The sequence below is a fragment of the bacterium genome, from assembly GCA_030019025.1.
In the GTDB taxonomy this organism is placed as follows: Bacteria; Hydrothermota; Hydrothermia; order UBA1063; family UBA1063; genus UBA1063.
In genome coordinates, this window is the sequence record JASEFR010000009.1 from 11,444 (window position 1) to 58,133 (window position 46,690).

Consider the following 46,690-nt stretch of genomic DNA (forward strand, 5'->3'; position numbering starts at 1 on the left):
GATGCTCAGGAATGGAAGCAACACTTAAAAGAGCATCTAACAGTTTGTAAGTAAATTCAGGATAAAAGAAATAATCGTTGTAATTTTTATTTTCTTCTAAAACTGATTCTAATACCTTTTCTCTGAGGAAACAAGAGATTCTCCTAACTGTTGCTTTAGAAAACGCAGTTGGTTTTCTCCAAATAAGACTGTTTATCCATGCTTCCCATATTTGTGGTGAGTCTTCAAAGAAATCCGCAATTTCAAAAAATTCTTTCCCTTCATACCATTCAGGATACTGGATAGATAACGCTTCGATCAGTCCATAATTCCATTTCAGCAGTTCTGTTATTTTGGGGTTTTCTTTAAATAATTGTTGTAACTCTTTATTTTCTTTTTTACATTTTTTAAGCAAATATCTTACAATTAAATGATCACTAAATTTTTGAAATGGATACCTGTAATCATAATCTTCAATTCTACTAAAATCTTTAGCATACCTTGGTACCTTTACAAGTAATAGGTTTCTATCCAAATCCTTTATGAATTCATCAATGTCTATTTGAGGATGTTGGTTTTTTATAATTTCTTTCAATTTATTTTCTGGAATTCTATCAGTATTACAGTTAACCATGTCTTCCGCTATTTTTTCAATAACAGTATCCCATATATTCTTTTTAGGATCATGGGGTATTCCATATTTATCCTCGATGGTCCTGGCTACATTATCTACATAATACTCAAAAATGTAAGTAAATCCTTCATGCCCTTTATATGCCTTGTTACTGCCCCTTCTCTTAAGAGCCTTACATAATAACAACAAAAATAAGGGATTTTGAAATTCCGGCATTAGCAGAGGGACCTCAGGAAGAGAGAGGGAATAAGCATTAAAAAATTTAGTTACTGCCTCCCACTCCTTAAATGTAAACCCTGTGTGTCTCTCTTGAATAAATTTTTCTTCCAGTTCTTTTGTCAAAATTTCATCTTCAAATCCACTACGAATACTTATAACTAGAGCAATATTAGGGTATTTTTTTATCTCTTCATAAATTTCTTTTAAATGAGTTTGCCAAAAACTGACAGGATTCGTCTCATTCAAAGCATCTATTACAAATAAAGATCTGCACCTAGATTTTTCTCCAGCTTGATTTAGTGTCTCTAATAATTTTTCTTTAGACCATCCCTCTCCTGGTAGTTTTAAACTTTCGATAACTCGTTGCCAAAAATCTTTTAGTCCCGAAAAGTCTTCACCAAAAACTAATATAGCGGGCAAATTACTATCTATCCTTTTTTTTACAATATCGCATAGTAAATGAGTTTTTCCAACTCCTGCTTCTCCTTTAATAAGTAAAAAAGGTTGATTTGAAAGTTTGGCTTTAGTACTTGACGCTAAATCCTCAAAATGGTGGAGTTCTTCTTGTAGTTTATAAAGATGATGGATATTCCAATCAAACCGCTCAGTCTGTGAAAAAGTTGTATCTTTTCTTTTTTCCTTAGCTAAAGTTTCCTTATTTTCCCTTAACTCGCTAATTAATCTCCAAGTTATTTCTTTAGTTTTTTGTGCCTGTTGTTTTATATCATTCCAAGGTATTGGGTTAGTGTTGTAGTCTCTTATATTTTGTAGTATACCATATAACTGTTTAATTCCTTTTTGAAGTTCTCCATACAACTTTTGGAGCTCTTCTATAACATATCTTGAAGATATGTTTTTTAGTGCTTTAATGAGTTGACCGTGATGTTTCCTAATAGAATAGTAAAATTCAGAAGTTCTGCTGATTCCGTCAAATATTTCAAGTATCGGCAATTCAATATTCAATTCTGGGGTATATCTTGGGCTAGCTTTTTTTATAACAATGTCTAAATGCTTTGCTGTCCATTCCTTGTTAATAAATGGATTGGAACTCATTTTGAGCATCCTCAATTACTTTGATTACTATCTCCCTCAATGTTCTATAACGTCCCAGTGATATGTGAAGTTTGCGGAGCGCGAGCGGAGCAAATTTGGGCGAGCGTTAGCGAGCCATATATGCCTGTTAGCAAACTCGAAGGGCGAGCCCCGATGAAATCGGGGCGAAGAGTTCCGCACGCCGCTGAGAGTTTTTATTACCATTTTGGCTTCCCCATTACACAAAAAACTCATTGTTAATTTTAATTCTGAAACCATTGGTTTCAGCTTCTTTTTTCAATAGGTTGAGGAATTCTCTTTCTGATTTACTCAATAAATTTTCTATAAATTCATTGGTAGTAGTTAATTTCAACACAGGAATTGGACGAAATTCGCAACCATTAAAAGAAATGTTTTCAAGATTTGTAAAGAGTATCATTTTTATTAGTCCATCTTTTATGTCTCCTTCAGAAGGTAAAGTGCTTGATTTTGTATGCTTTGCTTCTATCAAATATATTTCATCGCCATGAATTTCCACCTCATCACAAGTAAAATAATAGTAACCCCCTAAGTAATTTTTTATAGTAATTGTAGCTTTAGTACCTGTTAAATATTCTTTTGGTTGTGTTGTTATACTTTCTCTTCTCTGAGCTTTATGAGCAAGCTCTCTAGAAAATTGCATAAATGTTTCTTTACCTTTATATAATCCTTCAATTCTACGTTTTGCCGATTCCATAGAATGCATTTCTACGCCTAATTCTTTTGATATTTTCTCGTAAAAAGAAAAAGCTCTATTTGCTATTTCAAAAATTTTGTCTATTTGCTCTAAATTCCAATGCAACGCATCAGATTGATAAGATAGTAATCTTTGAATTTCATTCTTTATGTATTCTGTATCAAATTTCTGATTTGTAATTTTATTTCTATAGTTTGGATTCTTGTTCGCTTTTACATAATACCCTATAATCACATATACTCCTAGTAAGCTCATTAGAGAAATTGTGTCCCATTGAATGAAATCTCTATCTCCATCTTTCCCTTCGTCTTTTATGATGGGAATTATTGTAACCTTTTTACCTACGAATCCTAGCGTCTCATAAACTCTTGCGTATGGATAAGATCTTGTTCTTTTAGGAGATACCCACCAACTTATAGCAATTTCATTTTTGTTGTTAATTTTTAAAATAAAATTGGCCCTTTCTGACAATGCTTTATCTAACCTATCAATATTATAACAAGTTAGGGGTTTCACACAAAGCGGTTTGTATTTTATCCCCTTTATTTCTGCACAAATATCCATGCTCATTTCCCCTTATTGTTTTTTGCTACCTTTTCTTGAAGTTGTGTTCTCAGATGTTTAATATCCTCTCTAATAATAATTTCAAATTCCGGGATATTCCCAATTAGGGCTGGCTGGTCAATCTTTAATTTCTTTTTTACAACATCTAAAAGCTCTATGTCTATCTCATAACCAACTGCTTTTCTTCCTAATTCAAGGGCTACTTTTAATGTCGTCCCTGAGCCCAAAAATGGATCTAAAACAGTTTCTCCTTTGTATGAGAATAATTTTATCAATCTATATGGTATTTCTTCTGGGAATGCGGCTACTCCTTTCTCTAATCTGTTGTTAATAGGTAAAACATTTGTAATTTGCCATACATTGAGGTACCACTTTTCTTTTTGATATTCTTGAATGTCAATTTTTGATTCTTCTTTCAACTTTTCAGGAATTTTTTTGTAATCAAATTCACCATTTTGAAATATTAAGATAGATTCTTGGAGATTATCAGGGTAATAATACATAGGATATGGATGTTGTAGTAAAACACCACTTCTTCTACTTATCCGAATATATCCTTCTGGTTTAACCCAGACAATTCTTTCTCTATACTTGAATCCTTCTTCTATAAAGGTTTTGGTAATATCTGCAACTACAGGATATTTTTTCCCCTTTATTAAAGTATCATCTACTACAAAAGCTGCTATTCGTCCTTCATCCAAGACTCGTTTTAACTCTCTTGCTACATTCCTCATTAAACTTAAAAACTCGTCATAACTTTTAAACAAATCAGGATAGTCAAAAGGGGCATTAAAGTATGGAGGAGAGGTAACAACTAGATGGACGCTATTATCATGTAACTCTTTCATATTCCGAGCATCACCAAATATTATCATGTTTTTTGTCATATTCCTCATCTCCTTAATATGATTTCTTTCATATTTTTAAATATTCTTAAGGCGGCGTGCGGAATTTCTGCTAACTCATTCATATACGCATTGCGTATATCATTCCAAGTTGGAGTTATATCCGCACTGCGCATATACTCATTCTGAATGCTTCTCACCTCCATGCCCACAACGTAAGGCGAGTACGAAAGGCAGGTGCGCATCAACGATAGATAATATTTCAACGATTTTAATATCGCTTTCGGATTTATAGCCCTTGTCCCTTTCTCTTCGTTGTTATAGTTTTTCTCAAACTTTTCAATATTTACTTTCTCTTCTACATACCTGTTAACTAATTTTTCTATAGAATCTTCTTCAAACTGACTCGCAGGATCAATCATAAGAAAATATCCTGAATAATCTTCTACAGGTTTAAACCTTGCCATAACCTGATCCTGATTCTAAAATTTACATTAAAAATATTATAAAACAAGTCTAAAATAAAGGAAAGTCCTTATTAAATCAACAGGCAACAGCGGCCTCTCCTGCTCTTTAAATCGTATGAGCTGTGGATGGGCGGTATAGCCTTTTGTCTTTCCTTCAAGCACCGCTTTAGCCAGAAGACCTTCTTGCCAAAGGACAACAAGGCCCTTAGCATCGAGGTACTTCGGATGGAGCGACCAGAGTCTCATGGGTGTGCCTCCAGCACCAGTAGAAATCTCACATTATAACGTTCTGCGGGTATACGAAGCCCTGAGCGAAGCGAAGGGTTTTGGTGAGCGTAAGCGAACCGCATACCCTCTTGTTGTCAGAGTGCGTTAGCACCGAAGCTAGTGCCAGTGAGCGGAGAGTTGCGGGCGACGGGAACGTTCATTCTTCTTGTAGTTCTTTTTTTGGTAATTCTATTGGAGAGTACGTTATACGCTGCACTTCTAATTCGGAAGTATCATTTCTAACGGTAGCAAACATTTCGCTAGGAGTTGTGTCTATCAGTTGTAGCACTGAAACCAAACCCGAAGTGGTATTTGTTGATGCTATTGGCATCTTTATTTCTTTTTCTAACATATTTTTCACCTCCTAGATAGTATTATCTAAAACCCAACCTTCTTGCAAAATCCTTTCTTGATACCCGATAGTATGTATTGGCATTCCTGGTTGAGGTACTTGAATTCTTCTAATTTCTTTCTTTGTTCTGTAAACATGTGTTAAATCAGAAGATTCTATTATTGCCCTATTAAAATCAAATACTCCAAATTCTGATTTAGAAAGATATATTTCGGGATTGTATGGTGTGTTTAGCTCCAGAATTCTGGAATAAGCGTCAAACAAATCTGTGATATCTCTCAAAAGGTCTTCTTGAGGTTCTTTAATGTTTAATCCTAAAATTTCCTTAGCTTCTTTTCTTCCTATAATATAGTCGTGAGAAAATCTTTCACGAGTTATAATTTTCACAATTCGTTCTATTTTCTCACAGTCATCAATGTGGTACCTTAGAAGGTTTGAAGCGAGAAAAGCTATTTGTTCTCTTGATCTCTGAACTGCTCCTAGGGCTAAAGGATGAACTTTCGTCCCCAGTAATTCAAAAACTTTTTTCATGGATTCTTCATTGTTTAGCCCAACTTCTTTTCTTGCTAAGTCTACAAAAGCATTAACATCCTCTACATTTACAGGTACAATTTGTCCAATAGGTTGGCCTGGAATTTGTATCATCGGTCCCAGTGGATGTTGGACCGAAGGATCGATGGGACTTAGTTGTCCCATTGGGGTCATGATTACTTCATCAGCACCTAACGAGATTAAAGTAGCACAGCTTAAAGCTTTAAATGGTATGATCACATTAAATTCTTTACAAAATTCTCTAATTAAATTCACCAGAGCGTATCCTGCAATAGTAATTCCTCCAGGACTGTAAAGGTAGAGGTCTATCCTCTCTTGTTTTCCTATACGCATTAAATGCTCATGAAACATAGGAAATATATCCATACCTATCCTTGTTTCAAGCCCCCTTCTATCGCCTGTTATATACACTAACAACCTTGAGTCACGTTTTTTCTCGATTTTCTTTATTAGTTCCATTCTTTTTGTTCTCTCCACTTTCATACCTCCTTGATTATCCCATATTCTCATGCTTTTGTTAAAGTTATCTTTCAGCCCGTCGTCCGCAATTTCGGACAACTCGTTCATATCTGCAATGCAGATATTCTTCCAATTTAAGGGTATATACGCAATATTGCATATATACATACCTGTGGATGCAATCATGTTTTTTTCCTCTCTAAAAACTGAATCAAGAGGATTTTTATGTTTGTCAGGCTTGCCTTGCTTACATGAGTGTAAATTTCTGTCATTTTGCTGCTCTTATGCCCAAGTATCTCCTTTTCCCCAATCTCAACTTTCACAGCAGGGATTTTGCCTTCCTGTGCCAATTTAAAAGGGTAGATTTTCCTATTTTCAAATATTTTGAGGCTTCCTCAAGGGTCATTACTTCAGAAAAACCTTCCCTCACACTTTTAATTCCTTTTGTGGCTATCATATTTATAAAGCAAAAGAAACAAAAAGTCAAGTCCTTTTTCAAAAATTTTTCCTTTTCGGTGAGGATTCATTATCAATCCAGAATAAAAAAGAGAGAATTTTATTTTTTGCCTCCTCCCTTGTGCGGACAAGTCGGGAAGATACTTCGAAAGAGTTTTAAACAGCCATAAAAATACCTCCCCTGATTGACGGCTCTTTCAAAATCTGGACAGGGTTTTGATGGGCAAATTCTGGAAATTCAAGAAATTCAATATCTACCTTATTGTTTAGGATTTTTACCTCTTTTATAAAAAGCCTTGCCAGTGCCCGCCTTTCCTTTGGTTCAAGTGAGGGATAAACCTCATTAAATCCTTCAAATCCTTTCTTTATTATTTCAAAATCAATAACTGTGCTTTTTCTGATTATAAGGTTCCCGGGTATTTGAAGTTTGTGATAGCAAATCGAGCGTAGGCGAAGGCAAAGCCACATATCTGCCCCGAGTGTAATAGCACCGGAGTGAACGTAAGCGAAGCGGAGAGTTCCGAACCTCTCTTCACTTTCCTCCCTCTATAATCTTCACCCATTCGTGGGATTTTATCTTTTCTATCCACTTATTGATTTCCTTATCCTCTCTCATTGATTCATAAACTTTCTTAATGGTTTTCAAATTCTCTTCTTCTAACCTTTCAAGTTCTTTTACTTCTTCTTCTGTCAATTTTCCTTCAAGTTGTTTTTTCCAGTAAAGTTCAGCCCAGCGATCGTAGTTTATTTGTTTCAAGTGCTTTGAAACCGCTTGCAGGAGATATTCTTTTGGCTCTTTATACAATCCATCTTTTGCAAATTTTTCCTTGAAGTAGAGTTCGTAAACTAAGCAATCGGCAATCTGGCAATCAAAGTATTCAATCATCTCTTTAAGTTTTTGCCTTCTCTCTTCAGTGGCGTTGAGGAAGAGGAGATAATCTGCAAAAATTTCGTATTTTTCTGTTTTTTCAGATAAGCGAATGGGGATTTTTTCAGTATATACTTTCTTGTATCTTGCAGTATTTTCCCCTAGATTAGTTCCACATAATCGTATTGCAATCCAAGACAACCTTGAATTAAGTAACACTAACAGTAGTTTTAAATTTGTCTTTTCTGAAGTTATTGTAAATGTTGTTGCCTCCCCATACATTTTTGATTGGTCTAGATAGAATGAAGGTTCTCTAACTATTTCCTGCCACACAATCTTTGGTTTTTCAAATTCTGAATAATAATCACAGGGTCTTAACTCCCACCAGTAGTCCCCTTGGTCATCTCTATTTACTAACCCTTTACCTCTGCCGGATTTTATGTCTTTAAACTTTTCAAAGTGAGAATATATAGATGAGTACGCGTTCTTGAAAATTTCTTCAGCTTCTTCTAAATGTGCATTTCTCTTTATCAGTTTTCTAGTAAATCCTGCTGGGATTATAATCATCCATTCATTATTCCATTCCACAAAATACCATCCAATATCTCTCCCTCTTAAAAGCGGTTTAATCAGCTCGGCACTCTTAGGATCTTCTTCAATTATCTTTTTCCTCGTTTCATCGTCTATAATAAATGCATCATTGAATCCTGTTTTGATTCCACAATAGATATTCACATCCAACTCTTTCAAAGGTTTTCCAACCTTTCCAATCCATTTTTTAATTTCTTCCATTTCATCTCTTACGAAATCCCAGACATCATCGCTTAGGTTTGATTGTTTAACATAATATCCTCCTTGTTCAACAGCATCCCAGCTTTTTGGATGGTTATAGAAAATACGATTATCTTTTTCAGGCTCTTTCTTTTGGATTACATAAATGAGAGTGTCAACTGTCGCTCCAACGAAAACTCTGATACCGTTAAAGTCTATTACTTTTCTAATGGTAAAGTTCTCTCTCAGATACTTCCTAATCTTTGCTCCATACTTAGCTCTGAGCCATTTGTTGGTAATGATAAAGGAATGATAGCCTTTGCCTCTTGTGGTTGAAAGGCTTCTTAAAATAAAAAACATAGAAAAGTCAAAAGTATTATCAAAAGGTTCGTAGATTCTTGAAAGAATTTCTTTATAGTTAACACCATCAACGATATGATTTATCCCTTCTTGTCTTACATACGGCGGATTTCCAATCACCACATCAAACCCACATCTATCTAAAAACACCTCAGGAAACTCAAAAACCCAGTGGAAGGTTTGGATTTTCTTTAAATCTTCAAGTTTTATGTTATGTTCCTCTGCATACTTCTCATCTAATTTCTCATTAAATAAATCTGTAATCTTTCTCAAGAGGTCATTGAGAGGCTGAGCGTATTGAGAGTTCAATGATGCAATTAAAATGGTTATGAGCTTTTCTTTTGTGCGTAAAACCTTTTCAAAGTCCTTCCAATCAATTTTCTTTTTTGCCAGTATTTCGTTAAGTTCTTCAACTTCCTTCACTATATTTCCATCAAGATTAAGAGATTTTGCAGTTTTTTCAAGATATGGCTTTAGTTCAGCAACTACCTTTATCTCTTCTGTTATGTATTCGGCTTGCTTTTCCTCTACAAAGAAATCAAGTTGAAGCTGTCCTTTTTGTTGCTCCTTGCCAAGCTCAACATAGCCTATAAGAGAATTTCCATCTCTCAAATTAAAATGGACATTGGGAAATCTTATGAAAACTTCTTTTTCTTTGCCAGCCCTGAAATGCTTTGCCAAAGTTAAGAACAACCTTGCCTTTGCTACTTTCAAAGCAGAAGGATTTATATCCACACCATAGATGTTCTTTGAAAGGATTATGAAGAATTTAACGAGAAGTTTAAATCTCTCTTCATCCGATAGCTCAAGTAAATTTATTTTTTTAATTTCGCCTTTCTCACCTGCTGTAATAATCTCTAAGCCCTTTTTCATATTCAATTCTATTGCTTTTTCCCTAATCTTCTCATATATGCTCACGAGAACATTTATCGCACTTTCAAGGAAGTGTCCTGAACCAACAGCAGGATCAAGGATTTTTATCTCTTTCAATTGCTCAAAAAGGCTGAGAAGAATTTCCTCATCATTACTCTCTATTACCTGATCAATTGATTCAAAGTTTTTATCAAATCTTTCATTAATTCTATCTACAAGATAGGGCTCAATGGTGTTTTTGCATATATAAGAAGTTATTTCTTCCGGCGTGTAATATGCACCGAGTTTTTTCTTTTCCATATATGCGATTAACTTCTCATAAATTGCGCCAAGAACAAATTCATCTATGTTGCCTTCTGTCCAATCTCTGCTTTCAAATAAATTGAGAAGAGGAACTTCCTGACTTACTTTCTTTGGTGGTGTGTTTATCAGAATGTCTGTCATTCCTTCTTCGTAGAAGCATTTATCAGGAATTGATATAGATTTGCTGTGTTCACCATTCAAGAAGAGGGCTGGTCCTATAACAACTACTTTCCCAACAATTTTATCTTCATAATACTGGCTATCCAGATTATTGCTTACTTTTTCAAAAAAATATGTGAGAAATTCATAATAGTTTTTGAATTCACCAAATAGTTTTTTTCGCTTAGACTCTTTAAATTCTTTAAATTTAGTGATGAAGTAGTTTTTATCGCTGTTGAAAAATCCTATTTCCTGCAAATACCAGAGGGTAAGCATCTGCATCATGAAATTATCAACAAACTCTTCCCTTCTCTCTTCCTCAGATATGCCTTTGATATTTTTAAGCAAATATTCTCTTGATTTTTTGAATAGAATATAGAATTCTTCAATTACATCGCTTCTATCAAATAATTTGCTGAAACTCTCTTCTTTTGGATCACCCAGAGCTTCTTCGAGTTTGTTCAAAAATTTTTTGTTAATTTTCTTAAGAGTTTTTATTATGTGCTTATCCCTTCTGTAATCTTTGATGAGCAGATGATCATCATAAAGAATAATACCTATTCTTGGTGCATATCCGCTAACCGGCGGTCTATATCTGGTTTTTAAATAAGAAACCTCACTCTTGTCTTCCGTTTCAACAAATAGGAACCCTTCAAAGATATTCAGGTCTTCATCGCAAAATTCAGGAACAACATAAAGAGTATATTGTTTATCTGATATTTTAATGTTTTTTTGTTCGTATTTTTTAAGTTCTTTTTCTATTCTTTCTTTAACCTCAGACTTCATAATACCACCCCACGTGCTTAACCCTGACCTTTAGAGATTCTATATCTGTGATCCCCTTCTCTCTAAAAAATTCATATAAAATTTCAATAACGCCCTTGAAATCTTTGATGATCACATTGTCTTTGTTTAAATCTATAATGTTCCTCTCTGTAAGCAAGTGTTTCATTTCTCTTGAATAAGAATAATGTGGTATGGTCTGAAGCGCAGTCATAACAACCTTAAATTTGTTTTCAATTCCCTCGGCTTTTTTCCTTTCTACAAGCAAAGCATTGAATAGGTTGAAAAGGAATCCCTTTTGCTCCTGTTTATAACCTTCTTTAAGCTCTTCCACGATTATCTCTGTCTTTTCTTTCATCCTCTTTAAATTCTCAATAGCATTTTCAATCTTCTGGGGCGCTTTTTCTCTCTTTTTAATCAAGTTAAGAAGGGAAAGAGGAGTCTCTTCGCGTATTTCTTCATCTTCTGATGTTGTGAGTATCTTTTTCATAATCTTGTACTTTCCGCGGTAGAATTCATAGACACTCACGATCTTATCTTCACCGTCTATGAATGAATAATAAGGTCCATCTCCCATATTCATAACTTCTTTGAAATCCTCTGCTGTATAGTCAAGTTCATATTGAATTAAATTCAAAAGCTTATATTCATCCAGTTGTTCCTTCGGTATCCCTTCGGGGATAAACTGCTTGAAATCCTCCGAGACTCCATATTGTTCTAAATCAGTCATGGAAAGCTTTGATATATCTTTGATTTTCTCGCCAAAGGTCTCTATGCTTATCTCTTCCTCTGGAGACAGTATTTTTACATCCTTACCCACTATTAGAGTTATATCGTGTATTTTTTCCTTGAGCTTTTTAAGAATACCGACTATAACCTCTATTTCATAAGATGGAATGTAATTGATCACATAAACATCCTTTTCGTTGCCTATTCTGTTTACTCTTCCCACCCTCTGAATGATAATCATTGGATTCCATGGTAAGTCATAGTTTATGACCGCATCCGCATCTTGAAGATTTACTCCTTCGCTCAATGCATCAGTTGATATTAGAATCTCAATCTCTCCGAATTTTCTTACCTCCTCAAAACCATTATTTGATGAAGGAGCAAAGCGCTTTATGTAGTTCATCTTTGCTGGGGTTTCTGTATCTCCTGTTACAAGGGCTATTTTGATTCTATCCTTTTCGTCCTTAAGCCATGGATGTAAGTCAGTTTCCTTACTTATCCACTCATTAAGATTATGATAGAGATAGTAGGCAGTATCTCTATACTGCGTGAAAATTACTATTTTTTTTCGATTCAATGATGGAATACCTTTATTCTTTAATTCTTCTGACATATAGGAAGGATTTCCAATTATCTGCTTCAGAGATTCGAGTTTTGGATCCTGTGAATACACATATATTGGCAGGTCAACAATATCTTCCTTCTCCCTTGGAATTTTGCCGATTTCCTTAAACTTTCCGTTCTCTATTTTTTTCAATTTGTCCAGTTCTGAAAATATGTTAGCCATAAATTTCAAATCCTTCTCTAAATTCTCAAGAACCTTCTTTAGTCCGAGTTTGAGCAGCTCAATGACGGGATACTGTTTTCTCTCATCTTTCAACTCCTCTGCATATTCAAGGAGAATCTCCACCACTCTGTCAAACCATGTTTCTTCATTCTCTTCCTCTATATTGTATTCCTCCTCAATTTCCTCGAGCTCTTTTTCTATTTTCGCTTTCTTAACTGCGCTTATGATTAGATTCTTAAGAGAGTCTTCATTCAGGATTTTATCCATTTCTGCCTTGAATATTTCATAAAAGATTCTCTCTTTCTCATATATTCTCCTAAGAGTGGCCTCAAAGGGATATATTCCGCTTTCAAGCCTTTTACCAAGCAGAAGTTTAAACAGATCAGCTACCTCTATTAGCCTTTTTACAGGCTTTTCTTCATCAATGTTTTCTTCCTCAAAAACAACAAACCTTGTACCGTAGAGTTTTGTATGTTCAAACAAAATTCTATCAATATTGTCGCTTATCGCTTTTATAAGAGATCTATATTCTTTTGTGTAAAATGGAGAATAATCAAGGCTGTGCGGCTTTGGATCTTTAAAAATAAGAGGTTTCCCGTTGACCTTGAGATCTGTGAACTGTTTCATAATGTATTTTCTTGTTCTAAGGACCATTATCTCGTTGAGGATCTTCTGCTTGATTTCTGTTGCAATCTTCTTTAGTTCCTTCCTGATATCATTGTCACCCCTTTTTTGTAACTCTTTTTTTAAATCTGTGTATTTTTTTATTAGCTCAACAATTGGGATGCCTTTGATTCTGAAAGGTGCAAAAGTATCATCTACAAAGAGTCTTATAAGATTGAAAATATCATTAATTGAATTGTTAAGAGGGGTTGCAGTAAGGAGAAGAAACTTATTTGGAAAACCGTCCTCTTTTTTTTGTAACTTTCTAACATTTTCCCATCTTTTCGTATTCTTGTTTCTATACTTGTGAGCTTCATCTATCACAAAAAGATCGTACTCCTCTGCAATTTTCTTTAATTCAGCTTCTTTTAAGTTCTGAAAAATACCCAAGGAGAGAAAAGATATTTTTCCGAGAAGTTTCTTCCCAGATGAATCGTATATTTCGTAAACCCTGTGATTATATTCATCCTTCACAAGTTTATTAACATTGTCGCTTAAGAAAAGTTTGATTAGCAACTCTTCCCATTGAGATATTATTGATGGTGGAAGAATAAGCATCACACCAGAGGTTTTACCATTTGGCACCCATGTTGGGTGCTTTCCATTTAAAAACTCTTCTATTATAGCAGAAGCCATGAAACTTTTCCCAAGTCCTACCGAATCAGCTAAAATTACACCGTTGTAAAAATTGATCTTATCAACAGCATTTACCACACCTACAAGCTGAAATTCCATAAGAATGTCTTTTTTGAGGAGATTCAGTACTCTTCCTTCAAACCATCTACATACCAGATATTTGAAAAGTGTTACTGGGTCTACTAATTTTCCTATCTTGGGATAAGAGCTTTCGGGAAGTACTCCAGATACATCTATGATTTTCAACAGATCTTCTCTGAATTCTATTGACTCGTTCCATAATTGATCAAACCATTGATTTAGATAGAGAACATCTTCGCGCGAAGTGAGTAATACATTAAGCTCTTTGTTTTTAGTAAGACCTTCTGCTGTAAAGTTAGAAGAACCCACAACAGCTAATCCTGGAGAACCATACTTTTCTTCTGGTTGGGTTAAAAATAAATAAAGCTTGGCGTGCAATCTTGATTTATCAAAGAGTTTCACGTCTATTAAGTTATTGGCAATAAAATCCCTTAAAGCCTTCAATTGTCTTACTTGTGCCTCTGTAAACTCCGCTTTCTGTAAGTCTTCTATCATTCTTTGTTTAAATATCTCTCTAAGGTTGTACCCCTCTACCAGTTCTTCTTTTGTTGGATATGTAGTTTCATTTCCCATCACAATTCTAAGAAATGGGTTCTTTTCATAATTTTCTGGAAAGTCATCTTTAACAAGAGAAAATCCGCTCAGGAAGAAATATCCTATTGCAAATTTAGCCTCTCTTGATTTCTTTAATTGATCTTTCAATACTCTGATTAACTCTCTATTTGGAGAGTTATCTATTATATTTGGTGCAATTTTATCATTCATGTTTTCCACTTCCTTTCAATAGCGAGGCTCGGGATTTCGCCCAACGTTCCGGGGATGTGTGAAGTTTGCGGAGCATTAGCGGAGCAAATTTGGGCGTAGCCGAAGGCAGAGCCACATATCCTCCTGTTAAGTGACCGAAGCCGTAGGCTGAGGCAAGGCAACGAAGTTGCCGCAGAGTGCCCGCCGTCGCCAACGTTCTTGGTCATTTTAAGCCCCCGAGACATATTTAAAATCAATAAGTGTTTCTATAACTTGTTTGTCATCTACTTTTCCTTCAGTTAGGAGTTTTTGGCATATTTCTTTCCGTGTGTTATTTATTGCATCTATAACTTGTGGATTGCTAATTAACCAAACTTTATGATCAAAAATCCTATCAAGCATTTTTCCACCTTCTTGGGTTATCGGCTATGATTTCACTTAACGTTTTGCGGATAAAAGAGATTGTCGAAGGCAATTTGGGGAAATCTTTGATTTCCATTTTATCCGCTGTTATATGACCCGAAGGCAAGGTGCGAAGCACCACAGAGTCGTGAACGTAGGGCGACACTAATACAAGCATTTTCTTCCTCAATTCATATTTTATTTGCTTAAGATCCTCTACACTTTTCTCTTTGTGAATAAGAAAACCCTTTCTTGTTGACCCAAATAAATAAATCCGTTTCTTTCTACTGCCGTAACCAACTTTTTCTCTGATAGCCAAGGAGTTTTTTCAATAGAAAGTATACCTTCAGGTTTTAAAACACGATACAGCTCAGAAAGAATATTCTCCAGACCTCCAGTATGATGAACAAAACCAAAAAGAAATGTAACATCAATACTTTCATCCGGAAGTCCGGTCTTGGTTACATCAGCAAGAATAGTTTTTACATTCTCTATCCCTCCTTTTTTTAACTTCTCTTGGACTCTTTTTATGGATAGAGGATGATTGTCCAATGCATAAATAACTCCTTTTTCATCTACTATTTTTGCAGCCGGAATTGTAAAAAAGCCAGGGCCACACCCTACTTCCAGAACTTTTTGTCCAGGTTTAAGCCCAGCAGCTTTTAAAAGTTTATAAGGATTTCTAAAAACCCACTGAAGCGGATTATCATGTATTAAGGACATCACCTTAAAAGCGAAACCAGGCGTTCTTTTCGACTTTGCCATACCTCTCATCCTCTACTTAGTCTCTTTAAAAAATGTGATTGCATAATGATATTCTCCTATCTCAGCAACTTTTTTTCTTTTTAAATCCATACTTGCTGATAATCTCCTCAACTTCTTCAGGCGCCAATCTAATAGATTTTGAAGGTCCCGGCGGACCATCAATTTTTTTAAAATCAATTATAGCAAGGCTCCCATTAGGTTTCAGCACTCTATACATTTCTTTTAGTGCGCTTTCAACCTTCTTGTTTACATTAAGTCCATGTAGGATGTTTGCCATTAAAACCACATCTATACTTTCATCATCTATGGGCAGCTTTTTAGTTATATCCCCAGTGAATGCTTCAATGTTCTTGATATTGTGTTTCTTGATATTTTCTTTAAGAATCTTTATTGACTCTTTAGAAATATCAACTGCATATACTTTTCCGCTAACTCCAACAATCTCTGAGGCAGGAATAGAAAAACGTCCCTCCCCACATCCAGCGTCTAAAAGGGTGTCGCCCGTTTTGAGCCCAATTTCTCTAAGAGCCTTTTCGAAGTCGAAAAGGCTGCCAAAATGGCCCCTAAAACGGCCAGAGTCAAAGTAACGATGCTTTCTTTCAAATTCATTGCTCATTTTGTTACCTTCTGTTATTTATTATACACCTTCCCAATAGTCGCCCATAGTTCACGATTTCATATAACGTCCCGAGTGTATCTGAAGTTCCCTGAAGGGGAATTTGGGCGGAGTGCCGAAGGCACGAAGCCAGATACGCTCTGTTTGGCGAAGTCTATCATTTCTCAATAACATTTTCTTCAGTAAGTTTTTTTACAACTACTTTTGCAAGCGAGTTGGCTAAAGTATTGTAATTAGCAAAAGCGTTACCTCTTGTAAACGATGTCGCTAACCAAGCAACTTGTCCAGATTTGCTATCAAACAAGCGAATTTCAAATTTAACTCTGGGCTTGGAAATATAATAGCCACCATTTTCTTGCGTATAGCTTTGATAATAAAGAGAGTTGCCGTACAACGATACACTACCTCGGGATGATGAACTCTTAGGAATATACGCCTGCGAGGTCCAGTAATCTTGCAATCTTACTACCAAAACCCCGTCTATATTATTTTGCTCCAAAATCTTTAATAACTCTTGCTCGTTATAATCTTTCACTGGTGGAATTAGCTCTATGCTAGAAACTGCATTAACACCTGACGAATTAAATTGCGCAACAAAAGCATTTTCAGTTTGCTTCCTTAAGCCTATATCTGAAAATGGAGCAACAACTAGGAGTTTCCTGAATTTTACTTGCGACAATTCTGGATTTTTGATGGTGTTTAGAGTCGTCCATGCACACCCTGATAAATAAAAGATAACTAACACCAGCGGAATTTGCTTAAAATGTTTCATAATTTACCTCCCCTTAAAATTTTGCCTAACGTCCTGCGGATAAAAGAAGTTGCCGAAGGCAATTTGGACGAAACGTAGCGAAGCCTTTTATCTGCTGTTATACGCCGTGCAAAATCAGAATTCATCTAATGCTTTCTTTTCCTTCTCTTTCTCTTCCAACTTTTTTAGTTTTTTGCTCTGATATTCAATTGCCAGTGTAATCTCGTAATTCTCCCCATATAATGCCAAAATTATGTGCGTGTTAGGTGTCTCCCAATCTGCAAAGTAAACTAAATGCCCCAAACTAACTGCGAACCCCCAATTTTGATACTCGTCTCTATATAGGTCGTTCTTCCAGAGTTGTGAGTCTTTAATCGGTTTCCCATATTTCTTTACCAAGAACTCTTTCAAGGTACTGTAATCCAAAATATAGTCATTTTTATTAGAATGAGTCACGGTAAATACATATTTTCCCCTCACGAGTTTACCTTCCGCAAATATATAAAGAATAAAACATTCAAGACCACCTACATTCCCCTGGTAGGCTAATAGATTCTCATCTTCCTTTACAATTTTACTCTTTTCTGTTTTCTTTACCTCTGCTTTGTTCATTCCCCAGTTCGTCTTTCTGAAATCGTACAGATCTTCCTTTTTTGGTTCTTCTTTTACATATTCCCAAGTTCCATCATCCTTTAAAAGAACCTTTTTGCCATCTTCAGTAACGGCAATTTGGTCTGCAAAAACAACAGTTGAGGAAAGAATGCCTATAAGAATGATGAGAACTATCCGATAAAACATTCTACACATCATGATAACCCCCTCCTTTTTTCTTGCAATGGCGTATAACTCTTTCATATCCGAACAGTTCGGATATACCACTAATTTGGGCATATACGCGAACTGTTCGCATATATGCCCCTTTAGATGACCATTGTTCTGTGTTTTTATTCTCACTTTTCATCCCCTTTCAAAAGATTATAAAGCGGGTTCTTTATTGCAAAAAGATTTTTTTGTGCTAACATGGGTGTAAATCTCTGTAGTTTTTGAACTTTTATGCCCTAAAAGTTCCTGAATATACCGCAGGTCAATTCCACTTTCTAAAATATGAATGGCAAAACTATGTCTTAAAGAATGCACAGAATTACTTCTTCTTCCGGAAATCTTCTTTACTAACTCCTGATCACAAGAAATTATAACCTTATCGTTTTCCCCAATCCCAATTTTCACAGCAGGGATTTTGCCTTCCTGTGCCATTTTATATAGGTAGATTTTCCTATTTTTAAATATCTTACGCTTTCCCCAGTGGTCATTATTTCAGAAAAACCTTCCATCTTAGATTTACTTCTTTTGAATCTGCTAAAGTTCATCATCATTTAACGTTAATAATAGCATATAGCAAAGAAAAGAAAAACTCAAGCTATTTTCAAAAATTTTTCCTTTTCGGTGAGGATTCATTATCAATCCAGAATAAAAAAGAGAGAATTTTATTTTTTACTTTCTCCCTTGTGCGGACCTGTGCAAGTCGGGAAGATATCTTGAAAGAGTTTAAGACAGCCGTCAAGATGGCTCGGCGAAGTATCTGTAAGTAAGGTAGAATTCCAAAAATACGAGTCCAATTAAAAGACTTAGAATAAAATACCTTATAAAATTAATATCTTTAACTACGTATTTCAGCGGTAAATGGACCGAATGGACATCACCGATATATGCATAGCCAGTTTGAGTTTGGAGAGTATCCTGCAAATATAAGGTGTCATTGAGAATTTTTCCTGCTTTATCCCTAACTGAAGTGTAAACGACTGCAGGGGTAGTTTCCAAAATTTGCAAAAAATAAACCCAGAAATCGGGGCAGTAAACCGCCTCATTTTTGTCAATATCTGGGATAAAACCGATAAACTCATAGAGGACATTGTCCACCTTCACCCTTCGGCTGGTAGACAACAGAAAACTTTTAATATCTGTGAAATTTTTCAAAGTATCAAATATGAAAACATTTTCAAAATATCGGCCTGAGACCTCTACTGGCCCAAACTCCTTAAAGTCTGTTCCTGTTATCGATTTTATCTGCTCCATGGGCTTGTCGAAGAAGATTATCACCTTCTTAGTCCTTTCCCCTGGCTTCACGATTCGATTAAAAGATATAATAATATCAGCACTGTCCGCACTGGTTTCATTACCTAAAATTTTCATAAACCTTTCAATATAGATATTTTTCACTGCAAGATAATATCTTAGGCTCCGGGGAGCAGAGAGCTCAATGCAATTATCTGACGGGATATCATCTTCTACCTTTAAGCAAACTTTGAGAAGACTTTCTTCTCCAACATCTTGCTTCCATATAATATTCTTACCCGCTGGAAGAGCAAGATCACTTTCAAAAACCCTTTCCGAATTTTTAAAAATCACAAGCCTAAGATTTGTGTCCTCCAGGTTGTAGTTAGAAATTGTTAAATAGTAACTTTTGCTTAAGGGATCAAAATCCAATGAGCGGATGCCAGCATTCAGTATCGAAAGGGTATCATAGTAAAATCCACTGGAGAATCGCTGTGTTAAAAGCGGGTCGGAAAAATCAGAAACAATATAGAATTTTCCCCTTAAATCCCCACTAAAATCTAAGGGGTCACAAAAGGTTTTCATTCTTTTTCCATAATAACTCACGAGGGGCTTTAAATTTTCTTGGTTTCTTTTTTCCACCTCCTGTGAATAGATCCCTGTCTCAAAAAAGATTTTACTAAAGTAATACTTAGATGGTACGGGCCTTGCTATAAAAATGATCAAAAGTGCAAGGATAAAACATCTCATGATGATAATAAGGTTTTTAAGAAACCTCCTTTTCTTAGCAAGTTCGCTGTCTTTCAGTAATATAAGCCAGGAAACAAGCTTAATCCTTTCACTTCGTCTTTTAATAAAAAGAGTAAGCAAAGGTAGAAGGGCAAGGGGCAGGAAATAAAGCACAGGCGAGTTCAAAAAGTTCATATTTCCAAAAAGCTCCTTAGTTGGGTTGTAAAATCCATTTCTGTTTGAAACTCAAAAAAGCGAATACCGGAGTTTTTGAAAGTAATTTTAAGTTCTTTATAATGCTGGTCTATTATTTCTCCATATAGGATGTTGTCATTTCTACTGAGGCTTAATTCATAACCTGTCTCAACATCCTTTAATCTTGCCTCCCGCATAAACAAACTTTTTTCCCTAAGGGATGAAACCAAGAGGGGCATAACTTCATATCCCTTACCTTTGAAAAATCTAACAAATTTTCTAATACCCTCTATCTCACTTAAAAAATCAGAAATCAGAACTATCAAACTTCTCTTCTTTATCCTTTCATCAATGCCCAGCATAGCTTTTGTAAAATCGGTTTTTCCAAAATCTTTATACTCATCAAGACTTTCAAGAAAAAGGAAGAGATTTTTGTAAGTTGTAGATGGTGGCAAAAAGAAGACCTCTTCTTCATTAAAAAGATAAAGGCCAAAGGCATCTCTTGAATAGTATGACAAAAAGGCAATGGCCGCTGCTACACTTCGCGCCACATTACCTTTATCATAAAGTGACATGGAGGCTGAAATATCAAGAGCTACATAAACTCTAACATTGGTCTCCTCTTCAAATTTTTTTACAAAAAACTTTTCACTTCTTCCATATAACCTCCAGTCTATAAACTTCAAATCATCACCCTTCTCGTAGGGTCTAAGGTCTTTAAATTCAAGAGTATGTCCGTAAAAGGGGCTTCTGTGCTTACCGCAAAGGTAACCTTCGAGAATTGTTTCTAAGGATATATTTTTCTTTTTGAGTAGTTCAACAAGTTTCGGATCGAAAGACAAGCCCACTTCAGGAAAGTCTTTCCTCTTTAAGTAACCTTATAATATCAGGTATATATTTCAACACAACGGAACGCACTTCCTGAACGGGAGTATCCCTCGCTACGAGTATAAAAACTGCAAAATTGTTTACTGGAAGAGGAAAAAGCACTACGTGATCATTTTTATCGGTGATCACAATCTCTGATAGTTCGTCACGTTTTTCTTTTCCCTCAGTAACTATCTCCATTGCCTCCTGAGCAGCCTTAAGTATGGCACCGTATAAAGTGGCAGAAGCCTGAAATGTTCTTCCTTGAAGAATCGTATCAAAAGCAATAGGAGTTGCTTCCTCATAATCAAAAATCATACCACCTATAAAACCTGGAATTTCGGCGTGGAAAAATCTTACTATATCATTAAGGGTTAAGGTTGAAGCCCCTGTTCCTTCTTCAGCCGCCTCGTCCTTGAGACGGGCAAAGTTCAAAAGCAATAAATCCACTGGGGCATTGATCGTCCTTTCCGGTTCTTCCACATATTTTCTTGTTTCAAACACCCCATCCTTCCAGCTCAAAATATCGTACACTGCTTCCTCTCCCCTTTTTGAACCTGCTTTCGCGTCCACAATCTCACCATTTTTAAAAACGATCACCCCTTCCTTCTTAGTCCTCAAATCTTTGCAACTGAGGATAACGGATTTACCCATAAGTGCAAGAGCTTGAACCATGTCTATAATGTCAACACCAGCAACGGTGCCTTTAAATCCTTCGATGGTTTCAACCGGTTCCTTTTTCTCCTCTTCTTGAGGTGGTGAAAAGAAGATACTCTTAAAATCTTCCTTAAAATTGCCTGTTTTGATTATGAAAGCATCTGCGCCTTTCTTCAACACTGATCGTTCAATGGTAGCACCCTTAACATCTGTATACACGTAAACTTTAATGGAGGGGCTGAGCTGTTTTGCATATATCAAAAGGTCAATGCCATTCCTGTCTGGCAATATGAGATCCATAATCATGTAATCAATTTTGTAAAAATTCAAATAATTCAGGGCTTCGTCGTATGAGCTGGCATTATAGACTGTCAAACCTAAATCACTAAGGTCATCCTCTATTTCACTTCTCAAGCTTGTATCTGGATCAACGAGTAAAACTCTACCTTCCATTTATTACTCCCATTTTTGCAAAAATTTTAAACCAAAACTAATAACCTGTAAAGTAAAAGGCAAAACTTTTTGTTTAGTTCCAGACTACAACACATATCGTTTACATTCAACGAGTTTGTAGAAGTTTCCCAACAATTTTATTTAGAGAATAAAGACCTTTTGAAACAAGAAAATTTTCCAGATCCAACTTTACTTTACATACGATGTTGGGATCTATAAAGTTTCCCGATCCAATTTGCACCAATTTTGCACCCACAAGGAAGTATTGGACTGCTTCCACGTAACTCACTACCCCACCTGACGCTATTATGTTTAGCTCCGGATATTTACTTGCAATCTCATAAACAAGCCTCAAAGTCAACGGGAAAATAGCAGGTCCGGACAATCCGCCCGACTTTCTCTCAAAGTAGAAATCCATTTTTTCAATGTCAATCACCATTGCGGGGTAAGTATTAGAAACGGTCACATTTACAAACCCTTCGGATAGTAACAAATCGATGATCTCATCAAAATGGAAAATATCAGGGGGAATTTTAACGATGTTAACTTTATTAGAGCTTCCAGCTATTTCCCTGAGTAAGGTTTTTAGGGCTTTTTTATCCCGGAAAAATTCCAATCCCCCTTTCGAGACGTTAGGACAGGAGATATTGATTTCATAGGCAACAATTTCCTTGAAGGGATTTAATTTTTCGATCATTAGAAGAAAATCTTCTTCATCATGTCCCGCTAAGTTTACTATAATGGGCTTTCTAAAAGAGAGCATCTCGGGTAGAATCGAACTTATGAACTCTTCAACCCCAGGGTTCTCAAGCCCAATGGAGTTTACAAGTCCACAGGGTGTCTCCTTTATTCTCGGAGGGGGATTCCCTTCCCTTTTCTTAAAAGAAAGTCCTTTGGTGATAAGCCCACCAAAACAATGGATTGCTTTAAAAGATCCCGGTTCAGCTCCGTACCCAAAGGTACCAGAAGCAGGCAAAAAGGGGGATTCAAAATCTATACCGGCAAAAGTTACTTTCAGTGGGTTTTCTTTAACTTCCTTCAAGGGATAACGCCTTTTTCAATACAAATTCAGAAACAAAAATTGGGGCATTTGACCGCAGGGCAATAGCTATAGAGTCAGAAGGTCTTGCGTCGATGCTATATAACGTTTTGTTATTCTCATCAAGGAGGATAAGCCTTGCGAAATAAGTGTTCTCTGTTAGATCGTTTATCACAACCCTTTCCAACTTTAAACCAAAAACTTCAAAGAGATTCACAATCAGATCATGAGTGAGCGGTCTCGGGGTTTTAGAGTTACTCAGTGCCATGTTAATGGATTGTGCCTCATTAATACCAATCACAATAGGAAGAATTCTATCGCCCTCTTTTTCTTTTAGATAAATAACCGGGCTCTCCTCAACCCCCTCTGGGAACTGTACCCTGAGAACAATTAATTCAATGAGTTGCAATTTCCTTAGGCAATATTTTAATCTTTAAATTTGCCTCTATACCTGGGAATAATTTAATTTTGACGTTGTGAATTCCGATATCTTTAATGTGTTCCATTTGAATCATCTGCTTTTCGACATGAATCCCACGCTTTTTGAGTTCTTCCATCACTTCAATACTGCTTACAGAACCGAAGATTTTACCTTCTTTGGAAGAAGACTTCTCAAAAATTAACTCTGGAAGACTTTCTATTTTCTTTTTTATTTCTTCAGCTTTACTCTTCTGATGTTCAATTTTAGACTTCAAAAGTCTTTTCTCACTTTCCAGTCTCTTAATCAGCGAGTCCGTAGCAACCTCAGCCAGGCCGTTCTTTATTAGATAATTTCGTGCGAAACCATCACTTACATCAACTATTTCGCCTGCCTTCCCAACCTTAGGTACATCCTTCAGCAAATAAACTTTCATGAAAGATAGTAACTCTCAACAAATGGCAGAAGAGCTATAATCCTTGCCCTCTTTATAGCCTTGGCCAGCTTTCTCTGATGGAAAGCACAAGTCCCCGTTGTTTTACGGGGTAAAATCTTCCCCTTCTTAGATATATACTTTGAAAGAACATCAACGTTCTTGTAATCTATTTCTCTGACTCCATCCTTGCAAAATTCACAGGTTACTTCCCTAATTCTCACCTTTTTGCCCATTTATTAAACCTCCTCTTTTAAGTTAATCAAAATGGTAAATCCTCTGGCTCTTCCTCATCCGGCTCTATTGCCGGAAAGTCATCCGGTAAAGCCGACTCTTCTAAAACTTCTTCCTCCTCGGGAAGATAAACGGCTTCTTCCTCCACTTTTTCAAGAAAGTGAAGTCTTCTAACTACAATCTCGTAAACCGTTCTCCTCTGCCCCTCTCTGGTTTCGTAAGTTCTTGACCTTAAGATGCCCTCAACAATTAAAGGTGTACCCTTTCTCAACCTCCCCGCACTTCTTTCCGCTACTTGCTTGAATAAAACAAGATTAATAAAGAGGGGCTCTTTAACCCATACTCCCTGTGCATTTCTGAAATTTCTATCACTGGCAAAACGAACAGTACAAACCGCTGTGCCCTGAGGTGTGTATCTTACCACTCCATCCTCTACGAGGCGACCGGAAAGGATAACATAGTTTATGCTGGGGAACTTAAGCTCGGCCATTATTTTCTCACAATAAGCTCTCTTAGATAAGACTTGTTCATCCTTATTTCTTGCTTCAACTCATTAATCGTCTCCGGCGGTGCCTCAAAATTAAATATTGCGTAATATCCTTCCTTTCTATGGTTAATCTCGTAAGCGAGTTCACGTTTCCCCCAGATTTCCATAGCCTGGAGCTTGCCTTTCTTCTCTATTATGTTTTTTAACTTGCCAATAAGCGAATCTCTCTCTGCATCAGGAAGCGCAGAATCTAAAATTACAACCATCTCATAATTTCTCATACTTCCTCCTTAGGTTTTTGAGTTTATTAGTATAAAACAAACTCTCAGTATTTTCAAGACTTAACTTGGCTTAAAAATTCTACCAAATCTTCGTAGGTATCAATGGAAGTGTATGGCACTTCTCCAAGAGTTTCTTTAAGAAGGCGTCCCAAAACCCGTTTTGGACCTATTTCAACAAAATATGCATTTTTAACACGACCCGCTACTTTAAGAGACTCGACCCATCTAACAGTACCACAAAGCTGTTTTATTAACAACCCCTTTAACATAAGAGGATTTGACTCTAAGCCAGGTTCAACGTTGGGAATCACAGGTACCTTAGGGGATTCAAACTTTATATCTCTCAAAAACTCTTCAAACTCTTTCCGTGCAGGCTCCATTAAGGGAGAATGGAAGGCATTTGAAACCTTTAGCCTTATCACCTTTTTTGCGCCCGCTTCTTTAAGCTTTTCCTCCACAATTTCGAGGTCATCTATAAAACCTGATATCACAACCTGAGAAGGAGAATTGATATTGGCTATCACAACTCTGTTTTTAAACCCTTCCAGTATCTCCCTAATTTTTTCAAGTTCAAGACCAATTACAGCAGACATACCACCTCGCTCATACACCCTGTCCATAAGTTCAGCTCGCTTGGCTACAACTTTCGCTGCTTCACTGAAGTTAAGAGCACCTGCTGAGAAAAGAGCAGTTATCTCACCAAGACTATGTCCCATAGTAATAAAAGGTTCAATTCCATTATCTCTAAGAATGTAAACTATAGCTGCGCTGTGGGTGAAAATGGCGGGCTGGGTGTATAAGGTCCTGGTAAGTACCTCATCGGGGCCATTGAACATCGTATAACCTAAAGGAAACCCGAGAATGTCTTCCATTTCTCTCAAGAGAACCTTTACTTTATCGTACTTGTTGTAAATATCTTGCATCATACCCACATATTGTGAGCCCTGTCCAGGAAACATAAAAATATAATTCGCCATCTATACATCCTCCTCTAAAAGAAAACCCCTTAAATACTCTGCTTCTGGAAAATTAACAGGAACAATGTGATCCCTAAAATCCTGATTTAAAAACTTAACCATCCTAAAATTCCTGCGGGTTAACCCAGTACTCCTCTGAACTACCGAATACAAATGTTCCCACTTGATATGATTACTGCATGAGAAAACCGCTAACATACTACCTTTTCCTAAAATGCTAAAAACTCCACTTAGCAGAGTTATGTATGATTTTAAAGCATCATCAAGGTCCGATGCACGCCTCACAACAGATGGAGGGTCCACTATAACAAAGTCAAACTTCATCCTCAATGAGGCGATCTCTTTGTGGAATTCAAAAGCGTCTTTCGCTTCACAAATTAGATTCTCCTCAGGGAGACCATTTAGTTTAACATTCTCTTTTAATAAAGCAATGGACTCTTCCGAAATATCTATGGCAAAAACCTTCTTACCTTTTCTTAAAGCTCTCAAAGAGAAGGCTCCAGTGTAAGAAAAGAGGTCCAGAACATAACTACCCCTCAAATGGTCTTCAATTATAGAACGATTATGCCTTTGATCGTAAAAGAACCCAGTCTTCTGACCATTTATAAGGTCCACATAGAACTTAAGACCATCTTCTTCCACTATAACTCTGGAGAGATTATACGAAGAGTTATTAATTACGACTTCTGTTCGTTCTCTTAACCCCTCCATCTTTCTCGCATGTCCTTCGCTTTTTTCTACGATAAAAGCTGGCGAAAAGGCATCGAAGATAGCTTTCACTATATCTTCACGCCTTATTTCCATACCGTAAGAGTTTATCTGAAAGGCAAAGCCATCTCCATACCTGTCCACGATAAGGCCGGGTAAACCATCACTTTCGCTGAATACGACCCTGTAATATGGCTTATTAAAGTATTTTTTTCGCTTTTTGTCAGCCATCATGATCTTTTCCTTAATCAGCAGGTAACTGAGCTCCTCCCTCTCGCGGGAATAAAACCTTAATGCGATATTGGAATCGGGATTGTAAATTGCCGAACCAAGAAATATACCCTTTCTCGAGTAGACCTCTACGCAGGAACCTTTAGATGCACTACAGGAAAGTATATTTCCAGAATAAACCCAAGGATGATTTGCCATCTGAATCGGATTTCCTTTAATAATTGCCCTTTCCATCTTCTATTCCGTACAACTTCATTTTATACCTTAAAACCCGTTCCGAAATCCCAAGCCTTTTCGCCGCCCTTGTTTTTACGAAATTTTCTTCTTTTAAAGCCTCTAAAATAAGTTTCTTTTCAACTTCGCTCACAATTTCCGGCAAACTCTTTTGAGAGTAAGAAAAAGAAAAATTAGAGGGGCTATCTCCTTTTATCACTTCCTCCGGCAAATCTTTTACTTCAATCAAATTCTTTGTAGCCATGACGCAGGCACGCTCAACTATATTACTCAATTCTCTCACATTGCCGGGGTAATCGTATTTCAAGAGATACTTAAGTGCCTCCCGTGAAAAACCCGTAATCTCTTTACCCTCAGTTTTACTGTATTTTCCAAGAAAATAGTCTAAAAGGACAGGTATGTCTTCTCTACGCTCCCTTAAAGGGGGTACAAAAATTTCAATTACGTTGATCCTGTAATATAGGTCCTCTCGAAAGGTACCCCGTCGTACCTCTTCCTTGATATCCCTGTTGGTAGCAGTGATCAAACGGAAATCAACCCTCTTTACTTGTGTCCCTCCAATTGGCCTTATCATTTTGTCTTCAATAACCTTCAACAACTTCACCTGCATTTCCCTCTTGAGTTCACCTATTTCATCTAAGAAAAGGGTACCACCATGAGCCCTTAAAATCAACCCTTCATAACTCCTGTCAGCACCTGTAAACGCACCCTTTTCGTATCCAAAAAGCTCACTTTCAACGAGTGATTCAGGAATAGACTGCAGGTGAACGTCTATAAAAGGCCCGTCCCTTCTCGAAGACAATGAATGTATTATTCTCGCAATGGCGGTTTTCCCCGTTCCCGTTTCTCCTACTATTAAGCAGGGTGCATTGGACTTGGCTGCCCTGATTACATTGTAAAGAACATTCTTCATCTTCTCTGAGGCATAGACAAATTCTGGAAGATGAAAACTTGAAATATCTTTTATTGCCTTTATCTCTATCTCTTTTATATGGGTAGGCTTAATCGCTTCTAATTTTGAAAGAAGTACCTCAAGATTGACAGGTTTAACTATGTAATCCGAGGCGCCCTTCGACATAGCCTGAACCACGGTCTCTACATCACCGAGAGCAGTGACCATTATAATCTTAACAAGAGGATTAACTTCTTTCATTTTTTGAATTAAGTCGATGCCACTGATTCCCGGAAGTCTGATGTCTAAAAGGGCAAAATCGACGAAATTTTCCTGAGAATACTTAATTGCCTCCTCTCCTGTCGCAACCCCAAAGGCTTTAAACCCCTTAGAGCTCAAATATTCCACCAGCAGTTTCCTTGCGTTTTCCTCGTCTTCGACAATTAATACAGTATATTCAGACATTGTTAAAGACCAACTCCACTATTGTACCCTTGCCTTTAATACTCTTTAAATTCACTTCCCCATTTAAGGAATCCGCAATTCTTCGTACCACACTCAACCCCAATCCCATACCCTGGGCTTTAGTCGTATAAAACAAATCAAAAGCCCTTTTTACCGCTTCTTCATCCATGCCCATTCCATTATCCTCAACCAAGATGACAATTTTTCTCCTAACTTTGTTACAGCTTATCTTTACTACCTTCTCATCTCTTTCTACACCCTCAAAGGCTTCAATAGCATTTTTAATTATATTAATAAGGGCCTGTTTCAGCAACAATGGATCACTTTTAATCCTTTGCTGGCAACCCTTGAGATTTAATTCAATTTTTATTCCATGCGAACGCGCAAAAGGGATCATTTCCTCAGCAACCCGGTCTATAAGGTCTCCTATCTCTACATCCTTAAACTGGGGTTCCATCTTTTTGGAAAGGGAAGAAAAGCGCTGAATAATTGAATTAAGCCTATCTATTTCCTCATCAATAATTTTCACAATATCATCAGTAAAACCCTTTTGCTTTGCTACCTGCAAAGCGATATTGATTGAATTGAGGGGATTCTTTATTTCGTGAGCAATTTGACTCGAGAAACCGGCAAGCTCTCTGAAATACTTAGACTTTTCCTGTTCTTTTGCTAAAACCAGCTCCTTCTCCTGTAGTTTGCGCGTCAGAAGATAAAAAGAAAAAACGGTGACCCCAAATAAAACAAAAAGACCGAGAACCAGAAAAGCCATTCCGTAAATCGTAAATCTGATCAAGTTCGAAAATGGTTCGTCAGAAAAGCCACAAATGGCAATAAAAGAGTCTACCGGAAAAGAGTACTCTAAAATGGAATAATCTGGTAGTTTAATTACCCTTTTTACTCCGGGTTTTATATTTTCAAAGTCTTCAACGGGGAGAAATCCCTCGTACTTCGATGCCCAGCTTACTAACCTGCCTTGTCTTACTAAAGCCACATAATCAAGATTTGTTGAATCCACAATGACTTTTAACACCGAATCATCGATTTCCTTTTCGCTCTGTATGATGTTAAAAAACATCTCCCGTACAAGAACCGTTCGAATCTGTGCATCCCTCTCGGCCATTTCTTTGAAGACTTTCCGCTGTCTCGTAACTAAGTATGTGAAAAAAGCAAATATAACAATAATGTCAACGAGAAAGACAGAAACGAGATTTTTAAATTTCATTAATTACCTTTTCCTTCTCAGCCCGTCCTTACTACCTCCAATCCTTTTTGTTTCATCCCCTCTCCTCCCCCAAAGGGGGAAACCTACCTGTGTCCTCAAAGTTAAAACCGTTTTCGTTTGCATGTTCATTATTTTCCTTGTAATTACATATATTTCGCCATCAGCACGAAAAACAGAACCTTCTACAAGGCAAGAATCTTCTTCTCTTGGGATCTCTTCAATAAACCAAGCAGGACCTAAAATTACTTTATATGTGGTATCCCCTTGAGACAAAAACAATACGATATGATGTACTTCACTCCCTTCAACCTGTTCCCTTTCGACTTTTATCACTTTCCCTTTTATGGTTGTGGTATCCTTAACATTGTAAAAATATTTTGGTATCAAGGTCAAAAAAGTTAAAAGCAAAAATTTCATGTTCCTCCTCCTATAGTTCTAAGTAAAGTCCTGCACCAAACTCTTTTCTCGTGTATGAAAACTCCACAAGATTGGAGTTATTAACTTCATATTTAAAAAAACAAGAAACCCCTGCTTTCAACGTTTTCTTAACCAATGGAATCGTGCCTACCAAGCTGTGGAAATATGCAACATCACTTCGCGGTAGGGAAGATTGCACAGTGTCAACGATTCTATAATCTTTATAACCGAAGGTGTAGTTATAGTTAATCGAGATTTCCTTAATTCCAAGATTCACTATAAAGGAATGGGAAAAGCCAGTATATGCAAATTCCTCTTTATTCAGGGGGTCAAGTTTTTCCTTCAAATTTTCCACATCTACCAAATTCTTTGTTGGCAGAAAATGGTAATCAAGCTGATAGTAAAAGTCTAAAAGACCTCCAAACTTCTTACCCAGCCTGATGCTGGAATTTCCCGCGAAAAGATTTTCTGTTATCATCGTGTAATTAGGCCTTGCAGACCAGCCTACCATCCCCGCCGATGGGGACTGAACATAAGTGGCACTGTACCTCCATTTCAGGGTAGCCATTAGTAACAAAGAAATGCCCCATAAACCCGTATTTAATCTGATTCGCGGAAGATTTTCCAAGTTATAACTCTCGTCAGAGAACAAAAAATGTAAATCCCAGCTTGGTATTAGTGCGCTTTTTCTCTTTTCATCCAAATATATCCTGAACGCAATACCGGGAATAACAGAGAAAGACCTATAGGGTGAGAAAATATCCCATGCAAAATCAACCCCGCTCTCCATGTAGTTTCCAACCTTTCCGAAATCCTTAAAGTAAAAGAGACTCCCACGGAAGGTCAAAAAATTCATATCACTATAATTATCGAAAAAATTGCCGCTGGCAGAGAGCTCATACCCCCACGGCTTTTCCATCGAATACTGGGTTATAAGAAAATTTAACCCACTGTAATAATCCCTTAAATTGCTATCATCTATTAAAATGTTGCTGTCAAATCCCCTTTGGAAGCCAATGCTTAAGTAAGTTAACATAAGAGCTATAATTACAAACATATTTGACACCTCAATAAATTATACAGGGGCGCACACGATCGCGATCGTGTGCGCCCCTGCCAATATTTTAGTTACTCTTTCTATTTCTTCTCTGATAAGCGCCTGTTCCCGGTATATTGTCACTGGAAGGAGTGCCTTCGATGATTCTTAAACGTTCTCTTTCCCTTACTCTCAATGTATCAGGTCCGTCGTCGCATCCTGCATCTCTATTTCTTGTCCTTTGCATCTCCCTATTTCTTACAGTGTCTTTTTCAGTAGATTTGACTTCTTTTTGTATCACTACCGTATCATTTGGAGTCACTACCGTTTTTTCTATCTTTATAACATTATCTCCATCCCTGGTAATCGTCTTTTCAATCGTCATCTCACTCTCTACCGCTGGATTTTCAATTCTTTTCCTGTTTTGAATCTGGATAGTATCACCTTCATTCATTATCCGCTCCTGAGACCTTATCCTTATGGTATCACCTTGTTGCCTTACCTGTTCCTGATACCTATATTGTTCCCTGTAGCGGTAATTGCTGGTCGAATCCTCCGTATCTCCAGGTAGTTCTTGGGCAAAGGCAAAGCCCAAGAAAAGAGATACCCACACTATTTTGGTTATGTTATTTAACTTCATCTTACACCTCCCGTTTTTAGCTATAACAATTACTGCAAAATTTGTGCCAAAAATTTTCCTTTATTCATAATGGTTTTTACCTTTCGACTTCGACAAATTTGTCGAAACCGAAAATTTTGTCGAATTTTTAATTTTTCAGGGAATAAAATTGACCTACGTCCTCCAAAATCTATAAATCGCAAAAACACGTCTTATTGAAAATTCATCAGTCTTATCTCAAAAGGCATACTTAGAAAAAAAACCTTAATTTCCCATCAATTGGATTCCATTATTGGAATGCCCCCGTCTTTGTAATAGAAGGGGGCGTCTCAAAATGTCTCAAAAAAAAGCTTTATACTAGTCACACCTTATGACCTATTTAAAACTTTCACAGGGTAGTAAAAGATGAACAAAGAGGAACTTAAAGTTCTTATTTGCCTTGATAAACTGCTAAATAAGAATACCAACAGGGAGAATTAAACTTGCAAATAACGAGAAAACCCACCAACAAAATTAAGGAAACGATTTTGCTCACATACGATTTCTTTCTGATTGGTATCTTCACAATCGGCGGTGGTTACGCAATGATTCCACAAATGCGGCAAATCTTTTGTAAGTCAAGGAAGTATTTAACGGAAGAGGAATTTTGGGAGATACTCGCAATCTCGCAAATTACTCCTGGCCCAATTGCCGTAAACATGGCAACATTTATAGGATACAGGGTCAGTGGATTTATAGGGTCTCTCTCTGCCACCATCGGAGTGGTCCTACCTTCCTTTATCGTCATACTTCTTATTTCAATTTACTTAACCAGCTTTACCAAAATTCCTCAGGTAAAAAGGTTCCTTATTGGCATATTAACAGGTGTGGTCGGAGAAATTACCTATATTACCTTTGAAATCTTAAAAAAAACTGAAAAAAACATCATGTACCTATTTATACTCATCCTGTCTCTTGTTGAACTTTTTATTTTAAGAGTAGACCCAATTTTAGTAATCCTTGTCGGCGGTTTACTGGGAATAACTTTGGGAAAGTTGTTTGAGGACAAAAATGGTTCTTATTAGATTATTCGCTGAATTCTTTAAAATTGGTATCGTCACCTTCGGAGGAGGGCAGGCAATGCTTCCCCTTCTCCAACGCACCTTTGTAACAGAACTTCACTGGATAACCCAAGAACGTTTTCTCTATTTTATCTCCATTGCGGAAGTTACCCCGGGACCCGTTGCACTGAATATGGCTACATTTATCGGGTATGAAATCCATGGGGTTATCGGTTCATTGTTCGCCACTCTGGGAGTCGTAATGCCTTCTTTCCTGATCATATTTCTCATAGCAAACTTTGAAAGTCGATTCAAGAAAAATGTTTTATATAAGAGGTTCATGCTCGGGGTAAAACCCGTAATTCCGGCACTTCTAATAAATGCCATTTACCTTATCGTGAGAAGGGGATTTACAGGTGTCACCCCCTATATTATAGCAACACTGAGCCTGGTAGTTTTCATCTTTTACAAAAAATCGCCCGTTATTATCCTCCTCGCCACCGGAATTCTGGGTATATTTGCACTAAAATAGAAATGTTGCAAGGAGTATTTAAATACCTGCAATCTAACCCAATTAAAATTTAGCATAATCCAAAGTTTCTTCATCATGGCTCTAATTTTGTCTCTATTTTTCCATACAATATTGCGCGGATTATTTGAAAAATTTTATGGAAAGATTTATCCTTTTACTCAATGGAAAATTTTGAGTCTTTTTTGCATTTCAGCTTTTTTGATTTTTTGAGAGAATTAGCTTTCTTATTTACAAATGGATTTAAACCCCATCTGCTATACATAGAGTTCCCCTTGATAGGCACAATTGAATTGCTTGACTCTCTGGCGAAGAACTATCCTTTCTCAGAAAGAGAAGCTCTTTTTATCTTTAGTAACTCTTCTTTATTAGTACTGACCCCAGAGCCCGGGCCGTTCCTTAAACATTTAAAACAAAAGGAAATCTATAAGAAGTTTTTAAAAGGAAAATTAAACATCGTGACTTTATATCTGAGAAAATTTGAACACCATCCTGCCAACATTTTAAGAAGACTTTACGAGAAAGCCCAACAGGAAAAGAGGCACCTTCACATTCCAAATATAGAGAGCTACAAGAAACTTGCAGAATTAATATCCAGAGGTGATGAGGAGATATTTGTTGACCTGCCGGAAGAAAACCCCTTCTTTTCAACGGAAACCCTTCAGATAATCACGGGGAGTAAAATAGCCTTCATAAAGGGAGACAAAATTAATTTTCTAAGACTTAAAGAGGGAACAAAAATTAAAACAATCAAACTTATCAGCGATAACGATTCTACGATTAAAATTGATACAATAACCGTAGAAGACGTCCATAAAACTTTGCAGTCTTACTTTATTACTCCCAACGTAAACAGGGAAATTCTGGAACTTCTTTATTACAGAAGTATGAAAAGCTTTTCAAAACTCTTCTGGTTGCTAAATCTCCTCGATTCTAAAAACTTTTTCAAGTGGGATGAGAATACAGGCTGGGTATTAAATGAAGGATTGGCATTTCCCTATGAAAACTACTATACAGAGAAGTCAAGAAGGTTATTTAAATCAATGGGTAAAGAAGAAAAGCTAATAACTTACTTGATTCTATCTTCTGCCCAACCATTAGACAAAACGGACATTATAAAATTATTCCCTAAGATAAAAACCCAGACGATAGATAAAGTTATCACAAATTTAACCGACAACAGAATTATTAAAGTTGTAAAAAACAAAATCTATTCCTTCCATCCCGTGATCGAATTTAATACAATGCTTGACCTTCCCGAGCGGTATGTTAAAGAAATCCATGGCAATTACGCCCACTTGCTTCACACCAAGAAAATGAACGGTTTTCCAATTGCCTTGTGGGAGATTGCAAGACACTTCGAACTTTCAGGAGATTCCCGGAACGCATTTAAATACTATTATGAAGCTATAAACGAAGAAGTAAAAAATAAGCAATATAATAAAGCGCTACAACATGCGATTAAAGCAAAGTTGCTCGCAAAAACAAAGAAGCAAAAATCTTCAATAAGAGAAACTATCGTCACTATCTACACTAAAATGGGTGAATATGTGAAGGCCCTCGAATTTATTAAAAGCATGGAAGAAGTAGAAAATAATCACTGGCGGGATAAGAAAAGAGAAATTGAGCTATTGACAGAACTTGGGGAAACAAAGAGCGCCGCGAAGAGCTTAGAAGACTTCCTCTCTACAAAAAAAAGATTCTCAAAAGACCTCCTTTTGTTGAGACTTAAAATTGATTACAATGCGGATAGGTTGGAGTGGAATACGGAACTACTCCTAAAAAAACTTGAGTCAAAAAATTCTTCTCATAACGGAAAAGCAGAAATTTTTGAAGTCTTAGGTGATTGCGAATTTTATAGAAACAGGATTAAAAAAGCCACCGAATATTACTTAAAAGCGCTGAAGGCATCTAAGAAAATAGAAGATATTACCCTCCTAAAACTGAAATTAGCTGAGATGCTGCTTTTAAACTTCAAATTCAGGGGGGCATTGAATCATTTAGAAAACGTATTATGGGCATTGGGTGAAGTTAAAAATAAACATGCGAGAGAAATCATATTGGGAGAAATAGGTAAGATATATCTCTTTCTTCTCCCACCACGCAGTTATGAAACTTTTATTAAGAGATCCATTGACGATATTCTGAACACGACTCCCAAAACAAATTACCCATTCTATTTCTACTCTGGGCTTATATTGATTCATTCTGGCCTTATAAGTGAAGGTTATAACCTTGCTATGAAAGGAATCGAATTTGAGAAGCAAAGAGGAAATATATTCAGAGCCAATCAGATGTCACTCATTCTAACTCAAAGGTTATTGAAATATAACGAACTGAATAAAGCCCGAGAACTTCTGGAAGGGATAAGGACCAAGAGCGAATATATTTTCGCACGAAAAAGGATACTTGAGAAACTGCTGGAAATGTTGCAAAATGATAGTGAGATAAATATGGAGGAGGTTGAGAATTTGGTTTCCATGAATGCTCTGAATGCCTTGATTTTCTTCGAAGCTACTGAAAACATAAAAAAAACAGAAATCGACAGTATCAGGTGTACACTTCTCAATAAGTACAACGATTTAAAAAGTGCTCTAACGGAATTTGACCTCATGAACCACTATTCTATTTAAAAATGGAGTACGTTTTCACACTATACTCAATTCAGGGAATAGGTTTTGTTTATTACAAGAAACTGGTTTCCCATTTCGGAACAGCGGGAAAAGTTTTTGAGGCGAGCTTCCAGGATCTGAAAGAAATTGTACCCGAAAAAATCGCAATCTCAATAAAAAGTGTAAATCTCGAACTTTCGCTAAAAACTGCCTCCGCTTTTATAGAAAAAGGTATAAAATGTATCGACTTCACCTTCAAAGAGTACCCTGAAGCATTTAAAATAAAAGAAATCTTCCCGCCCGTTATTTTTTATAAAGGGGAACTTCCATCTTCAGAGGAAAGGAAAATAGCAATAGTTGGCACTCGAAAGCCGACAAATTATGGAATTTTGACAACTCAGAAACTGTGTAAGGAGCTAACGGAAAACAAATTTCACATAGTATCCGGGGGAGCACGAGGGATTGATACCGAGGCTCACAAGACTGCCCTTAAAGAAGGAGGAAAAACGACAGCAATTTTAGGATGCGGAATTGATGTAGTATATCCACCTGAAAACCGCCCTTTATATGAAAAAATCGCTCGGAAGGGGTCTTTAATTTCAGAATTTTTCCCCGGAACAAAACCTTACAAAGAGAACTTTCCGAGAAGAAACAGGCTAATTGCAGGATTGGCAGATTGCGTTCTCGTTGTTGAGGCGGGAGAAAAGAGTGGTGCATTAATAACCGCCAGATGGGCTTTAGAGCTGGGAAAGGAAGTGTACGCCATCCCCGGGCCTATCAGCTCGCCCGCTTCCGCAGGCACAAACAGACTCATAAAAGAAGGCGCAAAACCGATAACTTGCGTAGAAGACATTTTAGAAGATTTCGGAATTGAGAAACCCCAAAAAGTAAAAAAGGATTTTTCGGAATCACTCACGGAACAGGAAAAAAAGGTCTTTGAGAAAATATCCCACGAACCAAAACATTTTGATGAATTAGTATCATTAACAGGTTTAATAGTCCCGGACCTCCTGTCCATTCTATTCCAGCTTGAAATCAAAGGGTTAATTTCAGAATTACCAGGGAAATTTTACACAAGAAGCAATTAATCCCTGCTTAATCTATCAACCTTAATTCCGTTTATTTCAAGAAAAGTCTTAGAAGATTCTTTGAACCTTTTATCTTCATAATCCTCAATATACACAACCCTCTTTATACCCGATGCTACGATTAGCTTCGCACATTCCATGCAAGGCAAAAGGGTTGTATATAGAGTAGCGCCTGTGATATTAGTTCCTGCTTTAAGAGAAAATGCGATAGCGTTCTGCTCCGCGTGAATTTCGTACCTTGAGTGTATAAAGTTCAAATTGTAAAAATCATTCTTACCAGCACTCCCATTGCATATTTTTTTCAATGATTCCTCTAATTTACTTCCGAAAAACTTGACAAAATCTTCAGTGTATTTGTGAAAATATTTAAACCTATTGTAGTACTCCCGAGCAAATGCTTCTACTCCCCCCGTCTCAAGATACTTCCCTACGATATCTCTATTTTCATGTGCAAATTCAAGGACCTCTTGGAGCTCATCACACTGAGGAAAGCCCGAAGGTGAGCCGTTATATCCCATTGAAACTATTCGATTCTCTTTAACAACAAGGGCACCTGTTTTATAGTAAACACAGGAACTCTGCCTCCTAACAATTTCAAGAATCTCGATGAAGGTGGAATCGTGCAACATACTCTTTTATTCTATTCTTATAGTTTTTCCTGAAGACCACAAGCTGTAATTGCCTTCATAATCCTTGGCCTGAACACTTACGTAATAATCACCAGGAGCGACATACACCTTTTCAAATAACACTAAGGAACCGGACCTTACCCACTCTGAATAATCGGAAATATTTCCATCACCAAAGTCAACTCTTACACTAACATAATCACCATCAGGGTCAATGGCCCTTACCTTAATCGCAATTATTTCCTTGGGATGAGCAGAAGTGGGAATTTCCACGATTTCAGGGACAGGAGGGGAATTCTTTTTAATTTCACAGGCTAAAGAAACCAGCAATACCAACATGAATAATTTTTTCATAGTGTTAATTATACCCTATTAAAAAACGAACTCCAACCTTCACTTTGAAAAGCTTGAATTCTGGAGTAAAATTTACTTATGAAACTTTACCCTCTTACCATCCGTGACATCGCTGACATTGCCCTCGTCACTCTTATAATTTACTACATACTGAAGCTCTTCAAAGGAACAAGAACTATCTACATCATCACAGGTCTCATTGCAGTTGTCGGATTATCTGCCGCCTCAACTCTATTCAACCTCAAAGGGTTAATGTGGTTACTTTCCGCCTTTACAAGGTATGGCCTGCTGGCATTGATCGTTATCTTCCAGCCAGAGATAAGAAAAGGTTTGGCAGTTATTGGTACAGGTACCTTCATCGGTGAGAGAAAAAAGATTGGGATCGCTGAAATTCAAGAACTGGAAAGGGCATTAAGACAAATGGTCCAAAGGGGAATTGGTGGTATAATAGTTATAGAGAGGAACATGAGACTGGATGAACTCATTTCTGAAAGCGGAGTGAAGATTTACGCAACTCTTTCAGCGCCTCTTATCCTATCAATCTTCCTGCCTGACAGTCCTTTGCACGACGGTGCAATTATAGTAAGGGGAAACTATATAATAGGCGCAAGGACCATTTTGCCTCTTTCTCAAGTGGGAATTGTTGAGGGAAGCTTAGGAACCAGGCATCGGGCAGCCCTCGGCGTGACGGAGCACTTTGACTGCCTTGCAATAGTCGTATCAGAGGAGAGAAGGTCTATAAGAATAGTCCAAAAGGGTGTTCTCTCCGAGAGCTTAACCTTTGAAAACCTCAGAAAATATATGGAAGAATTGTTGATTAAACAAGGATGAAAGGCCTCAGTTTTATAAAAGAAAACCTCGGATTGAAAATAATATCACTCATCCTTGGTATTATTGTATGGTTTAACGCAACAACGGACGAAATCTCTGTATATACTATTCCTTTCAAGATCTCCTACACTTTTCAGGGACTTGGGGACTCCCTTGTTATTATAAACAGATTGCCCGAGTACATAAACGCCTCAATAAAAACTTCGGGAAAAACCTACCTGAGGATAAAGTTTTCTGAAAAAGTCGTTTATAAAAACCTTTCAAATCTTCGATATGGAATTAACGAAGTAAAATTCGACTATGAGGACCTACCACTATCACTAAAAGACATTGAAATATTCAGCATAAATCCCCGAACGATTTTGGTTCAGGTAGACAGAATCCAGAAAAGAACAGTACCCGTTAAAGTGGTATCAGTATTGCTTCAAAATAACAACCTTTTTGTAAAGTCAATAAGTGTTAGCCCTGAAACAACAACTATAATAGGACCTGCATCAATAGTAAGCAAAATACAATTCTTACCATTAGAACCTATAGAAGTCAAGAAATCCAGTGATACACTCTTCATTTCTAAAGTTGAAAAACTCAACAACGATTTCCTAAAAATCGAAAATACGGAAGGGTTCAAAGTAAGGCTCTCCTTAGACACACTCTATCGAGACTCTACCTTTTTGAGAATTAGGAAATTCGAGCAAAGAATTAAAATCACCTTCTTACGGCCTGCCGATTATCAAGTATCAAATAAAAGCTTCAATATAAAGGCAACTCTTATAGACAGTTTGGAAAGTCTTTCAGTCTATAAAATAGAAGTTGAAGCACCTCAACCTTTAAAAATCCTATCCATAGAGCCTGAAATGGTCACAATTAAAAAATCAAATTAGGCCGCCGTCAATAGTAAATACCTGGCCCGTTATATAGCTCGCCTCTTCACTGACGAGAAAAGTAGCTAATTTTGCAACATCCTCAGGTTTGCCAAACTTTTTTAAAGGAATTCTGGCGAGATATTCCTTCTTAATCTCCTCAGAGAGTTTATCGGTCATCGAAGTTTCAATAAAGCCTGGGGCTATAGCGATCACCCTGATCCCCCATCCTCCAACTTCTTTTGCCAGAGACTTGGTAAAAGCAATCACACCAGCCTTAGAAGCCGAATAGTTTGTTTGTCCAGCATTCCCCGTTATTCCAACCACTGATGAAATATTTATAATCACTCCCGACTTAGCATTAACCATGTATTTGAGGACAGCATGGGTCATATTGAAGGTTCCAAGGAGGTTTATCTTGATCACCTCTTCCCAATCAACAGGAGACATTCTGACAAATAGCTTATCCTTTGTAATTCCCGCATTATTGACAAGAACATCAATTCTGCCAAACCTGCTATTGATTTCCTCTGCTAACTCCCTACACGCCTTATAATCAGTTACATCCAACACTTTATAATGACTTTCAAAACCCTTTGATCTCAGCTCATTTTGAGCCTTTACCAGTTCCTCTTCCTTTCTGGCGGTAATAACGGGAATATAACCCCTCTGCCCGAGTTCCATAGCAATTGCGAACCCAATTCCTCTTGACCCACCCGTTATAATAGCCACTTTGCTCATAAGACCTCCTTATTTTTCCCTTCGGGTAAATAAGTGAGCCACCCTTAATGGCTCTAGTATTTTATAATGCAACGTATTTTCTAAAACTACCTTGATGGCCATATCAAGGTCAACGAGATGGCCAATGGATACGTAAAGCGGTTTTGATCTATCCTTGGTAACAAGGCAGGCTCCAATGACGGCATTGTTTCTATCCCTTAGATAGGTAAAGTTTCCTCGAACAAGCTCAGGCATATCGCAATATCCATACAATCTACTCTTTGCGACCCCTATTGTTGGAAGATTCAATAAAACCCCAAGGTGGGAGGCAACGCCAAATCCCCGTGGATGGGCAATTCCTTGGCCATCAACGAGCACGATATCGGGTTTAACTTTCAGCTTATTGTAAGAATCTATTAGAAATGGCACCTCTCTGAAAGCGAGATAACCGGGGATATAAGGAAATTCAATCCCTCTTTTGACAACTGCTACATCCAGCAATTTAAACTGCCTATTAAAAACCACAAAAACTCCAACACCTTCATTTTTACGATAAGAAACGTCGCATCCACCAATATATTCATAATCTTGAAGCTTATTTACAGTGATAACAAGGCTTCTCAGCTCCTCCTGAACTTTTTTAAGTAGTTGAATTTCAGGAAGTTTCTCTTTCATACAATGCCTTCAATTCATTTTCATCGACTTCTATTTCTTCACCCGTCTCCATATTTCTTACCCTCACCTTCCCTCGCATTATCTCATCCTCACCAACAATAATCGTCCTTTGTGCGCCAATTCTGTCGGCAATTTTTAACTGTGCTTTCAAACTTTTAAGCTCATAACACATATCCGAAGGAATGTACCAATCTCTTAGTTTTTTCAGAAGTCTTATTCCATAACCTCTTTCTACCTCTCCGACGGTAGCAACAAAGTAAAATGGTCCTTTCAACTTTGGAATCGCACTTTCCATCGCAACCACAATCCTATCCACGCCAATGGCAAAACCCATAGCCGGTGTTGCAGGGCCTCCCAGTTCTTCCACAAGTCTGTCATATCTCCCACCGCCACATACAGTATCTTGGGCTCCCAACTCTTTAACTTTAATCTCAAAGACGGTATGTGTGTAATAATCAAGGCCCCTCACGAGTTTCGGATTTATAGTATACTCTATCCCCCAACTATTTAAGTAAGATTGAACATCTTCAAAGTAACGGTAAGACTCACGGGAAAGAAATTCAAGAATAACCGGAGCATCATAGAGTTTTGGAGCATCAATTTCGCAGTCCAAAATTCTCAAAATATTCGTGGTTTTTCTTCGATTACACGTCTCACAAAGGGCAAACTCCTTCATCAGTTCCTTTTCTTCAATGTAGTCAAGGAGTGTTCTCTTGTAAATCTCCCTTTCCTCTGGTGTTCCAATAGAATTAATCTCCAGTTGGAAATTCTCAAGGCCCATCTCTTTGAGAATCCTGACCGCCATTTCTATTACCTCGGCATCGAGAAGAGGGTCTTTTATTCCGAGGGCCTCAGCGCCAATCTGCCAAAATTCTCTGTACCTACCACGCTGAGGCCTTTCCGCCCTAAACATGTTCATAACATAAGCCAGTTTAGCAGGGGGATGTATCTGATTCTCAAGGAAAGCTCTGATAATAGAAGCAGTACCCTCGGGCCTCAAGGCCAATAGCCTCTCACCTCGGTCCTGAAAAACAAACATTTCCTTTTCCACAATATCCGTTGAGGCTCCAATGCTTCTGGAAAACAATTCGGCGTACTCAAAGGTAGGAGTGATCATGAACGTATAGCCATAACTTTCAAGTACTCTTCTGGCTTTTTTAATTAATCCCTCCCTGAACTTTTCCTCCTCAGGGAGTATATCTCTCGTACCTCTCGGTCTTTGGAATTTAGCACTCATTTTACTATCACCATCCTTTTTGTTTTGTCTAAAATTTTAACAAAATAAACTCCACTCTTTATCCCCAATAGTGGAACAACTAATTCGTTTATACCTTCTGCTAAAGCAAAATTAAAGCTTTTAATAAGCCTGCCATTAACATCAAACAGGCCTAAATTTATAAACTCTGAATTTTGGGATAATAGCAAAAACCTAAAGGACCCACCTCTTACAATCATTGGAAAGTTCAAAATCTTTACTCCTTCAAAGGACAGTTCTTCTTTCCTTACAATATCTTCTTCTGCACTCACAATTTTGATTTCATCCAGACCCCAATAAGTTTCGGAAGAACTATCTTTTGTAAAGGTTATTAAAACCCTCACATAATCGGGGTTGTCTTCAACTTCTCCTTCATATTGATAGTAAGCCCAGTTTCCATAGATTGACTTCTCATCCAAGGCACCACCCGCACCAAGAAAGGCAATATCCTCAACTTCTGTCCTCAAAACATCCCCTCCACTTAACCACTCCTTCCGTAGTGAAATCTTAACTCCCGTTGTACCGTAAATGGGGAAACTGTAGGTGAAATAAAGGCCGAGCTTAAATTTTCCATTTAATCTAAACCTTTCCGAGTAAATTTTTGCCTGTAACGGGAAGGGTGCAAATTCATCTTTGTAGGTTAAATATTTATCAAATGGCCCTGCTTGATCTGAAAGACAAAAATAAGTTGTATCTCCATACCATTTGTCCATTCTTTCAAAATCGGTATAAAAAAGTTCGGAGTCAAAAATCAAGGAAATATCAAACTTTAAATAGATGCCGTTAAACTCAAAAAAGAGACGTAAATTTCTACCTTTGGGGACATCAGTTTCTAATGTAAACTCCGCTTGGCTTTCCACTAAAAGAGAATCATTGTAAAATCCTAAGGGAACAAGGCCGGGAACCTCATAAACACCAAGCACTCGTCCCTTGAGCCTCATAAAGGAACTATTTACAAATCTCAAAATAAGGGAACTATCCCCTGAAGCATAAGAAACAAAGCGGATTGAGGGCCAGGCAATTTTTAGAGAGTGAAAGCTCTCCCCTTTTCTTGAACGAATTCTCAAGGTTTTAACGGTATTCTTCTTCAAACTTTCTGGTACTATACATATCACATCAAATCTCAAACTTTCCCCGGTTTGAAGATTCACAGATATTCGATCAGGATCAAATAGGAGCCCTGATGATGACAATGAAATTGTGTCAGCAAAGGGGGATTCTCCTCCATTCGCTATAGTTAGGCTTAAAATGTTATTTTCACCTGCCCACACCCAATCCCTGAAACTTCCATCATTCTTAACTTTAACATCAAAAACTATATCTCTTCTTTTTAACTCAACCCACTCAGAGTAGATGTGAAAGCTGGGTTTCCAGAGGGTAATAAGGACAGAATCGCAAAGCGTATCTATGTCGAGGGAAATTATTCCCGAAAAATCGGATTTCTTAACCGCGAGAACTGAATCGCCTACCATTAAGGTAGCGGTTACCCCGCTTAAAGGTTGTCCATCATAACCCACAACCAATCTGATATTAGTATCGCCAATATCCTTTGAAAAGATTTCCAACTCCTTAGGTTTCTCCCTCCACAGATAGAGTGCAGGGTCTCCGAAAAGGTTGATCTCATAATAACACCATCGATAAACGTTTGAATCTCTTGCCAGCGGAGCAAAACTTGCCTTGTGATTCCAAAAAACCTTTCCCAGTTCATCATCCTGATTCTTAAAAAGTAACTTAAAGAATTCATTGTCAAAGATATCAGAGTACCCAAATCCTGGATTTCCTGGGGCTCCCCAACCATAACGGGAATTGGCAACAACACCTAACGCACCGCCCCTGGCCGTTACAAGTGCTTCCGCCAGAGAAGGGTAATCCATCGCCCCGACCCAACAGCCTATGGAGTATAGAAAGAAGGGGGTGTAAACGTTGGTTAGAGCCACTGTATCGGAAATTCCGATAAAATCGTTTCCGAACCACATCGCAGTAATCCATCCATGCCCATCGTGGTTTACCAGATTGACACCACTATTTAAAGAATTGATGATCTCGCTCTTTATGGCGTTACCGTAACTTTCGTAGAACCCAAAAACAATATAGTCTGGAGGAAGAAATTTTTTACGAATGTTCTCTTTGTGAATCGATTGATCTGTATAAGGGATTTCCCACAAAATTTGAGCGAGAAAAACCGCCTTAAGAAGAGAAGGATTATCAGGGGCTACTTCGTACCCCAAAAGTTTATACAAGTAATTAGCAAGTTCTACAGTATCTTTTACAGGCAGTCTTCCCACATAAAAATCGGGGTAAAGTTCAACGGAATCTTCGACTTCACCGTAAACCATATTTCCGTTAGCATCGTAATCACCATCAATATCTGCATAATAAAGGTCAGAAGGTATATCATTTTCATTGGGCATAAAACCAGCCTGACAATCAAAAGCATAGAGATAAACCAAAGGGATTAACGTCTCGTCACCCACCAAAAGCAAAAATCTCTCACCCTCGTAACTTGAGTACATTTTTAAAAAATTGCGAATTTTCTCCGCATCATTTCTGCCTTGGTACTCTGAGAATATCTCTTCCAGAGCCTTGAATACAACCTTGTATCCTTTCTGCTTTCGCAATCTTATTAAGGGATTTAGGAAATCTCTAAAATTTTGCGGGGCTATTATAAGGTAAAGGGGTTGATAGAAACCCTGTTTCGTAATTTCTCCTTCAATCCTGATTGAAAAAATCCTAATATACTCCGCAACGGAATCCCCGGGATTATATCGAAAAGGGAAGAGTATGAGTTCAAGGGTTGTATCAACGCCCTTTGTTATAACTCTATACGTGAAGTAACTATCGGGATAGAAAGCTTTTTCACTATAGAAAAGGCTGTCAAAAGGGTTTTCTTCTTTTACAGTTTTCATTGAAAGAACTTGAGGGGGTAAGGTAGGGGGGATAATACCGTTAACCTTGATTGTCTCTACCTGAACTGGTTTCACTTCAACCCCTTTGAAACCCTTCAAAGAAAAAGAAAGAGTTTTAGCGGGTATGCTCGGTCTCCCCTTATAGTACAACACCGGAAGCTCGGTGGTGAGTTCCTTTAAAATTAAGTCCACTGCCTTTTCACTGGTTAAGGGAAAACTAACCTGCAGTGAAAAGGAAAATATTAAAACGAGAAACATTTTTTTATTTTAAAGCGCTTGAGTCGTATTTGCAAATCTAAATCCTTTATTATCAATAAGATACACTGAATTGTTAAAGGAAATTAAAAGTCTGTAGGAAATTCTTTACTACAACTTTATAATTTAGCCATGAAGGCAATAATTGTTCATGGTGGAGTTGGGAAGGTAAAACCCGACAAACTTGAACGAGTTAAGGCGGGTTTGAAAAGGGCAGTGGAAGCGGGATTTGCCGTCCTTCAAGAAAAAAATGATGCCCTTTCAGCTTGCGAGGCGGCCGTTAACGTGCTTGAAGATGACCCTGTATTTAATGCAGGAACCGGTTCGGTGCTTACCCTTGACGGCAGATGCGAGCTGGATGCTGCAATTATGAAAGGTTCGACACTGGAGGCAGGTGCCGTTGCGGGAGTGGAAAAAATAAAAAATCCCATAAGTCTTGCTCGTCTTGTTATGGAAAAAACAGACCATGTGCTTCTAATCGGCGAAGGAGCAGAAAACTTTGCGAGAATAATGGGATTTCCAGAATATAACCCTATAACCGAAGAAAGACTTGAAGAATGGAAGAAGCTCAAGGAAAAACTCTTAAAGGGCGAACCTTTACATTGGAAAAAAATCTATACACTCATAAAACAACACCCTGACCTTCTGAAAGGCACAGTGGGATGCGTTGCCATTGATGACCATGGAGAAATCGTAGCAGGAACTTCTACAGGCGGCGTGTTTCTAAAACTGTTTGGCAGGGTTGGTGATACCCCCCTTCTCGGTGCAGGCACTTACGCTACACTCTTTGGTGGAGCTTCCTGCACCGGCATTGGTGAAGGAATAATGCGCACTTTGCTGGCAAAAACTGCCTGTGATTTTATGAGAATGGGTATTTCTGCCCAAAAGACTGCAGAGGCCTGTATTGACCTTATAAACAACACAGTCAAAACTGAAACAGGCATTATAACCCTTGATAGACATGGGAACATTGGCTTTGCTTACAATACTGAGAATATGCCAGTTGCCTTCGCCTCTTCCGAAGACCCGGAAATAAAAATAGAAGGGCTTCCTTAAAAAATTAAATTTGTGCGAAAGAAAAAGGGGGCCCATGCAGGCCCCCTTTTTCTTTCGCAGCCAAATCTCCTTACCTGACCAGCAGGAACTTATTCACGTGATCCTTGCCATCCGCTTTCAATCTCACAAAGTAAATCCCCTGAGGAAGCGCCTTCCCATCTATTCTTAACCTGTAATAGCCTCTGTCGTATTCACCCCTTGCAAGAACCTTTACCACCCTTCCCTGTATGTCAATAATTTCCAGAGTTATATGCGACTTCTTGGCAAGTGTAAAGGCAACAAAACCCGTTCCCCTCATAGGATTGCTCGAAAGACCCAACAAGGCCGTCCTTTGAGGCAACTCCTCAATTACAGCTGAAATCAACCCAGTTGTATCGGTGG

The 46,690-nt window shown here is 37.5% G+C and carries 45 protein-coding genes and 2 pseudogenes; 7 read left to right on the forward strand and 40 right to left on the reverse strand.

Annotation, left to right across the window (positions count from 1 at the left end; genetic code table 11):
* The 33 genes and pseudogenes from QMD82_03480 to QMD82_03640 form a co-directional block, all read right to left on the reverse strand.
* A partial coding sequence (locus QMD82_03480; protein MDI6850983.1) for an ATP-binding protein occupies positions 1-1,885 on the reverse strand: 1,885 nt, incomplete at its 3' end.
* A gap of 217 nt (positions 1,886-2,102) precedes the next feature.
* Positions 2,103-3,170, reverse strand: coding sequence for a hypothetical protein (locus QMD82_03485; protein MDI6850984.1), 1,068 nt, complete (start codon positions 3,168-3,170; stop codon positions 2,103-2,105).
* Positions 3,167-4,051 carry a site-specific DNA-methyltransferase gene (locus tag QMD82_03490; GenBank protein ID MDI6850985.1) on the reverse strand — a complete coding sequence of 295 codons (885 nt, stop codon included), beginning with the start codon at positions 4,049-4,051 and terminating at the stop codon, positions 3,167-3,169. Before QMD82_03490 ends, QMD82_03485 begins: the two co-directional genes overlap by 4 nt.
* Positions 4,052-4,056: 5 nt before the next feature.
* Complete coding sequence (locus QMD82_03495; GenBank protein MDI6850986.1) at positions 4,057-4,476, reverse strand: hypothetical protein; 420 nt, start codon at positions 4,474-4,476, stop codon at positions 4,057-4,059.
* A gap of 75 nt (positions 4,477-4,551) precedes the next feature.
* Positions 4,552-4,722 (reverse strand): annotated as a pseudogene (locus QMD82_03500) (pyrimidine dimer DNA glycosylase/endonuclease V).
* 178 nt (positions 4,723-4,900) lie between these two features.
* Positions 4,901-5,095 carry a hypothetical protein gene (locus tag QMD82_03505; protein ID MDI6850987.1) on the reverse strand — a complete coding sequence of 65 codons (195 nt, stop codon included), beginning with the start codon at positions 5,093-5,095 and terminating at the stop codon, positions 4,901-4,903.
* Positions 5,096-5,107: 12 nt separating this feature from the next.
* A complete protein-coding gene (locus QMD82_03510) occupies positions 5,108-6,130 on the reverse strand; it encodes a serine protease (protein MDI6850988.1) in 1,023 nt (340 codons plus the stop codon).
* Between the two features lie 158 nt (positions 6,131-6,288).
* Positions 6,289-6,429, reverse strand: coding sequence for a hypothetical protein (locus tag QMD82_03515; protein MDI6850989.1), 141 nt, complete (start codon positions 6,427-6,429; stop codon positions 6,289-6,291).
* Between the two features lie 289 nt (positions 6,430-6,718).
* Positions 6,719-7,030 carry a hypothetical protein gene (locus QMD82_03520; GenBank protein ID MDI6850990.1) on the reverse strand — a complete coding sequence of 104 codons (312 nt, stop codon included), beginning with the start codon at positions 7,028-7,030 and terminating at the stop codon, positions 6,719-6,721.
* 64 nt (positions 7,031-7,094) lie between these two features.
* Entirely contained in the window at positions 7,095-10,682 is a 3,588-nt protein-coding gene (locus tag QMD82_03525) for an N-6 DNA methylase (GenBank protein ID MDI6850991.1), read from the reverse strand.
* Entirely contained in the window at positions 10,672-14,340 is a 3,669-nt protein-coding gene (locus tag QMD82_03530; GenBank protein MDI6850992.1) for a helicase-related protein, read from the reverse strand. The genes QMD82_03525 and QMD82_03530 overlap by 11 nt, the downstream gene beginning before the upstream one ends.
* Before the next feature lie 373 nt (positions 14,341-14,713).
* Complete coding sequence (locus QMD82_03535) at positions 14,714-14,899, reverse strand: hypothetical protein (protein MDI6850993.1); 186 nt, start codon at positions 14,897-14,899, stop codon at positions 14,714-14,716.
* Positions 14,900-14,937: 38 nt separating this feature from the next.
* A complete protein-coding gene (locus tag QMD82_03540; protein ID MDI6850994.1) occupies positions 14,938-15,486 on the reverse strand; it encodes a class I SAM-dependent methyltransferase in 549 nt (182 codons plus the stop codon).
* A gap of 61 nt (positions 15,487-15,547) precedes the next feature.
* Positions 15,548-16,102: a class I SAM-dependent methyltransferase gene (locus tag QMD82_03545; GenBank protein MDI6850995.1), complete on the reverse strand. Its 555-nt coding sequence runs from the start codon at positions 16,100-16,102 to the stop codon at positions 15,548-15,550.
* A 157-nt stretch (positions 16,103-16,259) separates the two neighbouring features.
* Positions 16,260-16,874, reverse strand: coding sequence for a hypothetical protein (locus QMD82_03550; protein ID MDI6850996.1), 615 nt, complete (start codon positions 16,872-16,874; stop codon positions 16,260-16,262).
* A gap of 114 nt (positions 16,875-16,988) precedes the next feature.
* Positions 16,989-17,663, reverse strand: a complete 675-nt coding sequence (locus tag QMD82_03555; protein MDI6850997.1) for a DUF3157 family protein — start codon at positions 17,661-17,663, stop codon at positions 16,989-16,991.
* A gap of 140 nt (positions 17,664-17,803) precedes the next feature.
* Positions 17,804-18,005, reverse strand: a pseudogene (locus QMD82_03560) (tyrosine-type recombinase/integrase).
* Positions 18,006-18,410: 405 nt separating this feature from the next.
* The gene (locus QMD82_03565) at positions 18,411-19,829 is read right to left on the reverse strand and encodes a hypothetical protein (GenBank protein MDI6850998.1); all 1,419 of its coding nucleotides are present in this window, start codon (positions 19,827-19,829) and stop codon (positions 18,411-18,413) included.
* Positions 19,826-20,677, reverse strand: coding sequence for a DUF58 domain-containing protein (locus QMD82_03570; GenBank protein MDI6850999.1), 852 nt, complete (start codon positions 20,675-20,677; stop codon positions 19,826-19,828). The genes QMD82_03565 and QMD82_03570 overlap by 4 nt, the downstream gene beginning before the upstream one ends.
* Before the next feature lies 1 nt (position 20,678).
* The gene (locus QMD82_03575; protein ID MDI6851000.1) at positions 20,679-21,806 is read right to left on the reverse strand and encodes a response regulator; all 1,128 of its coding nucleotides are present in this window, start codon (positions 21,804-21,806) and stop codon (positions 20,679-20,681) included.
* 106 nt (positions 21,807-21,912) lie between these two features.
* A complete protein-coding gene (locus QMD82_03580; protein MDI6851001.1) occupies positions 21,913-22,848 on the reverse strand; it encodes a dihydroorotate dehydrogenase in 936 nt (311 codons plus the stop codon).
* Positions 22,835-23,254 (reverse strand): bifunctional nuclease family protein, encoded by a 420-nt coding sequence (locus tag QMD82_03585; GenBank protein MDI6851002.1) that lies wholly within the window; start codon positions 23,252-23,254, stop codon positions 22,835-22,837. Before QMD82_03585 ends, QMD82_03580 begins: the two co-directional genes overlap by 14 nt.
* The gene (gene rplI, locus QMD82_03590; GenBank protein ID MDI6851003.1) at positions 23,241-23,699 is read right to left on the reverse strand and encodes a 50S ribosomal protein L9; all 459 of its coding nucleotides are present in this window, start codon (positions 23,697-23,699) and stop codon (positions 23,241-23,243) included. Before rplI ends, QMD82_03585 begins: the two co-directional genes overlap by 14 nt.
* Positions 23,696-23,932: a 30S ribosomal protein S18 gene (rpsR, locus tag QMD82_03595; protein MDI6851004.1), complete on the reverse strand. Its 237-nt coding sequence runs from the start codon at positions 23,930-23,932 to the stop codon at positions 23,696-23,698. Before rpsR ends, rplI begins: the two co-directional genes overlap by 4 nt.
* 26 nt (positions 23,933-23,958) lie before the next feature.
* Positions 23,959-24,420, reverse strand: a complete 462-nt coding sequence (ssb, locus tag QMD82_03600; GenBank protein ID MDI6851005.1) for a single-stranded DNA-binding protein — start codon at positions 24,418-24,420, stop codon at positions 23,959-23,961.
* Complete coding sequence (gene rpsF, locus QMD82_03605; GenBank protein MDI6851006.1) at positions 24,420-24,698, reverse strand: 30S ribosomal protein S6; 279 nt, start codon at positions 24,696-24,698, stop codon at positions 24,420-24,422. Before rpsF ends, ssb begins: the two co-directional genes overlap by 1 nt.
* Positions 24,699-24,751: 53 nt before the next feature.
* Positions 24,752-25,675 carry an ACP S-malonyltransferase gene (gene fabD, locus QMD82_03610; protein MDI6851007.1) on the reverse strand — a complete coding sequence of 308 codons (924 nt, stop codon included), beginning with the start codon at positions 25,673-25,675 and terminating at the stop codon, positions 24,752-24,754.
* Entirely contained in the window at positions 25,676-26,848 is a 1,173-nt protein-coding gene (locus QMD82_03615; protein MDI6851008.1) for a class I SAM-dependent rRNA methyltransferase, read from the reverse strand.
* Positions 26,829-28,205, reverse strand: a complete 1,377-nt coding sequence (locus QMD82_03620; protein ID MDI6851009.1) for a sigma-54 dependent transcriptional regulator — start codon at positions 28,203-28,205, stop codon at positions 26,829-26,831. Before QMD82_03620 ends, QMD82_03615 begins: the two co-directional genes overlap by 20 nt.
* Positions 28,198-29,427: a HAMP domain-containing sensor histidine kinase gene (locus tag QMD82_03625; protein ID MDI6851010.1), complete on the reverse strand. Its 1,230-nt coding sequence runs from the start codon at positions 29,425-29,427 to the stop codon at positions 28,198-28,200. Before QMD82_03625 ends, QMD82_03620 begins: the two co-directional genes overlap by 8 nt.
* Before the next feature lie 3 nt (positions 29,428-29,430).
* Positions 29,431-29,844 carry a hypothetical protein gene (locus tag QMD82_03630; GenBank protein MDI6851011.1) on the reverse strand — a complete coding sequence of 138 codons (414 nt, stop codon included), beginning with the start codon at positions 29,842-29,844 and terminating at the stop codon, positions 29,431-29,433.
* 10 nt (positions 29,845-29,854) lie between these two features.
* Positions 29,855-30,901, reverse strand: coding sequence for a hypothetical protein (locus QMD82_03635; GenBank protein MDI6851012.1), 1,047 nt, complete (start codon positions 30,899-30,901; stop codon positions 29,855-29,857).
* Between the two features lie 67 nt (positions 30,902-30,968).
* Entirely contained in the window at positions 30,969-31,520 is a 552-nt protein-coding gene (locus tag QMD82_03640) for a hypothetical protein (GenBank protein ID MDI6851013.1), read from the reverse strand.
* Between the two features lie 461 nt (positions 31,521-31,981).
* Here QMD82_03640 and QMD82_03645 point away from each other — a divergent pair, with 461 nt between their 5' ends.
* The 4 genes from QMD82_03645 (at position 31,982) to dprA (ending at position 36,768) form a co-directional block, all read left to right on the forward strand.
* The gene (locus tag QMD82_03645) at positions 31,982-32,563 is read left to right on the forward strand and encodes a chromate transporter (protein MDI6851014.1); all 582 of its coding nucleotides are present in this window, start codon (positions 31,982-31,984) and stop codon (positions 32,561-32,563) included.
* The gene (locus QMD82_03650; protein MDI6851015.1) at positions 32,550-33,071 is read left to right on the forward strand and encodes a chromate transporter; all 522 of its coding nucleotides are present in this window, start codon (positions 32,550-32,552) and stop codon (positions 33,069-33,071) included. The genes QMD82_03645 and QMD82_03650 overlap by 14 nt, the downstream gene beginning before the upstream one ends.
* 161 nt (positions 33,072-33,232) lie before the next feature.
* Positions 33,233-35,701, forward strand: a complete 2,469-nt coding sequence (locus QMD82_03655; GenBank protein ID MDI6851016.1) for a hypothetical protein — start codon at positions 33,233-33,235, stop codon at positions 35,699-35,701.
* A 2-nt stretch (positions 35,702-35,703) separates the two neighbouring features.
* A complete protein-coding gene (gene dprA / locus QMD82_03660; GenBank protein ID MDI6851017.1) occupies positions 35,704-36,768 on the forward strand; it encodes a DNA-processing protein DprA in 1,065 nt (354 codons plus the stop codon).
* Here dprA and QMD82_03665 read toward each other — a convergent pair.
* Together QMD82_03665 and QMD82_03670 are read right to left on the reverse strand one after the other, a co-directional pair.
* The gene (locus tag QMD82_03665; GenBank protein MDI6851018.1) at positions 36,765-37,397 is read right to left on the reverse strand and encodes a deaminase; all 633 of its coding nucleotides are present in this window, start codon (positions 37,395-37,397) and stop codon (positions 36,765-36,767) included. The genes dprA and QMD82_03665 overlap by 4 nt on opposite strands.
* Positions 37,398-37,403: 6 nt before the next feature.
* Positions 37,404-37,751, reverse strand: a complete 348-nt coding sequence (locus tag QMD82_03670; protein ID MDI6851019.1) for a PKD domain-containing protein — start codon at positions 37,749-37,751, stop codon at positions 37,404-37,406.
* 78 nt (positions 37,752-37,829) lie between these two features.
* On the opposite strand from QMD82_03670, the gene cdaA reads away from it, so the two are divergent.
* Entirely contained in the window at positions 37,830-38,582 is a 753-nt protein-coding gene (gene cdaA, locus QMD82_03675; GenBank protein MDI6851020.1) for a diadenylate cyclase CdaA, read from the forward strand.
* Positions 38,579-39,463 (forward strand): hypothetical protein, encoded by an 885-nt coding sequence (locus QMD82_03680; GenBank protein ID MDI6851021.1) that lies wholly within the window; start codon positions 38,579-38,581, stop codon positions 39,461-39,463. Before cdaA ends, QMD82_03680 begins: the two co-directional genes overlap by 4 nt.
* Here the strand turns inward: QMD82_03680 and fabG are convergent.
* The 4 genes from fabG to QMD82_03700 are packed head-to-tail and all read right to left on the reverse strand — an operon-like array spanning position 39,455 to position 45,256.
* Positions 39,455-40,183, reverse strand: coding sequence for a 3-oxoacyl-[acyl-carrier-protein] reductase (gene fabG / locus QMD82_03685; GenBank protein MDI6851022.1), 729 nt, complete (start codon positions 40,181-40,183; stop codon positions 39,455-39,457). The two genes, QMD82_03680 and fabG, sit on opposite strands and share 9 nt — an antisense overlap.
* 9 nt (positions 40,184-40,192) lie before the next feature.
* The gene (locus QMD82_03690; protein ID MDI6851023.1) at positions 40,193-40,837 is read right to left on the reverse strand and encodes an endonuclease V; all 645 of its coding nucleotides are present in this window, start codon (positions 40,835-40,837) and stop codon (positions 40,193-40,195) included.
* Positions 40,818-42,074: a histidine--tRNA ligase gene (gene hisS, locus QMD82_03695; protein MDI6851024.1), complete on the reverse strand. Its 1,257-nt coding sequence runs from the start codon at positions 42,072-42,074 to the stop codon at positions 40,818-40,820. Before hisS ends, QMD82_03690 begins: the two co-directional genes overlap by 20 nt.
* Entirely contained in the window at positions 42,071-45,256 is a 3,186-nt protein-coding gene (locus QMD82_03700) for a C25 family cysteine peptidase (GenBank protein MDI6851025.1), read from the reverse strand. The genes hisS and QMD82_03700 overlap by 4 nt, the downstream gene beginning before the upstream one ends.
* Before the next feature lie 129 nt (positions 45,257-45,385).
* Between QMD82_03700 and QMD82_03705 the strand changes: the two genes are divergently transcribed.
* Positions 45,386-46,309: an isoaspartyl peptidase/L-asparaginase family protein gene (locus QMD82_03705; GenBank protein MDI6851026.1), complete on the forward strand. Its 924-nt coding sequence runs from the start codon at positions 45,386-45,388 to the stop codon at positions 46,307-46,309.
* 70 nt (positions 46,310-46,379) lie between these two features.
* Here the strand turns inward: QMD82_03705 and QMD82_03710 are convergent.
* A partial coding sequence (locus QMD82_03710) for a T9SS type A sorting domain-containing protein (protein ID MDI6851027.1) occupies positions 46,380-46,690 on the reverse strand: 311 nt, incomplete at its 5' end.

Coding starts and splice junctions, on each gene's coding strand:
- rpsR (MDI6851004.1), bottom strand. CDS start 23,932: ATGGGCAAAAAGGTGAGAATTAGGGAAGTAACCTGTGAATTTTGCAAG.
- fabG (MDI6851022.1), bottom strand. CDS start 40,183: ATGAGCAAAGTGGCTATTATAACGGGTGGGTCAAGAGGAATTGGGTTC.
- QMD82_03535 (MDI6850993.1), bottom strand. CDS start 14,899: ATGCTTGTATTAGTGTCGCCCTACGTTCACGACTCTGTGGTGCTTCGC.
- rplI (MDI6851003.1), bottom strand. CDS start 23,699: ATGAAAGTTTATTTGCTGAAGGATGTACCTAAGGTTGGGAAGGCAGGC.
- QMD82_03665 (MDI6851018.1), bottom strand. CDS start 37,397: ATGTTGCACGATTCCACCTTCATCGAGATTCTTGAAATTGTTAGGAGG.
- QMD82_03565 (MDI6850998.1), bottom strand. CDS start 19,829: ATGAACTTTTTGAACTCGCCTGTGCTTTATTTCCTGCCCCTTGCCCTT.
- QMD82_03495 (MDI6850986.1), bottom strand. CDS start 4,476: ATGGCAAGGTTTAAACCTGTAGAAGATTATTCAGGATATTTTCTTATG.
- hisS (MDI6851024.1), bottom strand. CDS start 42,074: ATGAGTGCTAAATTCCAAAGACCGAGAGGTACGAGAGATATACTCCCT.
- QMD82_03545 (MDI6850995.1), bottom strand. CDS start 16,102: ATGAGCAATGAATTTGAAAGAAAGCATCGTTACTTTGACTCTGGCCGT.
- QMD82_03635 (MDI6851012.1), bottom strand. CDS start 30,901: ATGTTTGTAATTATAGCTCTTATGTTAACTTACTTAAGCATTGGCTTC.
- QMD82_03615 (MDI6851008.1), bottom strand. CDS start 26,848: ATGGAAAGGGCAATTATTAAAGGAAATCCGATTCAGATGGCAAATCAT.
- QMD82_03655 (MDI6851016.1), top strand. CDS start 33,233: ATGGAAAATTTTGAGTCTTTTTTGCATTTCAGCTTTTTTGATTTTTTG.
- QMD82_03630 (MDI6851011.1), bottom strand. CDS start 29,844: ATGAAATTTTTGCTTTTAACTTTTTTGACCTTGATACCAAAATATTTT.
- QMD82_03670 (MDI6851019.1), bottom strand. CDS start 37,751: ATGAAAAAATTATTCATGTTGGTATTGCTGGTTTCTTTAGCCTGTGAA.
- QMD82_03530 (MDI6850992.1), bottom strand. CDS start 14,340: ATGAATGATAAAATTGCACCAAATATAATAGATAACTCTCCAAATAGA.
- QMD82_03550 (MDI6850996.1), bottom strand. CDS start 16,874: ATGAAACATTTTAAGCAAATTCCGCTGGTGTTAGTTATCTTTTATTTA.
- QMD82_03625 (MDI6851010.1), bottom strand. CDS start 29,427: ATGAAATTTAAAAATCTCGTTTCTGTCTTTCTCGTTGACATTATTGTT.
- QMD82_03505 (MDI6850987.1), bottom strand. CDS start 5,095: ATGTTAGAAAAAGAAATAAAGATGCCAATAGCATCAACAAATACCACT.
- rpsF (MDI6851006.1), bottom strand. CDS start 24,698: ATGAGAAATTATGAGATGGTTGTAATTTTAGATTCTGCGCTTCCTGAT.
- QMD82_03640 (MDI6851013.1), bottom strand. CDS start 31,520: ATGAAGTTAAATAACATAACCAAAATAGTGTGGGTATCTCTTTTCTTG.
- QMD82_03650 (MDI6851015.1), top strand. CDS start 32,550: ATGGTTCTTATTAGATTATTCGCTGAATTCTTTAAAATTGGTATCGTC.
- QMD82_03680 (MDI6851021.1), top strand. CDS start 38,579: ATGAAAGGCCTCAGTTTTATAAAAGAAAACCTCGGATTGAAAATAATA.
- QMD82_03690 (MDI6851023.1), bottom strand. CDS start 40,837: ATGAAAGAGAAACTTCCTGAAATTCAACTACTTAAAAAAGTTCAGGAG.
- cdaA (MDI6851020.1), top strand. CDS start 37,830: ATGAAACTTTACCCTCTTACCATCCGTGACATCGCTGACATTGCCCTC.
- fabD (MDI6851007.1), bottom strand. CDS start 25,675: ATGGCGAATTATATTTTTATGTTTCCTGGACAGGGCTCACAATATGTG.
- QMD82_03525 (MDI6850991.1), bottom strand. CDS start 10,682: ATGAAGTCTGAGGTTAAAGAAAGAATAGAAAAAGAACTTAAAAAATAC.
- QMD82_03555 (MDI6850997.1), bottom strand. CDS start 17,663: ATGATGTGTAGAATGTTTTATCGGATAGTTCTCATCATTCTTATAGGC.
- ssb (MDI6851005.1), bottom strand. CDS start 24,420: ATGGCCGAGCTTAAGTTCCCCAGCATAAACTATGTTATCCTTTCCGGT.
- QMD82_03485 (MDI6850984.1), bottom strand. CDS start 3,170: ATGAGCATGGATATTTGTGCAGAAATAAAGGGGATAAAATACAAACCG.
- QMD82_03490 (MDI6850985.1), bottom strand. CDS start 4,051: ATGACAAAAAACATGATAATATTTGGTGATGCTCGGAATATGAAAGAG.
- QMD82_03700 (MDI6851025.1), bottom strand. CDS start 45,256: ATGTTTCTCGTTTTAATATTTTCCTTTTCACTGCAGGTTAGTTTTCCC.
- QMD82_03510 (MDI6850988.1), bottom strand. CDS start 6,130: ATGAAAGTGGAGAGAACAAAAAGAATGGAACTAATAAAGAAAATCGAG.
- QMD82_03620 (MDI6851009.1), bottom strand. CDS start 28,205: ATGTCTGAATATACTGTATTAATTGTCGAAGACGAGGAAAACGCAAGG.
- QMD82_03540 (MDI6850994.1), bottom strand. CDS start 15,486: ATGGCAAAGTCGAAAAGAACGCCTGGTTTCGCTTTTAAGGTGATGTCC.
- QMD82_03705 (MDI6851026.1), top strand. CDS start 45,386: ATGAAGGCAATAATTGTTCATGGTGGAGTTGGGAAGGTAAAACCCGAC.
- QMD82_03520 (MDI6850990.1), bottom strand. CDS start 7,030: ATGTGGCTTTGCCTTCGCCTACGCTCGATTTGCTATCACAAACTTCAA.
- dprA (MDI6851017.1), top strand. CDS start 35,704: ATGGAGTACGTTTTCACACTATACTCAATTCAGGGAATAGGTTTTGTT.
- QMD82_03575 (MDI6851000.1), bottom strand. CDS start 21,806: ATGGAAGGTAGAGTTTTACTCGTTGATCCAGATACAAGCTTGAGAAGT.